The 56,423-nt window shown below is 36.7% G+C and carries 63 protein-coding genes (1 of these 63 running past the window's edge); 26 read left to right on the forward strand and 37 right to left on the reverse strand.

Translation table 11 applies throughout. The annotated features are described in order from the left end of the window. A partial coding sequence (locus tag ACTCIM_RS01100) for an ArsB/NhaD family transporter (RefSeq protein WP_472313384.1) occupies positions 1-490 on the forward strand: 490 nt, incomplete at its 5' end. A 53-nt stretch (positions 491-543) separates the two neighbouring features. On the opposite strand, the gene ACTCIM_RS01105 is transcribed toward ACTCIM_RS01100, so the two are convergent. From ACTCIM_RS01105 to ACTCIM_RS01145, 9 genes are all read right to left on the reverse strand, one after another. Then, a complete protein-coding gene (locus tag ACTCIM_RS01105) occupies positions 544-1,335 on the reverse strand; it encodes a 2Fe-2S iron-sulfur cluster-binding protein (protein WP_464279864.1) in 792 nt (263 codons plus the stop codon). Between the two features lie 21 nt (positions 1,336-1,356). Continuing rightward, positions 1,357-3,234, reverse strand: coding sequence for an NADH-ubiquinone oxidoreductase-F iron-sulfur binding region domain-containing protein (locus ACTCIM_RS01110; RefSeq protein WP_472313386.1), 1,878 nt, complete (start codon positions 3,232-3,234; stop codon positions 1,357-1,359). A 2-nt stretch (positions 3,235-3,236) separates the two neighbouring features. Next, positions 3,237-3,737 carry an NADH-quinone oxidoreductase subunit NuoE family protein gene (locus ACTCIM_RS01115; RefSeq protein ID WP_464279866.1) on the reverse strand — a complete coding sequence of 167 codons (501 nt, stop codon included), beginning with the start codon at positions 3,735-3,737 and terminating at the stop codon, positions 3,237-3,239. Positions 3,738-3,743: 6 nt separating this feature from the next. Then, entirely contained in the window at positions 3,744-4,262 is a 519-nt protein-coding gene (locus ACTCIM_RS01120) for a 4Fe-4S dicluster domain-containing protein (RefSeq protein ID WP_464279867.1), read from the reverse strand. 125 nt (positions 4,263-4,387) lie between these two features. Continuing rightward, positions 4,388-6,292, reverse strand: a complete 1,905-nt coding sequence (gene selB / locus ACTCIM_RS01125; RefSeq protein WP_472313388.1) for a selenocysteine-specific translation elongation factor — start codon at positions 6,290-6,292, stop codon at positions 4,388-4,390. Between the two features lie 20 nt (positions 6,293-6,312). Next, entirely contained in the window at positions 6,313-7,146 is an 834-nt protein-coding gene (locus ACTCIM_RS01130) for a M23 family metallopeptidase (RefSeq protein WP_472313390.1), read from the reverse strand. Beyond that, positions 7,130-8,470 (reverse strand): exodeoxyribonuclease VII large subunit, encoded by a 1,341-nt coding sequence (gene xseA, locus ACTCIM_RS01135; RefSeq protein ID WP_464279870.1) that lies wholly within the window; start codon positions 8,468-8,470, stop codon positions 7,130-7,132. The genes ACTCIM_RS01130 and xseA overlap by 17 nt, the downstream gene beginning before the upstream one ends. 151 nt (positions 8,471-8,621) lie before the next feature. Further along, positions 8,622-8,780, reverse strand: a complete 159-nt coding sequence (locus ACTCIM_RS01140; protein WP_035260535.1) for a bacterioferritin-associated ferredoxin — start codon at positions 8,778-8,780, stop codon at positions 8,622-8,624. Positions 8,781-8,797: 17 nt separating this feature from the next. Further along, positions 8,798-10,204, reverse strand: coding sequence for a sensor domain-containing diguanylate cyclase (locus ACTCIM_RS01145; RefSeq protein WP_464279872.1), 1,407 nt, complete (start codon positions 10,202-10,204; stop codon positions 8,798-8,800). Between the two features lie 123 nt (positions 10,205-10,327). Between ACTCIM_RS01145 and xseB the strand changes: the two genes are divergently transcribed. Genes xseB through ACTCIM_RS01165 form a run of 4 tightly spaced genes read left to right on the forward strand, consistent with a single transcriptional unit; the run spans position 10,328 to position 13,398 of the window. Continuing rightward, positions 10,328-10,549 (forward strand): exodeoxyribonuclease VII small subunit, encoded by a 222-nt coding sequence (gene xseB, locus ACTCIM_RS01150; RefSeq protein WP_035260538.1) that lies wholly within the window; start codon positions 10,328-10,330, stop codon positions 10,547-10,549. Between the two features lie 2 nt (positions 10,550-10,551). Next, positions 10,552-11,463 (forward strand): polyprenyl synthetase family protein, encoded by a 912-nt coding sequence (locus tag ACTCIM_RS01155; protein WP_464279874.1) that lies wholly within the window; start codon positions 10,552-10,554, stop codon positions 11,461-11,463. A gap of 14 nt (positions 11,464-11,477) precedes the next feature. Then, the gene (ftsY, locus tag ACTCIM_RS01160; protein ID WP_472313393.1) at positions 11,478-12,833 is read left to right on the forward strand and encodes a signal recognition particle-docking protein FtsY; all 1,356 of its coding nucleotides are present in this window, start codon (positions 11,478-11,480) and stop codon (positions 12,831-12,833) included. Beyond that, the gene (locus tag ACTCIM_RS01165; protein WP_464279875.1) at positions 12,820-13,398 is read left to right on the forward strand and encodes a TetR/AcrR family transcriptional regulator; all 579 of its coding nucleotides are present in this window, start codon (positions 12,820-12,822) and stop codon (positions 13,396-13,398) included. The genes ftsY and ACTCIM_RS01165 overlap by 14 nt, the downstream gene beginning before the upstream one ends. Before the next feature lie 2 nt (positions 13,399-13,400). On the opposite strand, the gene pstA is transcribed toward ACTCIM_RS01165, so the two are convergent. The 3 genes from pstA to ACTCIM_RS01180 form a co-directional block, all read right to left on the reverse strand. Next, entirely contained in the window at positions 13,401-14,564 is a 1,164-nt protein-coding gene (pstA, locus tag ACTCIM_RS01170) for a phosphate ABC transporter permease PstA (RefSeq protein ID WP_464279876.1), read from the reverse strand. Positions 14,565-14,567: 3 nt separating this feature from the next. Further along, the gene (gene pstC, locus ACTCIM_RS01175; protein WP_472313395.1) at positions 14,568-15,809 is read right to left on the reverse strand and encodes a phosphate ABC transporter permease subunit PstC; all 1,242 of its coding nucleotides are present in this window, start codon (positions 15,807-15,809) and stop codon (positions 14,568-14,570) included. 75 nt (positions 15,810-15,884) lie between these two features. Continuing rightward, the gene (locus tag ACTCIM_RS01180) at positions 15,885-16,904 is read right to left on the reverse strand and encodes a PstS family phosphate ABC transporter substrate-binding protein (RefSeq protein ID WP_464279878.1); all 1,020 of its coding nucleotides are present in this window, start codon (positions 16,902-16,904) and stop codon (positions 15,885-15,887) included. A 178-nt stretch (positions 16,905-17,082) separates the two neighbouring features. On the opposite strand from ACTCIM_RS01180, the gene ACTCIM_RS01185 reads away from it, so the two are divergent. The 4 genes from ACTCIM_RS01185 (at position 17,083) to ACTCIM_RS01200 (ending at position 18,884) form a co-directional block, all read left to right on the forward strand. Further along, positions 17,083-17,463 carry a hypothetical protein gene (locus ACTCIM_RS01185; RefSeq protein ID WP_464279879.1) on the forward strand — a complete coding sequence of 127 codons (381 nt, stop codon included), beginning with the start codon at positions 17,083-17,085 and terminating at the stop codon, positions 17,461-17,463. Positions 17,464-17,638: 175 nt separating this feature from the next. Next, positions 17,639-17,905, forward strand: coding sequence for a hypothetical protein (locus ACTCIM_RS01190; protein ID WP_472313398.1), 267 nt, complete (start codon positions 17,639-17,641; stop codon positions 17,903-17,905). Between the two features lie 58 nt (positions 17,906-17,963). Next, complete coding sequence (locus ACTCIM_RS01195; RefSeq protein WP_464279880.1) at positions 17,964-18,302, forward strand: hypothetical protein; 339 nt, start codon at positions 17,964-17,966, stop codon at positions 18,300-18,302. A gap of 291 nt (positions 18,303-18,593) precedes the next feature. Next, on the forward strand, positions 18,594-18,884 hold the full coding sequence (locus ACTCIM_RS01200) for a hypothetical protein (protein ID WP_464279881.1): 291 nt from the start codon (positions 18,594-18,596) through the stop codon (positions 18,882-18,884). A gap of 41 nt (positions 18,885-18,925) precedes the next feature. Here ACTCIM_RS01200 and phoU read toward each other — a convergent pair whose 3' ends face one another. From phoU to ACTCIM_RS01220, 4 genes are read right to left on the reverse strand one after another with little or no spacing between them, the layout of a single operon-like run. Further along, positions 18,926-19,597, reverse strand: a complete 672-nt coding sequence (gene phoU / locus ACTCIM_RS01205; RefSeq protein ID WP_029969309.1) for a phosphate signaling complex protein PhoU — start codon at positions 19,595-19,597, stop codon at positions 18,926-18,928. A 12-nt stretch (positions 19,598-19,609) separates the two neighbouring features. Further along, positions 19,610-20,368: a phosphate ABC transporter ATP-binding protein PstB gene (gene pstB, locus ACTCIM_RS01210; RefSeq protein ID WP_464279882.1), complete on the reverse strand. Its 759-nt coding sequence runs from the start codon at positions 20,366-20,368 to the stop codon at positions 19,610-19,612. Further along, positions 20,349-22,133 (reverse strand): sensor histidine kinase, encoded by a 1,785-nt coding sequence (locus tag ACTCIM_RS01215; protein ID WP_464279883.1) that lies wholly within the window; start codon positions 22,131-22,133, stop codon positions 20,349-20,351. Before ACTCIM_RS01215 ends, pstB begins: the two co-directional genes overlap by 20 nt. Then, positions 22,126-22,818 (reverse strand): winged helix-turn-helix domain-containing protein, encoded by a 693-nt coding sequence (locus ACTCIM_RS01220; protein ID WP_464279884.1) that lies wholly within the window; start codon positions 22,816-22,818, stop codon positions 22,126-22,128. Before ACTCIM_RS01220 ends, ACTCIM_RS01215 begins: the two co-directional genes overlap by 8 nt. Positions 22,819-23,001: 183 nt before the next feature. On the opposite strand from ACTCIM_RS01220, the gene ACTCIM_RS01225 reads away from it, so the two are divergent. After that, positions 23,002-24,465 (forward strand): alkaline phosphatase, encoded by a 1,464-nt coding sequence (locus tag ACTCIM_RS01225; RefSeq protein ID WP_464279885.1) that lies wholly within the window; start codon positions 23,002-23,004, stop codon positions 24,463-24,465. Then, entirely contained in the window at positions 24,455-25,636 is a 1,182-nt protein-coding gene (locus ACTCIM_RS01230) for a YibE/F family protein (protein ID WP_472313401.1), read from the forward strand. Before ACTCIM_RS01225 ends, ACTCIM_RS01230 begins: the two co-directional genes overlap by 11 nt. Positions 25,637-25,641: 5 nt before the next feature. On the opposite strand, the gene ACTCIM_RS01235 is transcribed toward ACTCIM_RS01230, so the two are convergent. The 4 genes from ACTCIM_RS01235 to ACTCIM_RS01250 all read right to left on the reverse strand — a co-directional run bounded on the left by ACTCIM_RS01235 (position 25,642) and on the right by ACTCIM_RS01250 (position 30,230). Then, the gene (locus ACTCIM_RS01235; RefSeq protein ID WP_472313402.1) at positions 25,642-26,334 is read right to left on the reverse strand and encodes a type 1 glutamine amidotransferase; all 693 of its coding nucleotides are present in this window, start codon (positions 26,332-26,334) and stop codon (positions 25,642-25,644) included. Further along, on the reverse strand, positions 26,334-27,710 hold the full coding sequence (gene thiD / locus ACTCIM_RS01240; RefSeq protein WP_472313405.1) for a bifunctional hydroxymethylpyrimidine kinase/phosphomethylpyrimidine kinase: 1,377 nt from the start codon (positions 27,708-27,710) through the stop codon (positions 26,334-26,336). The genes ACTCIM_RS01235 and thiD overlap by 1 nt, the downstream gene beginning before the upstream one ends. Before the next feature lie 12 nt (positions 27,711-27,722). Then, complete coding sequence (locus ACTCIM_RS01245) at positions 27,723-29,405, reverse strand: glutamine--tRNA ligase/YqeY domain fusion protein (RefSeq protein WP_472313407.1); 1,683 nt, start codon at positions 29,403-29,405, stop codon at positions 27,723-27,725. Positions 29,406-29,489: 84 nt separating this feature from the next. Beyond that, entirely contained in the window at positions 29,490-30,230 is a 741-nt protein-coding gene (locus tag ACTCIM_RS01250; protein WP_464279889.1) for a biotin--[acetyl-CoA-carboxylase] ligase, read from the reverse strand. A gap of 42 nt (positions 30,231-30,272) precedes the next feature. Between ACTCIM_RS01250 and ACTCIM_RS01255 the strand changes: the two genes are divergently transcribed. Both ACTCIM_RS01255 and ACTCIM_RS01260 read left to right on the forward strand, forming a co-directional pair. After that, positions 30,273-31,967: an ABC-ATPase domain-containing protein gene (locus tag ACTCIM_RS01255; protein WP_464279890.1), complete on the forward strand. Its 1,695-nt coding sequence runs from the start codon at positions 30,273-30,275 to the stop codon at positions 31,965-31,967. A 209-nt stretch (positions 31,968-32,176) separates the two neighbouring features. After that, complete coding sequence (locus tag ACTCIM_RS01260; protein ID WP_464279891.1) at positions 32,177-32,437, forward strand: DUF4282 domain-containing protein; 261 nt, start codon at positions 32,177-32,179, stop codon at positions 32,435-32,437. Positions 32,438-32,503: 66 nt separating this feature from the next. Here the strand turns inward: ACTCIM_RS01260 and ilvC are convergent, their stop codons facing one another. Genes ilvC through ACTCIM_RS01320 form a run of 12 tightly spaced genes read right to left on the reverse strand, consistent with a single transcriptional unit; the run spans position 32,504 to position 41,070 of the window. After that, positions 32,504-33,496: a ketol-acid reductoisomerase gene (gene ilvC, locus ACTCIM_RS01265; protein ID WP_464279892.1), complete on the reverse strand. Its 993-nt coding sequence runs from the start codon at positions 33,494-33,496 to the stop codon at positions 32,504-32,506. Positions 33,497-33,513: 17 nt separating this feature from the next. Further along, on the reverse strand, positions 33,514-33,999 hold the full coding sequence (gene ilvN, locus ACTCIM_RS01270) for an acetolactate synthase small subunit (RefSeq protein ID WP_029966267.1): 486 nt from the start codon (positions 33,997-33,999) through the stop codon (positions 33,514-33,516). A gap of 15 nt (positions 34,000-34,014) precedes the next feature. Then, positions 34,015-35,700: a biosynthetic-type acetolactate synthase large subunit gene (gene ilvB, locus ACTCIM_RS01275; RefSeq protein WP_472313409.1), complete on the reverse strand. Its 1,686-nt coding sequence runs from the start codon at positions 35,698-35,700 to the stop codon at positions 34,015-34,017. A gap of 1 nt (position 35,701) precedes the next feature. Further along, positions 35,702-35,935 (reverse strand): DUF465 domain-containing protein, encoded by a 234-nt coding sequence (locus tag ACTCIM_RS01280; RefSeq protein WP_029966271.1) that lies wholly within the window; start codon positions 35,933-35,935, stop codon positions 35,702-35,704. Between the two features lie 9 nt (positions 35,936-35,944). Then, positions 35,945-36,241: a DUF167 domain-containing protein gene (locus tag ACTCIM_RS01285; RefSeq protein ID WP_029966279.1), complete on the reverse strand. Its 297-nt coding sequence runs from the start codon at positions 36,239-36,241 to the stop codon at positions 35,945-35,947. Beyond that, complete coding sequence (locus tag ACTCIM_RS01290) at positions 36,238-36,732, reverse strand: DivIVA domain-containing protein (protein ID WP_029966281.1); 495 nt, start codon at positions 36,730-36,732, stop codon at positions 36,238-36,240. Before ACTCIM_RS01290 ends, ACTCIM_RS01285 begins: the two co-directional genes overlap by 4 nt. 9 nt (positions 36,733-36,741) lie before the next feature. Then, a complete protein-coding gene (locus ACTCIM_RS01295; RefSeq protein ID WP_029966288.1) occupies positions 36,742-37,044 on the reverse strand; it encodes a YggT family protein in 303 nt (100 codons plus the stop codon). A 13-nt stretch (positions 37,045-37,057) separates the two neighbouring features. Then, positions 37,058-37,723, reverse strand: coding sequence for an HAD family hydrolase (locus tag ACTCIM_RS01300; protein ID WP_472313412.1), 666 nt, complete (start codon positions 37,721-37,723; stop codon positions 37,058-37,060). Positions 37,724-37,737: 14 nt separating this feature from the next. After that, positions 37,738-39,384 (reverse strand): AMP-binding protein, encoded by a 1,647-nt coding sequence (locus tag ACTCIM_RS01305; protein ID WP_472313415.1) that lies wholly within the window; start codon positions 39,382-39,384, stop codon positions 37,738-37,740. A 17-nt stretch (positions 39,385-39,401) separates the two neighbouring features. Further along, positions 39,402-39,974 carry a helix-turn-helix domain-containing protein gene (locus ACTCIM_RS01310; protein ID WP_029966296.1) on the reverse strand — a complete coding sequence of 191 codons (573 nt, stop codon included), beginning with the start codon at positions 39,972-39,974 and terminating at the stop codon, positions 39,402-39,404. Continuing rightward, a complete protein-coding gene (locus ACTCIM_RS01315; RefSeq protein WP_464279894.1) occupies positions 39,974-40,696 on the reverse strand; it encodes a hypothetical protein in 723 nt (240 codons plus the stop codon). The genes ACTCIM_RS01310 and ACTCIM_RS01315 overlap by 1 nt, the downstream gene beginning before the upstream one ends. An 11-nt stretch (positions 40,697-40,707) precedes the next feature. Beyond that, positions 40,708-41,070 (reverse strand): hypothetical protein, encoded by a 363-nt coding sequence (locus tag ACTCIM_RS01320; protein ID WP_464279895.1) that lies wholly within the window; start codon positions 41,068-41,070, stop codon positions 40,708-40,710. A 217-nt stretch (positions 41,071-41,287) separates the two neighbouring features. Between ACTCIM_RS01320 and ACTCIM_RS01325 the strand changes: the two genes are divergently transcribed. The 13 genes from ACTCIM_RS01325 (at position 41,288) to flgM (ending at position 51,712) form a co-directional block, all read left to right on the forward strand. Beyond that, the gene (locus ACTCIM_RS01325) at positions 41,288-42,016 is read left to right on the forward strand and encodes an amino acid ABC transporter ATP-binding protein (RefSeq protein ID WP_464279896.1); all 729 of its coding nucleotides are present in this window, start codon (positions 41,288-41,290) and stop codon (positions 42,014-42,016) included. 22 nt (positions 42,017-42,038) lie between these two features. Then, positions 42,039-42,860, forward strand: coding sequence for an ABC transporter substrate-binding protein (locus ACTCIM_RS01330; RefSeq protein ID WP_464279897.1), 822 nt, complete (start codon positions 42,039-42,041; stop codon positions 42,858-42,860). Positions 42,861-42,934: 74 nt separating this feature from the next. Then, complete coding sequence (locus ACTCIM_RS01335) at positions 42,935-43,636, forward strand: amino acid ABC transporter permease (protein WP_464279898.1); 702 nt, start codon at positions 42,935-42,937, stop codon at positions 43,634-43,636. Positions 43,637-43,654: 18 nt separating this feature from the next. Then, positions 43,655-44,350 carry an amino acid ABC transporter permease gene (locus ACTCIM_RS01340; RefSeq protein ID WP_464279899.1) on the forward strand — a complete coding sequence of 232 codons (696 nt, stop codon included), beginning with the start codon at positions 43,655-43,657 and terminating at the stop codon, positions 44,348-44,350. Next, entirely contained in the window at positions 44,340-45,197 is an 858-nt protein-coding gene (gene prmA, locus ACTCIM_RS01345) for a 50S ribosomal protein L11 methyltransferase (protein ID WP_464279900.1), read from the forward strand. Before ACTCIM_RS01340 ends, prmA begins: the two co-directional genes overlap by 11 nt. Then, positions 45,190-45,837, forward strand: a complete 648-nt coding sequence (locus tag ACTCIM_RS01350) for an endonuclease III domain-containing protein (protein ID WP_464279901.1) — start codon at positions 45,190-45,192, stop codon at positions 45,835-45,837. The genes prmA and ACTCIM_RS01350 overlap by 8 nt, the downstream gene beginning before the upstream one ends. Next, the gene (locus ACTCIM_RS01355) at positions 45,813-46,928 is read left to right on the forward strand and encodes a peptidoglycan DD-metalloendopeptidase family protein (RefSeq protein WP_029968907.1); all 1,116 of its coding nucleotides are present in this window, start codon (positions 45,813-45,815) and stop codon (positions 46,926-46,928) included. The genes ACTCIM_RS01350 and ACTCIM_RS01355 overlap by 25 nt, the downstream gene beginning before the upstream one ends. Before the next feature lie 10 nt (positions 46,929-46,938). Beyond that, positions 46,939-48,204 (forward strand): S41 family peptidase, encoded by a 1,266-nt coding sequence (locus tag ACTCIM_RS01360; RefSeq protein ID WP_464279903.1) that lies wholly within the window; start codon positions 46,939-46,941, stop codon positions 48,202-48,204. Between the two features lie 36 nt (positions 48,205-48,240). Beyond that, entirely contained in the window at positions 48,241-49,455 is a 1,215-nt protein-coding gene (locus tag ACTCIM_RS01365; protein WP_472313418.1) for a divergent polysaccharide deacetylase family protein, read from the forward strand. Positions 49,456-49,528: 73 nt separating this feature from the next. Continuing rightward, the gene (gene ndk, locus ACTCIM_RS01370) at positions 49,529-49,948 is read left to right on the forward strand and encodes a nucleoside-diphosphate kinase (RefSeq protein ID WP_464279904.1); all 420 of its coding nucleotides are present in this window, start codon (positions 49,529-49,531) and stop codon (positions 49,946-49,948) included. Between the two features lie 3 nt (positions 49,949-49,951). Continuing rightward, positions 49,952-50,746, forward strand: coding sequence for a pyrroline-5-carboxylate reductase (gene proC / locus ACTCIM_RS01375; RefSeq protein ID WP_472313421.1), 795 nt, complete (start codon positions 49,952-49,954; stop codon positions 50,744-50,746). Positions 50,747-50,991: 245 nt separating this feature from the next. Continuing rightward, positions 50,992-51,405, forward strand: coding sequence for a DVU0524 family FlgM-associated protein (locus tag ACTCIM_RS01380; protein ID WP_472313423.1), 414 nt, complete (start codon positions 50,992-50,994; stop codon positions 51,403-51,405). Positions 51,406-51,421: 16 nt separating this feature from the next. Next, positions 51,422-51,712: a flagellar biosynthesis anti-sigma factor FlgM gene (gene flgM / locus ACTCIM_RS01385; protein WP_029968930.1), complete on the forward strand. Its 291-nt coding sequence runs from the start codon at positions 51,422-51,424 to the stop codon at positions 51,710-51,712. On the opposite strand, the gene fliW is transcribed toward flgM, so the two are convergent. The 5 genes in view from fliW to flgN are tightly spaced (at most 21 nt apart) and all read right to left on the reverse strand, a layout consistent with a single transcriptional unit that may run on beyond the window. Further along, positions 51,695-52,165 (reverse strand): flagellar assembly protein FliW, encoded by a 471-nt coding sequence (fliW, locus tag ACTCIM_RS01390; protein ID WP_472313427.1) that lies wholly within the window; start codon positions 52,163-52,165, stop codon positions 51,695-51,697. The genes flgM and fliW overlap by 18 nt on opposite strands. Continuing rightward, positions 52,150-52,380: a carbon storage regulator CsrA gene (gene csrA / locus ACTCIM_RS01395; protein ID WP_029968935.1), complete on the reverse strand. Its 231-nt coding sequence runs from the start codon at positions 52,378-52,380 to the stop codon at positions 52,150-52,152. The genes fliW and csrA overlap by 16 nt, the downstream gene beginning before the upstream one ends. Before the next feature lie 5 nt (positions 52,381-52,385). Further along, positions 52,386-53,861, reverse strand: a complete 1,476-nt coding sequence (flgL, locus tag ACTCIM_RS01400) for a flagellar hook-associated protein FlgL (protein ID WP_472313429.1) — start codon at positions 53,859-53,861, stop codon at positions 52,386-52,388. A 21-nt stretch (positions 53,862-53,882) separates the two neighbouring features. Further along, positions 53,883-55,997 (reverse strand): flagellar hook-associated protein FlgK, encoded by a 2,115-nt coding sequence (gene flgK, locus ACTCIM_RS01405; RefSeq protein WP_472313431.1) that lies wholly within the window; start codon positions 55,995-55,997, stop codon positions 53,883-53,885. Next, positions 55,997-56,423, reverse strand: partial view of a flagellar export chaperone FlgN gene (gene flgN, locus ACTCIM_RS01410; protein WP_472313434.1) — the 3' portion only. The gene runs 32 nt beyond the window's last position; the window shows 427 of its 459 coding nt (coding positions 33-459); the start codon falls outside the window, past its right edge; it ends in the stop codon at positions 55,997-55,999. The genes flgK and flgN overlap by 1 nt, the downstream gene beginning before the upstream one ends.

Below are 56,423 nucleotides of genomic sequence, written 5' to 3' on the forward strand. Positions count from 1 at the left end.
TTTCATAGGCCTGTTTATCATCATAGGTGGTACAGTAAAAGTTGGGCTTATTGAACTTATGTCTGTGAAAATGATTGACATCACCAACCCTCAGCCAGATAACATGCTCACTTTATCCATGGTTATGGTCTGGTTTTCTGCTATAGCCTCAGCCATAGTGGATAATATTCCCTTTGTAGCCACCATGAACCCCTTGTTAATTGAAATGGTGCATAAGGTTTATAATCTAACAGATCCTGCTACCATGGCCCATATTCAACATGGAGCCATGATGCCTGTGTGGTGGTCTTTGGCCTTAGGAGCCTGTCTGGGGGGAAATGGCTCTCCCATTGGAGCTTCTGCCAACGTAATTGTAGTGGGTATGAGTGAAAAGGCAGGTTATCCCATTACCTTTGTCCGTTTCTTAAAATACGGCGTGCCTGTAACCATACTTACTGTAGCCCTAGCAATGCTTTATATCTATCTTAGATATTATGTGTTGGGTATATAAAAAAAGCCTCCCTTTGTGGGAGGCTTTTTTATTAATAAGTTTTATAAAAATTATTACCAGTCAATATTAAACTCAAACACAGCATCCTCAGCTAAATCTTCTGCTTCTCTAGCTACATTACTTCTTCTGCATTTAAAGCAGAGATTAGGATATACAAGTAAAGTATCTTCACCTAATTTTTTTCTACTAAATTCAATATTTTTTTCTGTAGTTACTACGCTACCGCATTGTTCACATATGACTAACTTATGCTCCGCAACTATCTGGTTTCCAAATATAATTTTTCTTTTACCTTCCTTATCCTCCAGTTTTACATAGCCAGTGGGACAAACCATAAAGCAAGCACCACACCCAACACATACAGAGGAAAGCTCATTAAAAGGAGTAGTAATATGAAACTCATGGCTTCTATCAGCCATACAAAGGGCACTTACCACATGAGTGGAACATACCCGGGCACAAAGACCACAGCGAATACAGTTATCTGGATATAAGCAAGCATATTTACTTTTGGTTCCATATTCCTTGGCCAAACTATTGAGCAAAGGAGAATCCGGACAACGAGTTAAAAGTAATTCCAAAATTACTCGTCTTCCCTGGCGAACCTTTTCACTATTGGTATCTACTTCTATTCCTTCTTTAATAGGAAAATTACAAGCAGTAACCAGTTTACTCCTTCCTCGGTCCTTTACTTCCACAGTACAAAATCTACACATACCCTTTGGCTCTACTGCAGGATGAGCACACAAGGTAGGAATATGAATACCATTTCTTTTAGCTACATCTAAAATATATTCTCCCTTTTCTCCACTTACCTTTTTCCCATCAATAGAAAACTCTATCATACCAGCTTAACCTCTCATGCTTTATTTTTTTATAGGAACAGGCTTTATACTATCAAAATTACAATTTCTATAACATTCACCACATTTTATGCATAAATTTTGCTCAATCTTATGAGGAGATTTTTTTTCACCACTAATAGCTTCAGCCGGACATTTGCGTTTACAAAGTCCACAACCAGTACACTTATCTGGATCTATCTCAAAGTTAAATAGTTTTTTACATACTCCAGCCCGGCAAAAGCCTTCTTCTATATGCTCTAAATATTCATGTTTAAAATACTTAAGAGTACTAAGGACAGGATTGGGAGCAGATTTACCCAGACCACACAAGGAAAATCCTCCCACAACTTCTCCCAGGTCCTTTAATTTATCAATATCTTCTAACCTACCCTCACCCTGAGTTATGCGATTTAAAATTTCTTCCATCTGCACCAGGCCTTCCCTACAAGGCGTACACTGCCCACAGGATTCTTCTACTAAAAAATGCACAAAATAGCGGGCAACATCTACCATACAGTTGGTCTGATCCATAACAATCATGCCACCTGAGCCCATAATAGAGCCCAAAGAAGTAAGTCTTTCAAAATCAACAGGTTCATCAAGATATTCTTTGGGAATACAACCTCCAGAAGGACCTCCGGTTTGTACTGCTTTAAACTCTCTATTTTTAGGTGTTCCTCCTCCAATATCATAAATAATTGTTCGCAAAGAAGTTCCCATAGGTACTTCTACCAGGCCTACATTATTTACTGAGCCTGTGAGTGCAAAAATTTTAGTTCCCTTGGACTTTTCTGTACCAAGTTCTGCAAACCACTCCCAGCCTTTTAAAATAATACTGGGTACATTGGCATAGGTTTCCACATTGTTTAAATTGGAAGGAGAATTGCGAAAACCCTTTTCTACAGAACGAATGTACTTTGCTCTAGGACGCCCCACCTTTCCTTCTAAAGAAGCCATTAAAGCAGTGGACTCACCACAGACAAAAGCTCCTGCTCCAGTGGAAATTTTTATATCAAAAGAAAAATCTGTACCCAGAATATTATCACCTAAAAGCCCCAAGCTCCTGGCCTGCGCAATGGCTGTATGCAAGGTTTTTACAGCCAGAGGATATTCAAAACGAATATAAATATATCCTTCTTTAGCTCCAATAGCATAAGCAGCCAGAAGCATACCTTCCAGAACTCGGTGAGGATCCCCTTCCAGAAGGGATCTATCCATAAAGGCACCGGGGTCTCCTTCATCTGCATTACAAATTACATATTTTTCACCAGGATAAGACGAACAATACTGCCACTTAAGTCCTGTGGGAAAACCAGCCCCGCCCAATCCTCTTAAACCTGACTTTTTTACCTCTTCAATAACTTCCTGTGGACTCATGGAGGTTAAAGCCTTGACCAAGGCCTGATAAGAACCATGGGCAATAGCTTCATCAATTTCAAAGGGATCAATCTCTCCAATGTTCTGCAAAACCCGACGAGTTTGTCTGGCATAAAAGGGAATTTCTTCTGCTTTAGAAACCTTCTCCTTCTGTAAAGGATCCTTATACAAAAGATTATTAATCAACTCGCCTTGTTTTACAGTTTTTTCCACAATCTCTTCTACATCTTTTAACTTTACCTGCTGATAATAAATCCCTTCGGGATACAAAATAACCAAAGGACCACGGGAACAAAAACCATGACAACCTGTAGATTTAACTATAGGCTTTACCTTAACTCCTATATTTTCTGTTTTAATCTTTTCTTTTAAAGCTTCTAAAACTTCTACACTCCCACTAGCCTGACATCCTGTTCCACAACAAACAGTAATAACATTTTCAGTTTCTTTTATTTTTGCCTTAACTTGATTATGGTATTTATAAAAATCATCTATAGATTTAAGTTTAGAATTACTTAACATAATTATTCCCCTTGGGATAACTCTTCAATTATTTTATTCATTTCACTTTGATTAGTACTGGGATGATATTTTCCATCTACTACTGAAACCATAGCCAGAGCACAAGCACCAACACAGTTCACAGTCTCAATAGTAAAAAGACCATCCTCTGTTGTTTCTCCAGGCTCAACTTTAAGTCTTGAACATAATTCCTTTACTACTTTATCACTACCTTTTAAATGACAGGCTGTACCAGTACAAATCTGAATAATATGCTTGCCTCTTGGTTTTAAACTAAAAGAAGCATAAAAGGTAACCACTTCATATATATGCGAAATAGGAAGACTGAGCTTTTCTGCCAAATAAACTAAAGCATCTTTAGGTAAATAGTTGTACTCCTTCTGGATAGCCTGTAAAATCATTATTAAATTTTCTTTATCTCCTCCATACTCTTCATCAATAATTTTATCCAAAAGATTATAATCCACTTGAGCTTCTAGTTGTTTACATTTACACTCACTCATTTCTATTTATCCCCTTTCCACCATGCTTAAAGGTTCTTCTATTACTTTTAATTCTTGTAATTTAGTATTAATCTCATCTAAAGTTCCAAAATATAAACAGCCAGTAGTACAATTTTCCACACAAGCAGGTTTTAACCCTTGCTCCAATCTATTTACACAAAAGTCACATTTTACTACAGTATGCGAGGAAGGATCCCATTGAGGTGCTCCAAAGGGACAGGCCACTATACAACTTTTACAGCCAATACACAAAGAACGATCCATAGCTACAATGCCGTCCTTTTCTCTTTTATATAAAGCTCCAGTAGGACAGGCTTTTACACACCAGGGATTATCGCATTGAAAACAGGAGACAAAAATATTGGCTACTTTTACTTTTCCTTGAATTAATTTTGGCCCAAAGGTAAATATCTGACAGGGTTTTGGAGCAGGATTAGTTAGATTTTTGTTTTGTTTACAATGAATTTGACAACTAAGACAACCTATACACCTAGAGCGATCATGAAAAAGATAATAAATGCTCATCTCTCCTCCCAGTTAAACAATTCTTAATTTAGGAAGAAGGATAAAACAAAGGAGCAATATCTGTCAATTAGTGGTAAAAAAAATATAGGTTAACGCCTAGTTTTCTCCATAAGTGGTAAAAGTGTCTATGCTTTTTTTCTAAGAACCCGCTTATCCCCAATGCGCATGGTGATTTTCTCTTTATCAAAATATTCCAACAAAGGAATGGAATATTTTCTGGAAAGTCCGGTCAAGGCCTTAAAATCAGCAGGAGTAAGCTCTTGCTGTTGCTCAAAGTAAGCAGTTAACTTATCCAGTAATTCCTCTACTACTTGTTTAGCATAGACAATATTTTCATTAAGGCGAACCACTTTGCCTTCTTTTTCTAACAAGCGCAAAATATCGTTCAATTCTTTAGGAGAGCAAGATACCTTTTCTTTTAATTCTTTATAAGTGGGAGGAGTAAGTTTTCCTTTAGAGATCAAGTTTAAAACCATATTGTATATTTTTTCACTATCAGAATGAACTTTTACTTCATATCCATAAATTTTAATGTACTTATCTACAATTTCTATTTGTTTATCTTTTTTAAGATTATTCAATATATAACTAAAAACATGTTCATCAATTTTTATATTCAAACTAGAATAAACTTCATTCCTGCTAACTCCTTCTTCTAATGGATTACTCTTGTGAAATTCTTTTAAATAGTTTAATATATTACTTTTTATTTCTTTTACAATCTCCAGATGCATATAAAGCTTTTTATCTTTAGAGACTAAGAAAACAACTTTTTCAGAGCACAGCTTTTGCAAATACTTTTCCAGCTCTTTAATTCTAAAATTAGTTAAAACTAAAAGTTTATTTATATCTATTCCTTTAAATCCACTTCTTTTTATCTGGCCAGCAACAACCTCCTCAGGATTCAACTGCTCTATTTCTTTAAAAAACAATATTTCTTTGGATTTTCGCTTCAGGTGGGTAGCCAGTGGATCCAACACCCTTCCTCCCCCAACTGTTTGTAAGGGAGAAAAAGAACGCAAAACAAACCTATCTCCAAACAGGGCTACCATGGGTTGAGCAAAGCGAATCTGAGCCAGAGCACTTTCTCCTGGAGAAAGCTCATCCTTTTCCAGTAAATATACCCTGGCCATGACTTCTTTACAGCCGTGGTGAAAGTGAATCTCGCTCCTATGTTTTAAAGGCCTGGGAGCAGAACTAAGGTAATCTATTTTCACTGTCCAGGTTGTAGAAGGAAAAAGGCTTCCAGGCCTGGCCAGGATATCTCCCCGTTCAATCTTATCTTTTTCCACACCCTGCAGGTTAACGGCAGTACGCTGTCCAGCCAGGGCCTCTTCCTTGCTTTCTGAATGCACCTGAATATTTCTAATCTTAGCCAAAAGCTCCCCTGGATAGATTTGAACTTCTTCTCCTACTTTTATCCTTCCAGAAAGGGTAGTGCCAGTAATTACAGTACCATGACCATGCAGGGTAAAGACTCTATCTATGGGTAAGCGAAATACATCCAGAGGCTTTTCTTGCTTTATAGCTGCCACCATCTTTTCAATGGTTGCTTTTAGTTCTTCCAGGCCCTGCCCAGTAGTAGAGGAAACAGGAACAATAGGCGCATCTTTTAAAAAAGTAGAAGCCAAAAATTCCTTAATGTCTTCTTGTACCAATTCCAGCCATTCTTCTTCCACCATATCCACTTTGGTCAAGGCAACTATGCCTTTACTTATTCCCAACAGGGAACAAATTTCCACGTGCTCTTTGGTCTGGGGCATTACTCCTTCATCAGCAGCAATTACCAGCAAAACAAAATCTATGCCCACAGCTCCAGAAACCATATTCTTGACAAACTTTTCATGCCCGGGAACATCTACAATTCCAATTCGGGTATTTCCCAGATCCAGGTAAGCAAAGCCCAGTTCTATAGTAATCCCTCTTTTTTTCTCTTCTGCCAGACGGTCGCAGTCTATACCTGTAAGCGCTCTTACCAGGGTAGTTTTTCCGTGGTCAATGTGCCCTGCTGTTCCCATTACAATAGGCATATGTTCTCTCCTGTTTTTATTTAAAATAAGCTTAAAGGATTTACAGCTTCTCCCAACACAAAAAGGCCAAAATGTAAATGCGGGCCAGTGGCTCTCCCACTACTTCCAGCCAGACCTATAACCTCTCCTTTTTCTACCACTTTGCCCAAACTAGTTTTAAATTGGTTTAAATGCATATAAAGGGAATAAATCCCCAAGCCATGATCCAAAATCAAAGTATTACCGCCAAAAAAAAGACTTTTAGCCAGGACCACTTTACCTCTAGCAAAAGCTCGTATGGGTGTGTTTAAAGGAGCCCGAAAATCCACACCTCGATGATAACTTCGCTCCTCTCCATTTAAAATTCTCTTTACACCAAAAGGGGATAATACTTTGCTCCTTACAGGAAGCTGTATTTCTCTCAAAAAGCTATAGGGAGTAACTGTATTTAAAATTCTGTTAACAATATATTTTTCTTTTTTTATTCTTTTTAAATCTTTTTTAGAAAAATAAACAAATTTTTTAGGCAATTTTAAATATTGCTTAGAAAAGTTTTTTTTCAAAATTTTAATTTTATACTTTTCTTTAAAAAATTTTCCCTTTTCTTGATAATAAATCCAAAAGAGCCTATCTTTTTTTTCTTTAGCAGAAACTCCAAGTATAACTCTACTTTTTTTCTGTTTATTTAAGGGAACTACCATAGTTTTACTGTTGTATTTTAATAAAATTCCATTTACTTCTGACGAATATTTAACTTCTAACCAAAAACAATTTCCCTGATAAACTTTTCTAGGATAAGAGACTTTTATAGAAGCATAAAGAGAAGTGGAAAAAAGGAAAAAAAATATTATTCCTACACTAAATAATCTTAGCATCCTTCTTACCATCATAAAATCTCAACTCCACTTCCTCTTGAGACTTAAGTTCTTTTGCCCTTTTTACCAACTTATTATTTCTTTTTTTACTAATCAGAATATAACCTTTTTCCAGAGGTTTTAAAGGGCTACTTTGTTCAAGGTTATTGGCAAGTAAATCTAGTTTATAATCTTTATTTTGTAAAAAAAACTCAATCCAGTTTAAAAGTTCTTGCCTTATAAGGCTTAGTCTATATTCTTTTTCGTCAAGTTTAAAATTATTTAGTTTATCAAACAATATAGACTGCTTAGAAGACAAAATATTTTCTTTCTTAAGGATAAATTCTTGCCACAAATGAAGTAATTCTTGTTTTAAGTAGTTAAACTTATTTATTAAAGAATTAATCTTTTCTCTGGGACTTAAATAAAACAGCTTTTGCTTTAAGTGCAAAAAACTTTCTTCTTTTTGTTTTAAAAAAGCAAAAAAGCCCTGTTCCAGGTCCATTTGCAATTCATCTACCTGTCGCACCAGGTTTTCTTTTAAAGGCCAAAGCAGTTGAGGCACATGACTGGGAGTAGAGGCCCTCTTATCTGCTACAAAATCTGCAATAGTAAAATCCACCTCATGCCCTATTCCTGTAATTACAGGTAATTTGGAGGAAAAAATAGCCCTGGCCACCTCTTCGGTATTAAAGGACCACAGATCTTCCAAGGAACCGCCACCTCTAATTAATACTAAAACTTCAACTTCTTCTTTTAAGTTGGCAAGCTCTATGGCCCTGACCAACTGCTCCACACTTTCTTTTCCCTGAACACTGGTGGGATAAACAATAATCTCTTTGCTCAGACCATAATCTCTGGCAATCTTTAAAAAATCCTGCAAAGCAGCAGAATTAGGTGCAGTAATTACCCCTACTTTATAAGGATTAAAGGGTGTTGTTTTTTTATTTTCTAGAGCAAAAAGTCCTTCTTTTTCCAGTTTTTGCTTTAAGGCCTCAAAGGCTAAAAAAAGGCTCCCCAGGCCTACTTCCTGGACAAATTCGGCAATTAATTGATACACTCCTCTTTGGGGATAAACATTGATTTTACCTGCAACAATAATCTCCTGCCCATCTCCAAGCAATTCACTTAATTTTCTTCCCTCTCTATCTCTCCCCACCTGGCTTCCTTTAAACCAAACCACCTGCAAACAGGCCTGTTCATCCTTTAAGGTAAAGTAAATATGACCAGAAGTGGCCTTAGAATAGTTGGAAATTTGACCCCTTACCCACACAAAGGGGAAATTACTTTCCAAAAGGTCCTTAAGTCCCTGGGTTAGTTCGGAAACAGTAAAAATATAAGGCAAAAAAAACTCCTGTCTTGAAAGTAGAATTAATATTTAAGTAGGAGTTTAAAAAAGAGTGGAAGAAAAGAAAAGAAAAAATTTAAAAGGATTAAAGAGGTTTAAAACCTGGAGAGGTGAGTTCTTTTACCACCTGGTAAACATCACCCAGACATCACCTGCCTTTGGGATTTTTCTGCGCACAATCACAATTACCTTTTGCTTTTTCTGCCTTTATTCTCTCCAGAATTAAAGATTTCCCATGTTTTTTAAAATCTTTCTCTATATCCTTGCGAGAATAACCAAAGCAATAACAAATAAGTTCTTCTGACATTTTTTCCTGCCTGAGCTTTAATTGGGCAATTTTCTACACTCTATTTCTGAAGAAGTACAGACCATATTCCTGCCACTATTCTTGGCCAGGTACAGAGCTTGATCAGCTCTGGCAATAAGCTCTTCAGCTGGAGTAAAGGGCTCTGGGCGCAAGCTGGTTACTCCTATGCTCACTGTAACTCTTATTTTTTTCTTACCAGAACTAAAATAACTCTTTTCAATTTTTTTCCTGATTCTCTGGGCTAAAATCCAGGCTCGTTCTTCTGGAGTTTCTGGAAGCAAAATAACAAACTCTTCTCCCCCATATCTGGCTACCAGGTCAGTTTCTCTGACACTCTGCTGGACTATTTGAGCAATCTTTTTCAGGACCATATCTCCTACTAAATGCCCATAGGTGTCATTTATAGATTTAAAAAAGTCCACATCCAGCAGGAGCAATCCCAGATTTCTGCCACTTCTTTGATGCCTTTTTAACTCCAGACGCAAAGCCTGGTCAAAATGTCGACGATTATAAAGGCCAGTAAGCCCATCGTGATCTGCTCGCAACTTTACTTCTTCAAAACGCAGGGCATTGCGAATAGCCAGCCCCAAGTGAGTACAGGCACTTTGTAAAACCTGAAATTGATCTTTACCCAGGCTTTCTCCAGCTAAAGTTAAAATGGCCATACACCCATAGACCTTTTGGGCGTGTTTTAAAGGTACCAAAATAATATTTTCTCTCTGTAATTTTTCTTGTTCTTCTTCACTGGCCAGCCAATTTAATTGAAACTCCCGAACTTCTTTTTTAGTAAATCTTTTGACCACTTCCAGTAAATATTCTTGCCAGGAAAATACCTTTTCTGCATTTCCCTGAGGAATAAAACACTGAATACTGCTTAAATCTTCCTGCCACCCAAAAACACCGCCTATCTCCTTTACCTCCAGAACCTGTTTTAACTCTTCTCTGGCAATCTTAAAAATCTTTTCCAGTTCTAAGGTTTCTGTAGATCTGGTTAAAATTCTATTTAAAAAACTAAGTAAAGCATTTTTGCGAGCCAAAATCTCTCGTTCCAGACTAATTTCTCTGGTCATATTCAATATATCCAAATAAGTAGCAAAAAGTTCCTGGGCTTTATGGAAAAGAGAAAAGAGGTTGTTTTTCTCTACAGGCAAGGATAAGAAACCTAAGAAATTTTCAGGTAGGTTTTCCAACTCACCAAATAACTGTCTGTTTTTACTAACAAAAATTACCTGTCCCTGTTCTTTAGGAAAATTCAAAGGTGCAGATTCCAAATCTATAAAGTAAAGAGGCCAAAAAGAAAAAGTTTCCTCCCCACTAAACCTATCCGGGGTAAACCATCTCCTGGGTCTTTCAGGCAATAACTTATCTATATCTTCAAATAATTTTCTTTGCTTACCAACAAAAACAAATCCTAGCTCTGGCATATTTTCCTCCTCAGGGAGAAAAATGCAAAAAAAATACCACAAGCCTGTAATCTCTAGGTTTCACTAAAAAAAACTTGAGAAAAACCTTTTTTTTCCTTAAATCCTCTGAAACTGGAGGAGAAAATGGGCGGAAGAAAAAAAGTATCCTTTGACCAAAATTTAAAAGACCTGGAAAACATAGTAGAAAAGCTTAATCAAGAAGACCTTCCTCTAGAAGAAGGTGTTCAATTATTTAAACAGGGAATGGAAATACTGGAAAAATGTAAGGAACAATTAAATAAAGCCAAGGATGAAGTTAAAATTTATTTAGAAAATACTAAAAATAACAACGAAGACGAAAATTAAGTATGCAAAAAAAAACTTTTAATCCTCAATTTAAAACCAGGTTAACCCAACTTGCTGAAAAGATAAATACGACTTTAAAAGAAATTATAAGTACTACCAGTTGTCCTCCCCAGCTTAAAGAAAGTATGCAATATAGTTTACTGGCAGGAGGAAAAAGAATAAGGCCCATATTGTGTCTAAGCTGGGGTAAGATGTTAGGCCTGGAAGAAGAAAAAATTCTTCCCTTTGCCTGTGGTCTAGAATTTATTCACACTTACTCCCTTATTCATGATGACCTCCCGGCCATGGATAATGACGACCTTCGAAGGGGCAAACCAACCAATCACAAAATATATGGCGAAGGAATGGCCATTCTGGCTGGAGATGCCCTGCTCACCCAGAGTTTTGAATTAATGCTCTCCACTCCCTTACCTCCTTCTTATGTTTTGGCAGCCACTCTAGAGGTAAGTAAGGCTGCAGGTCCAAAGGGTATGGTGGGAGGACAGGTCCTGGATTTAAGTCTAGAAAATCAAGAGGATATTCAGCTAAACCAGATTCAAGAAATGCACACTTTAAAAACAGGGGCTTTATTGACTGTATCCTGCTTAAGCGGAGCCCTTTTAGCCCAAAGCAAAAAAGAGGATGCCAAAGCCTTAGAGCGGGCAAAGACCTATGGAGAAAATTTTGGACTGGCTTTTCAAATTGTAGACGATATTTTAGATCTTGTAGGCGATGAAAAAACTCTGGGCAAACCAGTAGGTAGCGATCTCAAACAGGGAAAAAGTACCTATCCCAGTTTAATTGGGCTGGAAAAAAGTTATGAATTAGCCTATAAAAGTATAGACAGGGCGCTTTTAGCCCTGGCAAGTTATCAGGGAGAAGAAAAAGATTTTTTGGTGGATATAGCTAAATATATCGTAGCCAGAATAAATTAAAAAAAGAGGTAACTATGGGATTTTTTAGTAAAATCAAAAAGTTATGGAAAAAAGACAAAGAACAACCTGCCGCTGCAGAGCCGCTTAAAACCTCAGAAATCACTCCGGAAAAGGAAGCTGTTAAAGATAAAAAATCTCTACCCACTATTACTGATAAAGCCATAGCTGAAGAGATTTCCAAAGCTTTGGCTTCAGCTGAGCCCAAATTAAGTGTATGGTTAAACATTTTGCTTCAAGGCCTTGAGAAAAAAGGGGAAGAGCTCTGGGCCAGGCTAAAATTTTTATTGGCCAAACTGGAAGTGCCTGAAGAAGAAGCTGAAGATTTTATTGCCAAGTTTAAAAACTGGCTGGATAACATGGAATATGAATATTTAGAAGAATTTAGGTCTGAGCTTCAATATCGCCTTGCTCTAGCTCTAGATTTAGAAGATGAAGAAGATGAACGCAGCCGTTTGTTTTTAAAACTCTCTGAAGGATTGGCCAAAACCAAGGCCCAACTTTCTCGTCAGTTAGACAACCTCCTTAGTACTTCCAAAAATTTTGACTCTGCTTTTTGGGAAGAATTGGAAGAAATTTTAATCATGTCTGATGTGGGGTTTAACACCACCTTAAAACTCATCGACAATCTCAAACAAAAAGCCAAAGACTTAAGTCCAGGGGACCAGGAAGGGTTTAAAAAAATCTTTGCTGAAGAAATCTCCTCCCTTTTTCCTGCCCCCAGTAAAAAATTAATTGCCCTAAAACCAGAAGTGGTCTTGATGATTGGAGTCAATGGAGTGGGAAAAACCACCACCATTGCCAAACTAGCCTATCGCGCGCAAATGCAAGGCAAAAAAGTGCTCCTGGTAGCTGGAGATACCTTTAGGGCAGCAGCCATTGAGCAGTTAAAAATCTGGTCTCAAAGAGTAGGTGTGGGCTTTTACGCTAAAGAGCACGGTGCAGATCCAGCAGCAGTAGCCTTTGAAGCCATGGACATTGCCCTTAGGGATAACTACGACCTGGTTTTAGTAGATACTGCTGGTCGACTCCATACCAAAGTCAACCTCATGGAAGAATTGGCTAAAATTAAACGAGTCTTAAACAAAAAACATCCTGGCTCTCCCCATAGAACCATTCTGGTCCTTGATGCTACCACAGGACAAAACGCCCTCTCCCAAGTAGAACTTTTTTCCAAAGCAGTACCCATTGACGAAATCGTTCTAACCAAGCTAGATGGCACTGCCAAAGGTGGCGTAGTGGTGGCTATTGCCAGTGAATACAATATCCCCATTACCTTTGTAGGCTTGGGAGAAAAAATGGAAGATTTACGCCCCTTTAACGGACAGGACTTTGCAAACGCACTCTTAGGATTTGCCAATGGCCAGAAATAAAAAAACTCAAATCTTAGACACAGCACTCAAGCTATTTGCCTTACAAGGTTATGATGAAACTACAACTTTACAAATTGCTACTGAAGCAAAAGTAACAGAGCCGTTACTATATTATCATTTTAAAAACAAAGAAGAAATTTTTACCTGTATTTTGGAAAAAATTTTTTCTGAATATAAAGAAATGATATTCAAGCTTCCTAAAAATACTAGATATGAGTTTGACAAAATAGAAAATATAATTAAGCTTCACTTTAATATAGCTGAAAATAGACCCTTAGAAGGGAGATTGATCTTAGCCCACTGCCCAGCTAAGTTAAAAAACAATAATCACCTTTGTTCTAATATTGTAGAAGAACAAAAAAACATTCTTATTGAATATATAACATCCTGCCTGGTCAAAGGTATAAACAAAAAAGAATTCAAGGAAGTACCTGTCTTACAAACAGCTTTAGTGCTCATTGCTTTTATCAACGGGCTTTTTAGAAAAAAGCTATTTGAGCAAGAGGAAAATATCCCCTACGAAGAAACAGCTATAGAATTTTGTCGCTACAGTCTGCTAATCTAATTCTACCATTTCTGCTCATATTTATTTCGAAAATAAATAGCTATGCCATTTAAAAGCAACAAGGCTGCCAATAAAATCAAAATCGCAGCAGCAGTCCTTTCTTCATATGCCCTGAGAGAAGCAGAAGCCCAGGTATAAATCTGAGCAGGTAAAACTGTAGCTGCCTGAAAAATAGATTTAGGTGGATCCGGAATATAAGCTATCATGCCAATTATTAACAAGGGGGCAGTCTCACCAATAGCTCTAGCCAGGCTGATAATGGTCCCTGTTAAAATCCCTGGCAAAGCTGCTGGTAAAACCTGATACCAGACCATCTGCCATCTGGAAGCCCCCAGACCGTAAGCTGCTTCGCGTATGGAATCAGGAATAGACCTAAGGGCTGCTCTGGTGCTAATAATAATAACAGGCAAACTCATCAGAGCTAAAGTCATTCCTCCCACCAGGGCAGAAGACCTGGGAATGTGCATAAAGTTAATAAAAATAGCCAATCCCAAAAGTCCAAATAAAATAGAAGGAATTGCTGCTAAATTATTAATATTTACTTCTATAAGTTGAGTAAAATAATTATCTGGCGCAAACTCTTCCAGATATACAGCAGCCATAACTCCCAGGGGAAAACTTATGGACAGGGTAATGAGTAATACATATAAAGTTCCCATAAAAGCAGAAAAGATTCCTGCCATTTCAGGCAATTTGGAATCTCCATAGATAAAAAAGCCTTTGTTAAATTTTAACTTAATTTTTCCTTCCTTTTTTAACCTATCCACAACTTTTTTATCTCTAGGTTTCAACCTGTTGGGTTTTCCTTTAAGATACTGATCTACTTCTGCATCTGCCAGAACCCACTCTTTTATTTGTTTCCCTATAAGATCAGGGTTTTCTTCCATTTGACGAGGTATCAATCTTAACACCCCTCTACTTACAATGTTTTCCATTTCTTCACTAACTGCCAGAAAAGGTATTTCCCTGGCTTCTTCACTATAACTTATCTCAGTTAAAACATAAGCCTGTTTAAAGGCAGTATGTCCTTTATAAATCAAATCAGCAAAAAAAAGAATTAAAAATAAAATAGCTGCACATAAAGATAATCTACACACAGATTTAAAAATTTTTTCTTTTCTATGTCTTTTAGTAAGTAAGTTAGGACTGATATATTTTTCTAACATTACTTAAACCTCATATTGTTGTTTAAATTTTTTAATTACAATCAAAGAAATAACATTTAAAATTAAGGTAAAAACAGTTAAAGCCAGCCCCAGGCCAAAAGCTGATAAAGTTTCCAGGCTGTCAAAGGCCTGATCCCCGGTTAAGGCATCTACAATTCTTACAGTCACAGTGGTCATACCCTTTAAAGGATTGAGGGTGAGATTGGCTTGCAAACCAGCAGCCATGACCACAATCATGGTCTCTCCTACTGCCCTGGAAACAGTCAGTAAAAAAGCAGAAACAATTCCGGGCAAAGCAGCAGGCAGGATTATCTTTAAGATAGTCTCACTTTGAGTAGCTCCCAAAGCTAAAGAACCTTCGCGCATATTTTGGGGGATGGCATTAATCACATCATCAGATAAAGAAGAAATTAAAGGAATAATCATTATGCCCATAACTAGCCCAGGACTTAAGGCATTGGTATACTCTGCTTCCAGCCCCAGCTTAGTAGCAATATCTACCACCAAAGGACTGACTGTAATAGCAGCAAAAAAACCATATACTACTGTGGGAATGCCTGCCAGAATCTCCAGGGCTGGTTTTAAAATTTTTCTCACCTTTGGTCTGGCATATTCTACGAGATAAATGGCTGAAAACAGACCCACTGGTAAAGCCACCATTAAGGCAATGGAAGTAATAACCAGAGTACCGGTAAATAAAGGTACTGCTCCAAACTTGGGTTTAGCTACCAGTTCTCCGGTCCTACCAGCAGCACCTAAAAAGGCTGTATCTGGCTCCCACACCGTGCCGGTTAAGAACTCCCAAAGACTTACTTTACTAAAAAAATGAATGGCTTCAAAAAGTATGGATAAAACAATTCCTATAGTCGTAAAAATAGAAATAAGAGAAGCTAGAATCAAAAGGGCAACAATACACTTTTCAACAAAATACCTGGGTTTTAGAGCAGGTGTAATAAATTTAAGGCCAAGCCAAAGAGAAACTGCACCCACAATCAAAATAAAACTAAAAAGCAAACTCCAGGGGACTTGAATAAGCTTAAACCAACTAAGCACCACTACTATTACATTAACCAGCAAAACAGGGATCAAATAAACCAAAAGGGTAAACCAGCCATAAATATTGGCTTCAAAAAAAAGTCCCTTTTGAGGCAAAACTTTCTCAATTTTTTTCCTGCCTAGATAAAAGGCCAGAAAACCAAAAATGCCCAAAACCAACCAGAAAAAAAGCTTAAAATTTACACTCACCCTTTCCCCCTAAAAACAGGGTGATGCCTTAAAAATAAAGGCATCACCCTTTAATTTTTCAAATCCCAACAGGGCTTACTTCTTTTGTAAATCCTTGAGAGTAAGAGGAGTTAAGGAAAATACGCGATTCCTTACCTCTTCTCTTTCTTTTTTAGGTAGAGGAATAAGCCCTATTCTCTTTAACATCCCTCTATCCCCAATCATTTTTTCACTTAAAAAGAGTTTAACATAATCCATAAGACCTGGAATTTTACCAACATGGGCCTTTTTAATGTAAAAATAAAGAGACCTGGAAAGAGGATATTTGCCGCTGGAAATACTATCAGGAGTTGGACTTACGCCATCTACCACAACTGCCTGAATACGATCACTGTTTTCTTCCAAAAAGCTATAGCCAAAAATACCTATGGCTTCTTTATCCTCAGTAAGCTTTTGCACGATTAAATTGTCATTTTCTCCAGAAGGAATATACACTCCATCCTGTCTAATTTTAGAATACTTCCCGCCATACTCTGGAATTTTTTTCGCAATCTTTTCCATGGCCAACTCTTCAAAGGCATCTCTTGTACCAGAAGTAGTAGGAGGCCCATAAAATTTAATTTTGCGGTGAGGCAATTGGGGATTAATTTCATCCCAGTACTTATAGGGATTGGGAACCAGCTTACCCTTTTGAGGGACTTCAGCTGCTACAGCCAGTAAAATTTCCTTACGAGTCAACTTAAGAGAAGGATTGTTGATATTTTGCGCCAGAGTAATACCATCAAAACCAATCTTAGCTTCTACAATTTCCTTAACTCCATTTTCCTGAGCCCTTTTAAATTCACTTAACTTAATTCTTCTGGAAGAATTGGTAATATCTGGAGTGTTTTCCCCTACTCCAGCCCCAAAAAGCTTATGTCCGCCTCCAGAACCAGTGGATTCAATAACTGGAGTGGGATACTTGGTGGTTGCCCCAAACTCTTCAGCCACATAACTGGCAAAAGGATAAACCGTACTAGAACCTACAATACGGATTTGATCTCTGGCCTGAGCAAAACCCACCAGCCCTAAAACCAACAGACAAATTGTTAAAAAAGTCAATTTTACCTTACTCATAAATAAACCTACCTCCTATAAATATCGTTTGCTCACCTTTGTAGGTAGGTCTGTTTACAGAATAAGGTAAAAAATGTTACATTTTGTTGACAAAACTAAAAGTTTTTTTCTTATCCTGCCTGGACAAAAAAATATATTTTTTTTAAGCAAAACTAAAAAAGAAAAAAGGGGGGAATTCATGAAAAAAACATTTTTTCTATGCCTGGTATTAATCCTTATTATTCCTTCTTTAAGCCTGGCCCAGAATAAAAAAGTTACCTTTTCAGGAAAACAGGTAAAAGGAACAGGACCTCTAAACAATGCTAAGGTAAGCTCTGACACTTTAATTGTAAAAAAAGAAGCTAAAATTATTAAAGTCACAGGAAATGGCAAGTATTGTATCTGGCTTGTAGGTAAGTGGCCTGCTTATCTTTGCAGCAAAAAAACTTCTGACTTAGTGGGAAAAGTTTTACCAGAAGGAGAATATACTATCTTACCTTCTGTTGGAAAATATCAAAGTTATGCTACCACCAGTATAACTGTGGAATGTCCTAATTGTGAAATAAAAAAGAAACGATAAAAAATAGGTAAATTAAAATGCTAAAAAAATAATTATTTTAATAGGAATAGTTATATTTTTTTATTCAACCAATAGTCTAGCCAGGGTAAATTTTATAAAAGGGAGTATAAATAAAAATATTAATATCTCTACTCCATCTACTCCGTTAGTTCCTGAAGATTCTATATACAGGTATATGCCAAAATACAAACCAATATATTCAACCATTATCGAGTTTAAGATAGATAAAAATTCTTCTTATACCCTATACTTACATTATCCACCTCACAAAAATATCTTTTTTAACATATACCAGCAAAATCCACTTACTACTTCCAATCCCAGAAATGCTTATGCTATTTCTTTAGGCGCTTCCAATTATCCCTGCAGACTTGTTAGCCAGCGCTACAATTTGTCTTTTTCTCCCAAAAGCACTTCTTCCAGCCTATATTGCCTTATCTAGCTACCAGCCAAACTTACCAATTATTCTCAATCTCAAATACCCTACAGATCCAGATAGTTTGTTAAAAAGAAAAACTCCTCTTTATTATTGTCCTCAGGTAAGCATATTTTGGGGAGATGTTATCAAAAACCTCTTGCTTCTTCAAAGTACCAGCCCTACCCCTTCTAACTCTATCCTCTTAAAAACTGATAAAGCAAGCTACTCTCCTGGAGAACCCATAAAAGTTAACTTTTCTGGATTTCCAGGGAATAAGCAAGACTGGATAAGTATTGCCTATCCTTATTACCAACCCAATCAAAGTTTACAGTGGCAATACACGCAGGGAAGGACTCAAGGTACCATAAGTTTTAAAGGATTGCCTGCTGGAGATTATGAAGTAAGAGCTTATTTAAACTGACCTGAAGGCAAATACACCATAAAAGCTAGAACCCCTTTTAAAGTTACAAAGACAAATACAACTCTTCCACAGGACAACATAGGAAACCCAAAGGAAAAAATAGAAAATAATTTTAACGTCCTCACCTCTCAAGGCATAAGAATAGAAGCAGAAAAAGAGTTTGCCAAAAATCTCTTTCATCCCACTTCTCCACAAGAACAAGCCTGGCGCTCTAGAAAACTAAAAAACCTTCCTCATTCAGGAGATGGTTACTGGTATCTTTCTAGAAAAAATGATTGGGTAGCTTATCTCGTGAACATACCTTCTCCAGGAAACTACAAACTATGGCTCAAAGATCTAAATGACCACAAACATCCCTATGGGGCCAGAAGTCTTCTCCTTTCTATGGATGGAGAAATAATAGGTACTTTTCCTGAAAATTCAAATCCTCAGAAAAAAATCTGGGGATGGCATAAGCTTACTTCCCTTTATTTAAGCAAAGGACAACACATTTTAATCCTTAAAAAAGCTAAGACCACTTCTGCTGCTGCAGTAATAAATGCTATCTACTTCACTTTAGGAGAGGAGGTTCCAACCCAATAAACTTAAAACTAGAATAAGCTTTATCTAAATTACACTTGAATTTACTTTCTATTATCAAATTGACAGGAGTGTTTTATATTTACTCCTTTTTCTATAAAAACGACATTCTCTGCTATATTTGTAGATAAGTCAGCAATCCTTTCAAATCTCCTGGATATGTTCATGCACTCAACAGACCTTTCTATAGCTGGAGACTCTTTTAACATTAAGTTAATAATGGTCTTAAAAATATAAGAATTTAATTCATCAACCTCATTATCCATACGACAAATATAAAGAGAAAGCTCTGAATTAAGATTGGTAAAAGCCAAATAGCTCTCTTTTAACATCTCTCTAGCTTTGGTTCCCAGTTGATAAATATTATCGTAAAAAGAAAGAGGCGGCCTGGTACTCAAAAAAATAACAGACTGAGCTATATTTACAGCCTCATCTCCTACTCTTTCTAAATCCGAGCAACTGCGCATACAACCTAAAATAAAGCGCAAATCCTTGGCTACAGGCCCCTCCAGGGCCAAAAGTTTTAAAGCAAGTTCATCAATTTCCACTTCTTGTTTATTTACAATTATGTCATTATCTATAACTTCCTGACATAAATCAGCATCCATATTTTTTAAGCCCAAGATAGCTTTATCTACTGCTTCAATAACCTGAGAAAACATATTCAACATTTTTAATTTCAATTCTTCTATTTCTTTAACCAAAATCTTAGACATTTTTTACTCCTTTTAGCCAAATCTTCCTGTGATATATTCCTCGGTTTGTTTTTTATCCGGCCTAGTAAAAATCTTATCCGTAGTATTTACTTCTATAAGCTTACCCATATAAAAAAAGGCTGTATAGTCAGAAACTCTTGCTGCCTGTTGCATGTTGTGAGTAACAATGACAATGGTAAACTTGTCTTTTAATTCAAAGACAAGATCTTCTATCTTTTGGGTAGCAATGGGGTCCAGGGCTGAAGCAGGTTCGTCCATCAATAAAACTTCTGGCTCTACAGCAATGGCTCTAGCAATACACAATCTTTGCTGTTGCCCTCCAGATAAACCCATGGCTGAATCCTTTAACCTATCCTTTACCTCGTTCCATAAGGCAGCCATTTTAAGACTTTCTTCTACTCTATGGGCAATAAATTCTTTGTCCTTAACTCCATTTACCTTTAAACCAAAGGCTACATTTTCAAAAATAGACTTGGGAAAAGGATTGGGTTTTTGAAAAACCATGCCCACTCTTCGCCTAAGCTCCACCACATCCACTCCAGGCGCATAAATATCTTCCCCATCCAGGGTCAATTTGCCTTCTACCCTGCTTCCTTCAATTAAATCATTCATTCTATTTAAACAGCGTAAAAAGGTACTTTTCCCACAACCTGAAGGGCCTATTAAGGCTGTAACCTTATTTTCCAGCATATCCAGGGAAATATTTTTTAAAGCTTGAAATTCGCCATAATAAAAATTTAAATTCTGAGCCTTAATTTTTACTTTCTCCATTTTTATCTTCTTCTCTCCTTTTAGGTAAAGTAAACCAAAAAGCACATCCTCTATTATTTTTTACAGGACTTTCCAGCCAAATCCTTCCTCCCAATTTATTTATAATATGTTTACAAATAGCCAGCCCCAAACCACTGCCTTTGGGTTTTACTTCCACCTTTTCTCCTCGATAAAACCTTTCAAATATCCGCTTTTGTTCATCTGGAGGAATGCCAGGGCCATCATCAATCACGCCAATTTTAAATTCCAGAGGAGTTTCCTCTGCTACAATTTTTAATTCCCCTTTTGTTTCTAAACCATACTTCAAGGCATTATCTATGAGATTTTGAAGTACATGATATATTGCCTTATTATTAGCCAGAACCAGGGGGAAATTCTGGGCTATTTCTTTTTTAAACTTAACTTTTTTAGCTTCAATTCTTACCTTAAATTCCTGCAATAGTCTATCAATCAAAGAATGTACATCTACAGGTTCCATATCTATTATTTCTTTTTCTGTTTCCAGCTTAGATAATTGTAAAATATCATCTAGTAAATTACTCATTTGCTCACTATTACGCTTTACTACCTCTAGAATCTCCTTTCCTCTATTTTTTAAGATATCCTCATTATTAAGTAATGTCTCTATATAACCTTTAATACTGGTTAAAGGAGTTCTCATTTCATGAGAAGCATTGGTAAAAAAATCTCTTTTTATCTTTTCCAGTTTGAGTATTTCACTTATATTATAAAAAACAAGAATATAAAACTTATCTCTTCTAAATTCAAAAGGAATAATCTTGACCTCAAAAAACTCCTTTTCCATTTCCGTACGAAAAGATACCACCTCTATACAGTCTTTAGAAAGAATATCTTCTACCTTATTTTGTAAACTCTTATTTAAAACAACCTCCAGGAAACTCTTTCCTTCAACCTCTTCTCTCTTTACCATTTCTCTAAAGGACTTATTGGACCTTACTAAATTCATATGTTTATCTATAACTACAACTCCTTCCTGAATGTTGTTTAAAACATTTTCCAGCTCTCTTTTTTGACTTTCTATCAATTCAATCTTTTCTGAAAGATTATTAGCCATATTGTTTAAAGCTTGCACCAGATAAGAAAATTCACTTATATCACTAACAAACTTAGACCTTTTCCCTTCACTAAAATCCTTAGCTGCCAAAGAAAGGGAATAAATCCTTTTAGAAATTTTTCTGGAAAATAATATGGAAATAACTAAGGAAAGCAAGAAAGAAATACAGATTAAAAACCAGGCCACTTGTTCAATGGATTGAACAACTCTTTGTAATTGTGAATAAGGCCTGGCCATACGTAAATATCCTTTGAAAGGCCCAATGGATTGCCTGGATGCAATATAAATAAAATAGGTATCAATGGTATCACTATAGCGTATGGAAACTCCATACTTACTTTTTCTAGCTTCAATTAACTCCGGTCTATTGTAATGATTGTCTAAATATTTAATTTTACTTAAATCAAGATAAGAATCACTTATCACCACTCCCTTTTCATCTATAAAGGTAAACCTGGAAGAAAAAAGTTTACTGAGTTTTTTCAAAACTGAATCCAGGCTAGAAATGTCTAAAATATTACTAGATCTTAAAAACTCTATACTAATCAAATATTCCTTTTTTATATCAGCTATGCTTTCTTCTTTTAATTTTGATTCTACTTTATAAGAAAAATAAGCCAATGGTATTAAAGAAGATAATAAAGAAACCAAAAATAAAACTAAAAAAATAATTCTCTTCAAACTATTCATCTTTTATCCTTAATCTATACCCAGTACCTCTTACGGTCTCAATTATGCTGGAATAAGCACCAAGTTTAACCCTAAGCCTTCTAATATGCGTATCTACAGTTCTGGCATAGCCATCAAATTCATATCCCCACACTTTATCCAAAAGATATTCTCTGGATAAAACTGTATTTTTATTTTGTATGAACTCCTTTAATAATTTGAATTCAGTAGAAGTTAAATTTATTTCCTTATTTTGAATAATAAGAGTCATGGCCTTTAAATCTAAAGACATATCCTTATAGGTCCATACCTCTGTTATCTCTTGTTTATCTGCATATCTTCTCAAAATAGCTTTAATCCGCAAAATAAGCTCTCGTACACTAAAGGGTTTTACCACATAATCATCTGCACCCAGTTCAAATCCCACCACTTTATCCACTTCTTCTCCCTTGGCCGTAAGCATCAAAATGGGAATATGCTTGGTTTTGGAATTCTGCTTTAATTTTTTACAAACTTCCAGCCCACCCATCTTGGGCAGCATAAGGTCTAGAATGATAAGCAAAGGCTGTTCTCTTTCTGCCTTTTCATACCCCTCCAGACCATCTAAGGCATATAGTGGCTTAAAATTTTCAATCTCTAAATTAAGTCCAATGAGATTGGCAATATCAGGCTCATCTTCCACAATCAAAATTTTTCCCTTTTCCATAACCCCTTTTCCTCAAACAAGTTCTGCCTTTACTAGAAAAGAAATGTTACATTTTTGTTACTTTTAACTGACAATATTAAAACTTTGCTAAAAAAAATATACCCAAAGTTCAACCAATTGTAACTTATTTTTCATGTTTGACCTTTAACTCCTTTATAACTTTTTTAAGGAGGTGAAAAACAGATGCGAAAAGTAAACCTATTTCTCCTACCTGTGTTTATTTTTCTTTGCTTAGGAACGGCTATGGCTGCCAATTCAGCTAAATATGTATTTTTGTTCATTGGAGATGGAATGGGTATTCCTCAGAGAATGGCTGCCAGGGAATTTGCCCAGGGCAAGTTGATGGTGGACAGGTTTCCAGCCCAGGGTATTACCACTACCTCTGCGGCTAATCGCTTTATCACAGGTTCAGCAGCAGCGGCTACAGCCATAGCTAGCGGCTATAAAACCAATATTGGGTTTATAGGTCTCCTACCTGATGGAAACAAAGTTCCCACTTTAGCTGAGCTGGCCAAAAAACGCGGACAAAAAGTAGGAATAATCTCTTCTGTATCCATAGACCACGCTACTCCAGCAGGTTTTTATGCCCATGTACCTCAAAGAAGCATGTATTATGAAATTGAACTCCAATTGGCAGAGAGTGGATTTGATTTTTTTGGGGGCGGAGGATTTAAGGATCCAGAACATAAAAAGAAGAATGGTCCCAGATATGTGGGCAATGCTTATACTTACGCTCAAAAACAAGGATATAAAATAGTTAAGAGCAAAAAAGAGTTTTTAGCTTTAACACCCAAAAATAACCCTAAAATTTTAGCAATAAATCCCAATTTGCCTGATAGCAAAGCCCTTCCCTATGCCATTGATCGCACTCAGGAGGATATTTCTCTGGCTGAATTTACAGAAAAGGCTATTGAACTTCTGGATAATCCCAGAGGATTTTTTATCATGGTGGAAGGCGGGAAAATAGACTGGGCCTGCCATGCCAATGATGCCACCACAGCCATAAAAGATACTCTCGCTTTTGACCGGGCTATAAGCAAGGCCTTTGCCTTTTATGAACAACATCCTCAAGAAACCCTAATCGTAGTCACTGGAGATCACGAATGCGGAGGAATGACCCTGGGTTTTGCAGGAACCAAGTATGAGACCTATTTTCAACTACTGGGAAGACAAAAAATCTCTTTTAAAAAATTTTCAGACCAGATAGTGCCTCTATTTAAAGAAAAAAACTATTCTTTTGAGCAGATAAAACCTTTTATTACTGAATATTTTGGTCTAAAATTTAAGGGCAATCCCCAACAGGATTTGCTGGTACTATTACCAGAAGAAGTCAACTTTTTGAAACAAGCCTATCTTAAAACTCTAAATCCTGAAACTTCTAAAAGTAAAAAAGAATACATTCTCTACGGAAACTATGATCCTCTTACCGTAAGTATAACTCACCTGTTAAATCAAAAAGCAGGCATAGGCTGGACCTCCTACAAGCATACAGGAGTGCCTGTATCTACAGCAGCTATTGGTGTTTCTGCCCATCTTTTTAATGGCAGCTATGACAATACTCATATTGCTAAAAAAATAGCTCAAGCCATGGGGTTGGAAAATTTTGCAACCCCTTCTACTAAACAGATATTTAGTTATGCTAACTAACCCTATCCCCCTCCTTTTAGGGAGCCGTGTCCTTAACGGCTCCCTAAAAAAAGAACTCATCTTTATTTTTATTCTTACTCTATTTTCTTTTATTTTAGTTTTTCTTCCCAATTCATTTACCTTTGCTCCCGGTCAAAGTTTACGCTGTAAAGCTCAGGTGCTAGCAGTGGATAATTCTTTAATTCAAAATTTTGGTTTAATAAAAACAGGAGAACAATTATTAACTTTAAAAATACTAAATGGAAAATTTAAAGGTAAAATTATTAAAAGTAATAATATTCTTTTAGGGCATTTAGATAAAGATAAAATTTTTGAGAAAAACGACAATGTTCTCCTGGTGCTTAGTTTAAATCCCACAGGAGAAATAGTTTATGCCAATCCTCAAGATTATTATAGATTAGACCTGGAGCTTTTGTTTTTGGTTATTTTCAGTTTAATACTTATCTTATTTGCTGGTTTTACAGGGATAAAGGCCCTCTTATCTTTTATATTTTCTGCTCTTTGCATCTGGAAAATACTTATCCCAGGACTCTTAAAAGGAGTAAACCCCATTCTAATTACCTTTTTTATTACCAGTTTTCTTACCGCAATCATTATTTTTCTTGTGGCAGGCTTTAATAAAAAAGGGCTTACAGCCTTTTTAGGTAGTATGTTTGGAATAGGAATTACAGCTCTTTTATCCATTTATCTTACCCAAAAAGCCCACTTAAACGGAGCTGTCCTTCCCTTTGCAGAAACTCTTCTTTATTCTGGATTTGCCCACCTTAATCTAAGCCAGATTTTTATTGGGGCCATTTTTCTTTCCTGTTCTGGAGCTGCTATGGATTTGGCCATGGATATTGCAGCCAGCCTACAGGAGTTAAAAAACAAAAATCCTTTACTTTCCTGTAAGGAGCTTATTTTGTCTGGAATAAATGTTGGTAAATCAGTAGTAGGTACAATGACTACTACTTTACTTTTAGCCTATTCTGGAGGATATATTACCTTACTTATGACCTTTATGGCTCAAAAAACTCCCTGGATAAATATCTTTAACTTGGTTTATGTAAGTTCAGAGTTTTTTAAAACCATATTGGGAAGCATAGGATTGGTGCTGGTAGCTCCCTTTACCGCTTTAGTGGGAGGAGTTATTTTTACTAAAAAAATTTACTTAGTAAAATTAAAAAAATAATCAATTTATCTAAAATCCCAAAACTTATCTAATAAAGAAAAAAGATATTTTTCTAAGATTTTAGCATTTTCCTCACTTTCAGCAAGCATACTTTCTGTATCTTGCACATAAGTTCCACTTAGCTGTAAATCTTCTCCACAATTAGCAACTAGATTTTCCACCTCTTTTCTTCCTACTTCCAGGTGAAACTGCAGGCCCAGTCCATTGGGAGGGAAGAAAAAAGCCTGATTAAGACAAGCTTCACTTTTGGCCAGCCTCAAAGAACCCTTAGGTAAATCAAAGGTATCTCCATGCCATTGAAATACTTTTAACTTTTGAGGAAAATCAACAGTTAAAGGACAGTTAAGGACTTCTATAGGCCACCAGCCTATTTCTTTATATTTATTGGGATATACTTTAGCCTTAAGGCTTGCTGCTATTATTTGGGCGCCCAGACAAATACCTAAGACCTTTCTCCCCTCTTTTAAGGCCCTGGCCACAAAATCTATTTCTGTACTTAACCAGGGATATTGCAGGCTATCATATACTCCCATGGGACCACCCATAAGAATAAGGAAATCAAAATCCAAATCTGAAGGAGGCACTTCTCCCTGGTAAAACCTGGTATAACTAAGAGAGCTTATCTTTTTGATGTATAACCACTTCTCAATTAGCCCTATGTCCTCAAAGGACACATGTTGAAAAACCTGTACTTTCACTAATAAGCCTCACCAATCTGCTTTAATTTGCCAAGCAAGTCTTCTTTACTATAAGCTAGTACCCTGATCATAGGTTCTTTGCCCTTTTCTCCCGGGTCAGCAATAAATTCAATTTTTTGCCCCTTATTTTCAGCAAATACCTTGGCTACTCCCCACTCCAGGGTAGAGCCTTCTTTTTCCTTTACTTCTTTGGGCTCATCCTCACGATTAAAAGTAAAAACAGGATATCCAATTTTTCTAATAGCCTCTAAAATCCTGGGAGAATAGCGAATATTGGCAGCCAAAACTATCCTGGGATCGTATTGGGCAGCAGTAAGAACCACTCTGGCCATATGAGAAGATACCCCAAATAAGACTTCACCCCAGAGCAACCTGCCTTCTTTATCTACACTGATTCTTCCCTCAAAACCAGCCACATCCTCTTTATCCTGGGCATAAGGAATGAGCCTTACCATGTTCATTCTCACTTCTGGAACCAGAAAACCAAGCTTTTCAGTCAAAAGCTTTTTCTTTAGCCACCATAGATCTTCCAAGGCTCTATAGCGGTTAACCTCTTGATAGGTTTTAGCCAAATGATTTACTGGACCTGCACCTTTTCCTAGAGCATAGGCATTTTTAAGGGAAAAAAGTAAAAACTCCCTGGCCTTAGCCACACTAAGGGGAATATCCATCCCTTTAGCTAAAAAAGTAGCTATAGCTGCAGAAAGGGTACAGCCTGTACCATGATTGTTAGAAGTAAAAACCTTTGGGCTTTTAAATTCTATGGTTTTGCCCTCAGGAAAGGCCAAAATATCCACCACTTCCTGTCCATCCTCTGGAAAAAAGTGCCCACCCTTTAACAAAATAGCCTGACAACCCAGGGCAAACAGAGATTTTAAGCAGGCTGGAATATCCTTTCTACTTTCAAGCTTTACTCCACTTAAAAGCTCTGCCTCAGGGATATTGGGCGTTAGCAGGGTGGCCAAAGGCAAGATTTCTTTTTTCAATACCTCTATTGCCTTATCTTGAAGCAATTTATGTCCACTTTGACTCACACAAACAGGATCTACCACCAGAGGAACTGACATTTTTTTTAAAAGGGGAGCTAGCTTAAGGATAATCTCTGCATTAAAAAGCATCCCTGTTTTAACAGCCTGAACTTCCAGATCTTCTCTTACCACTTCCAATTGTTTGGCTACAAAACTGGCTGGAGGAGCTTCAATGGCAAAAACTCCACAGGTATTTTGAGCAGTGAGTGCAGTAATCACAGAAGCACCATATCCACCCAAAAGCGTAATGGTTTTTAAATCTGCCTGAATCCCTGCTCCTCCGCTCGAGTCAGAGCCAGCTATGGTTAACACCACCGGGATTTCTGGTCTGTAGGTATTGTCCAACAAAACTTTCATCTCCTATTTTTCGCTTAATTTAGCTTCTATTTTAGCCCAGGAATCTTTTAAAGTAACTGTGCGGTTTAAAACCAGAGACTCAGAAGTAGAGTCCCTGTCCACACAAAAATAACCCACACGCTCAAGCTGAAAAACATCCCCAGGCTTTAAGCCATAAAGAGCAGGCTCTACCAAGGCCTCCACTTCTTTTAAACTTTCTGGATTTAAAAGTTCTTTAAAACTTTTTCCTTTTTTTTCTTCTAAAGCAGGATTTTCTACTAAAAATAACCTGTCATAAAGCCTTACTTTTGCCTTTTTGGCCTTTCTGGCATCTACCCAGTGTAAAGTGCCTTTTACCTTTCTACCATCAGGAGTATACCCCCCTCTACTCTCTGGGTCATAAGTACACCTAAGCTCTACAATATTCCCCTGCTCATCTTTAACCACTTCTTCACAAGTAATATAATAAGCATAACGCAACCGCACTTCCTTACCAGGAGCTAAACGGAAAAACTTTCTGGGAGGATCTTCTCGAAAATCGCTTTTTTCTATATAAATTTCTCTACTAAAAGGAATTTTGCGCTTACCTGCACTGGGATCTTCTGGGTTGTTGATGGCCTCCAGCTCTTCTTCCTGCTCCTCTGGATAATTGACAATCACCACTTTTAAAGGCTCTAAAACTCCCATAAACCTTAAGGCCCTTTTATTTAAATCCTCACGCACGCAATGCTCCAAAAGGGAATAATCTACCAGATTGTCACTCTTGGCAATGCCTATACGCTCACAAAAGTCCTTAATCGCTTCTGGAGTATAACCCCTTCTGCGCATTCCAGAAATAGTAGGCATTCTGGGGTCATCCCAGCCAGAAACATAACCCTCCTGTACCAGAAGATTTAACTTGCGTTTACTCATCACTGTATAGGAAAGGTTAAGCCTGGCAAATTCAATTTGTTGGGGATGACAGGGAGTATTCAACTCATCTAAAAACCAATCATAAAGAGGTCTATGATCTTCAAATTCCAGAGTACAAAGGGAATGCGTGATTCCTTCTATGGCATCAGAAAGGCAATGAGCAAAGTCATAAGTGGGATAAATACACCATTTATCTCCAGTTCGATGATGTCTAATCTTTTTAATTCTATAAATAACAGGATCACGCATATTTAGATTGGGAGAAGACATATCTATTTTTGCCCTTAAAACACATTCACCCTCTTCAAATTCTCCATTTTTCATTTTTTCAAAAAGCTCAAGGTTCTCTTCTACACTTCTATTACGATAGGGGCTTTCTTTTCCTGGTTCAGTCAAAGTACCTCTATATTCTCTAATTTCCTCTGGAGAAAGCTGGCAAACATAGGCTTTTCCTTTTTTAATTAATTCCAGAGCATAGTTATAAAATTTTTCAAAATAGTCTGAAGCAAAATATAGATGCCCTCCCCAATCAAAACCCAGCCATTTTACATCTTCTTTAATGGATTCTACATACTCAGGACTTTCTTTTTCAGGATTGGTATCATCAAAACGCAAATGACACCTTCCTTGATATTCTTCAGCCAGACCAAAATTAAGACAAATGGACTTGGCATGCCCAATATGTAAATAACCATTGGGTTCTGGAGGAAAACGAGTAATAATCGTTTTGTGCTTACCATCAGCCAGATCTTTCTCAATGATTTGCTTAATGAAATTGCTCTTTTTTTCTAACATGTTTACCTATCCTCATCTTTAATGTGGTTGTTAACATAAAAGAATATTCTAAATAATAGCTACCAAAACCTCAAGAAATTCTAATCAACTTTTAAAAGCCACAACACTACCATTAAAAAAAGTCTTAATTCTTCCCTTTTCTAACACTAGGAGTTCACCCTTTGGACCCAGTCCAGTCAAAATACCTTCTGCTCTGGTTTCTCCATCCTCAATCACCACTTTCCTGCCTTGAAAGGCCAAAACCTGATTAATCCTATCTATTAACACCTGAGAATCTTCAAAAAAATAGGTTGAAGCCAAGTTAAGCAAATGTTGTTTTAATTTCAGCCAGAATTCCAGCACATCCACCTCTGGCAATTCCAAGCTCCCTGCTGGAAAAATCCTCTCTTCCAGTTGGGGAGCCTGCTTAAGATTTAAACCAATTCCTGCTAATAACTTATCCTTTCTTTCTTCTAATAAAATTCCACCAACCTTTTTCTCTTTATAAATCAAATCATTGGGCCACTTTAAGCTTAGGAAAAAGCCCATATTAGCCAAACTTTGCTGGACTAAAAAACCCAAAAATAAGGAACTCAGCTGCTCCCATTTTCTCAGTGCAGAAAAGAGAATAGAAACATAGAGATTGCCTGGAGGGGAAACCCACTTCCGTCTCCACTGCCCTCGTCCAGCAAATTGTCTTAAGGCCAAAACAGAATCCAGTTCTTTTAACTCGCCTTTGCCTAAAAGATGCCAGCCCACTTCCATGGTTGACGAACACTCTTGAAAAACATAAATCCTTTGCCCGGTAGAAAGTTTTTTTATCTTGTCTGCCACTAAATTATCCATAAAAGTTACTTAACTTGCTTGCTTTCAAGAGTAAACCCTAAAATGTTAAACTCAGAAAATCTAAAAAACAAACTCTTAAAAATAAACAACAAAGGCTATAAAGCCTACAAAGAAATAGAAGGTGAATATAAATTTTCCAATTTTTATCTTTATATTGACCAGGCACAAAGCGACCCTTTTGCTCCACCTTCTAAAATAAGAATAAAAGTAAATCAAGAAGTATCCAGCTTACCTTATCATTTATTTTCCAATCCAATTCGTAAAATTGCCTTAGAAGACTATCTACACCGAAAACTTTACAATTCAAGTTTAAAATTATCCACTAAAAGTGGAAGTGGAAAAAGTGGTATTATTTTAGTAGATAAATGCTGTCAGGAAGTTTTACCCAGAAGCGTAATAAAAGTAGAGGAAAAGTTTGTAGAAGCCAGAATATATGTAGGTCTTCCAGCCAAAGGAAGAACAATACTTGCAGCTAAAGCTATAGAAATATTTTTTGAACTTATTCCCAGATTAGTAAATAACACCCTAATTTTTAAAAACCTGGATTCCAAAAAAATTCAACACCATATTGAATGCATAGAAGATCAAGAGTGGTTACGCAACAATTTAGATAAATTGGGCTTGGTCGCTTTTATTGCCAATGGCGCTATTTTACCCAGAGAAAGTGGGGTCAGTGAAAAGCCTTTAACCCAAGGTGCCCTTCCCTTTCTTGCTCCACCTTCTTTGGAAATAGAAGTTGAGCTTCCCAACCAGGGCAAAATAAAAGGGTTAGGAATAAAAAAGGGCATCACTTTAATTACAGGTGGAGGATTTCATGGTAAAAGTACCCTTCTCAAGGCCCTGGAACGAGGAATATATAATCATATCCCAGGAGATGGCAGAGAAGGAGTAGTAACATTAGAAAGTGCGGTAAAGATACGGGCTGAAGATGGGCGCTTCATTGCCAGTACTGATATCTCCCCTTTTATCTCCAACCTTCCTTTTAACCTAGATACCCAAAAATTTTCCACCCCCAATGCCAGTGGCAGTACTTCTCAAGCAGCAAATATTATTGAAGCCCTGGAAAGTAAAAGTAAGCTTTTGCTCCTAGACGAAGATACCTGTGCTACCAATTTTATGATTAGAGATAAACGCATGCAAACTCTAATTCACAAAGAAGATGAACCCATAACCCCCTTTATAGATAGGGTTAAGGAATTATACACTAGTTTTGGAGTATCCACTATCCTGGTCCTGGGAGGGTGTGGAGATTATCTAGAGGTAGCTGATACAGTAATAATGATGAAAAATTATAAACCCTTAGATGTTACTTTGCCCGCCAAAAAAATAATTAAAGAAATACCTTTAACTCGAGAAAAAGAAACTATAAAAGACTTTACTCAATTGAAGTTAAGAAAAATAAACAAATTTTCTTTTCCTTTAATAAAAAAAATAAAAGTAAAAGACAAGTACCATATTTTAGTAGATAGAGAATTATTAGACCTAAGTTTTTTAGAACAACTTGCCTGTCAAGAACAAACTCAAGTAATAGCTTTAATCTTAAAACGCTTAAGTTCTTCTGTAAAAAAAGAAATGACACTTCTGCAAGCAGTGGAAGAAATATTTAAAGACTTAGAAAAAAAGGGATTAGACAGCCTATCTCCCTATTTTCCCAGGCATCCAGGGAGCCTGGCTCTTCCCAGGCTGCAAGAAGTAATGGGCGCAATCAACAGATACAGAAAACTAAAAATATTCTAAGCCCTTTCTGCTTTATCACTTCCCCTTATACCTTACTTTCTCGCAATATTTTTCTTAAAAAAACAAAATAACCTGTTTACAAACTATTTTTTTTTACCTAAGCATAATTTTAAAAAATAGCTTTTATAACTTATAGCTATTTAATATGTTTATAAAAAAGTATGGGCAAATATTTTAAAAACTCAAACCCAAAACTTAAGGAGGAGAAGATGAAAAATTATTTGTTTTTTGAAGAAATGTTGGTACCCAAACTCATCACTATTATCTACTGGATATTGTTGGTTATAGTTGTTATTGGAGGGATAGGTTCTATGTTTGCCGGATATGGTGGATTTACTTTTGGCAAGTTTCTTATGGGCCTGCTTACCATAGTGCTGGGGGCTGTAGGAGTTAGAATCTGGTGCGAACTCATCATTGTCATCTTTAAAATCTACGAAAACACTAAAAAGATTGCTGACAGTAAAAACTAGTTGTAAAAGAAAAAAGCGGATAGAATGTTCTATCCGCTTTTTAAATCATACAATTATCTCACCCAGTTATTTATTTTTTAACCAGGCCATCATACTTCTTAAGGTATCTCCTACCTGTTCAATTTGATGCTCATGCATTTTTCTCCTCAGAGCCATAAACGCAGGAGTACCAGCTTTATTTTCTAAAATCCACTCTCTAGCAAACTCTCCATTTTGAATTTCAGCTAAAATTTTCTTCATTTCTGCTTTTACCTGCTCGTTAATTACCCTGGGGCCTCTGGTATAATCTCCATACTCAGCAGTATCAGAGATGGAGTAGTGCATCTTTTTAAACCCACCTTCGTACAAAAGGTCTACAATTAATTTTAATTCATGCATACATTCAAAAAAGGCAATCTCAGGCTGATAACCCGCTTCTACCAGGGTTTCAAAACCAGCCCGAATAAGAGCACTTACTCCTCCACAGAGCACAGCTTGTTCACCAAAAAGATCAGTCTCAGTTTCTTCAGCAAAAGTAGTCTCAATTACTCCAGACCTGGTAGCTCCAATGCCCTTGGCATAAGCCAGAGCATACTTGAGAGCAGAGCCACTATAGTCCTGGTGTACAGCGACCAAAGCAGGAACTCCTCCTCCCTTGACATATTCTCTTCTTACCAGATGCCCAGGACCTTTGGGGGCAACCATAACCACATCCACATCTTTGGGAGGAACAATCTGGTTGTAATGAATATTAAAACCATGACTAAAAACCAATACCTTGCCAGCTGTTAGATTGGGCAAAACCTCTTCTTCATAAACCAAAGGTTGATACTGGTCCTGAACCAGAATTTGAATAACATCAGCTTTGGCTGCAGCTTCACTGGCACTAATAGGTTCAAAACCATCTTCCTTGGCTTTGAGATAGTTAGCACCGCCAGGCCTTTGCCCCACAATGACATTGACTCCAGAATCTCGCAAGTTTTGAGCATGGGCATGCCCCTGGCTACCATACCCTATAATGGCAACAACCTTGTCTGCTAAAAGACTCAAATCTGCATCCTGTTCATAATAAATCTTCATCTCATCTCCCTCTTTATTTAATCTATTTGCATGGAACGGCGCAAGGCTACTGTTCCAGAACGAGCAAACTCTTTTATACCAAACCGCTGTAAAAGATTAATTATGGCTTTAATCTTATTTTGATCTCCAGTAATCTCCAATGTCAAATCACTTGGACTAACATCTACCACCTTACACCGAAAAATATCAGCAATCCTTAGAACTTCCGCTCTTTTTTCATCTTCTGCATTCACCTTAATCAGAACCATTTCTCGCTCTACAGCCTGTTCATAGGTCAAGTCCACCACCTTAATAACAGTAATCAACTTGCGTAACTGTTTTACTATTTGCTCTACAATCTGTTCATCACCTCTGGTGGTAATGGTCATCAAAGAAATGTCTGGTTCCAGAGTAGGCCCCACATTTAAAGACTCAATATTAAAGCCTCTACCACTAAAAAGCCCTGCTACTCTGGAAAGTACTCCTGGTTCGTTTTCCACTAGTACAGATAATACATGTCGCACCTTAAGGCCCTCCTCTTATACCAATAACATTTCGGTTAAAGATGCTCCTGCTGGTACCATAGGATAAACATTTTCCTCTGGTTCAACCCAAACATCAATAACTGTGGGTTTCTTTATTTTAAGGGCCTCTTCCAAAACTGGCCTTACTTCCTGGGGCTTGATAATACGAAAACCTTCTGCCCCATAAGCCTTAGCCAGAGCCACAAAATCAGGGTTCTTATGCAAACAGGTGGCACAATAGTTTTTATCATAAAAAAGCTCTTGCCACTGTCTTACCATCCCCAAATAACCATTATTTAAAATCAAAATCTTAACTGGCAAATCATAACTTACAGCTGTAGCCAGTTCCTGGATATTCATTTGAATGGAGCCATCACCAGCAATATCCACTACCAATCTCTCTGGATGGGCTAACTGCGCACCAATGGCTGCTGGAAAGCCATACCCCATAGTTCCTAAGCCCCCTGAAGAAATAAAGGAGCGAGGATACTTATAGTGATAAAATTGCGCTGCCCACATCTGGTTTTGCCCCACTTCTGTGGTAATAATGGCTTCTCCCTGCGTGAGTTCATACAAGGTTTCCACCACAAATTGGGGTTTTACCTTTGTCTCGCTTTGCTCATAGCGCAAGGGATGGGATTCTTTCCATTCTGTAATCTTATCCAACCAGTCTCTATGTTCCTGTTCCCAATTGATATCCATTTCTTCCAATTCTTGCAGAAGAGCCTCTAAAGCCAGCTTACAATCAGCTACAATGGGAATATCCACCTGGACATTTTTTCGAATAGAAGTGGGGTCAATATCAATGTGAATAATCTTAGCCCTGGGAGCAAAGGTAGAGACTTTGCCTGTAACCCGGTCATCAAAACGAGCGCCCACAGAAATAAGCACATCTGAATTATTGACCGCCATATTGGCTGCATAGGTTCCATGCATTCCCAGCATTCCCAACCAGAGTTCATCAGGAGCAGGAAAGGCACCCAGTCCCATCAAGGTGGTGGTTACAGGAATTTTAAACTTGCGAGCCAAAAGAGTTAAAATATCATGGGCCCCAGAAGAAATAATCCCACCGCCACCATAAATAAGTGGCCTAGAACCTTTGGCTATAAGACGAGCAGCCTTTTTTATTTGTTTTTTATTGGGCTCATAGTGAGGATTGTAACTACGCAAAGAAATTTTTTCTGGATAAGAAAACGCTGTCTTTGCTTGCATCACATCCTTGGGCAAATCCACCACAACAGGCCCAGGTCTACCTGTACTGGCTATATAAAAAGCCTTTTTTACTATAAAAGCCAGGTCCTTTACATCCTTGACCAAAAAATTATGCTTGGTACAGGGTCTGGTAATACCTACGATATCCACTTCCTGAAAGGCATCATTGCCAATAAGCGCAGTAGGTACCTGGCCAGTAAAGACCACCAGAGGCACAGAATCCATATAGGCAGTGGCAATGCCAGTAACCGTATTGGTAGCTCCAGGACCAGAAGTAACTAAACATACGCCAACTTTTCCTGTAGAGCGAGCATAGCCATCAGCTGCATGCACTGCTCCCTGCTCATGGCGAACCAATATATGCCTAAAAGGATAATTGGGTAAATGGTGATAAATATCAATAACTGCTCCCCCTGGAAAACCAAAAATATGGGAGACGCCTTCTTTCTTTAAACACTCCAGTAATATCTGAGCTCCGGTGAGCTCCATCTTATTTCTCCTCCATTTCTTTATACTTATTCAACAAAGCAAGTAATTTGGTTTTTCCTGCCAACTTTAACTTTTTCAATTCCTTGACTTCCAGTTCTTCTTCTGGAGTCAAGTAGGGTTTGCTCTCAAACTTTTCTAGCTTTTTTTCATACTCTACATGATCTTCCCATAGAGCCTTTAATTCAGGATCTTCTTCACTATATTTAGCAATTAATTCCAATTCATATTGTTCCATGTTTACCTCCTACAATAAATTTAATAGTTTTTGCCAATTAACTTCTTCTGCTTTTATCCAAATCAATTTTTCCCTACTGGTTTCTCCTTGCACCAGTTTTAACGCACTTTTTTTTACTCCCAAAGACTTACTTAAAAATTCTAGTAAACACTCATTGGCCTTGTTCTCTACAGGAGGAGCATTAACTCGAATTTTTAACTTTCCTTCTACAACTCCACTAATTTCTGTTTTCTTGGCCTTGGGTTGCGCCCAAACACTTAAATACCAGCCACCTTTACTAGCTTTGCGTACGAATTCAGGAATCATTTTACTATAAACTTTACTTTTTCCTCTATAGTATCAAAACTATCATCTTCACCAAGTTTATCCAAAAGTTTTAAGTGCCCTTCAATAAGAGATCTTAGCTCTACTTCAAATCTATTTTTTTGCCTCTTTAATTCTGTAATATCGGCATGAATCTGGGATAATCTTTTATGAGCTTTGTTTAATATCTCTTCAGCTTTATTTTGAGCTTCTTCTATAATATTTTTAGCCTGTTTATGAGCATTGGCTTTAACATCCTCTACCATCTTTTGAGTGGTAATAAGAGTATTTTGCAGTATCTTTTCTCTTCCTTTATAATCAGATACACTTTTTTCTAATTCATCTATTTTAGACTTTAATACAGCATTTTCCTCTGTTAATTTCCCTATTTGCTCAGCAAGTTCTTGTAATAAAAAATCTACTTCTTCTTTTTTATACCCAAAGATAGATTTACTAAATTTATGATGGAGTATATCTACTTTACTTTTAGACATAACCTACTCCTAAGTTAAAGACATGGATAATTGAAACAAAGATTTTACCAGAAATACCTTTAAAAACTGAATTACTAATAAAACCACAACCGGGGAAAGGTCTAGCCCTCCAATATAGGTAAAGGGCAACCACTTTCTTACCCTGTAAAAAACAGGTTCAGTCAAGCTATGCAAAATGCGCACAATGGGGTTATAAGGGTCTGGATTTACCCAGGAAAGTAGCGCAGAAATAATCACCACCCAAAAATATAAGGTCAACAAGGTATCAATAACACTAGCTAAAGCTTGTAGTAAATTACTTAGGATAAACATCTTTAACTCCCTTTTAACAAATTTTTTTTCTTTTTAAAAGCAAAAATTGGCGCAGAGAATAAAAATCAGGAATTAACATTTCAGCTTGCAGACCAGGATTTTTATAACTCCAAAAAGGCACTCCTGCCCTTTTGGCGCACTCTTCATCAACCTTGGAATCTCCAATATAGGCCACTTCTTTTGGTTCCAATTTCCAGATACTTAAAATAAGAAACAAACTTTCAGGATAGGGTTTGGGAAAGGCCAACTTGTCTGCAGTGATTACCGGGAAAAAATAATGATTCAACCCAAAGACCTCTAAAATAGGAAGCATGGTATTAGTTCTATTGGTATTTATGGCCAATTTAAATCCACATTGCCTTAAATCACTTAAAAGCTCAACCAGGCCCGGCTCCATTTTTAAATAAGGATAAAGCTTACTATAATCTATTTTTTTCCTTATCTCTTCTATTCTAGGCCAAAACTCTGGAGGAAGTATTTTTTTAAAGGAATTATGCACTGAGTGCATGTGCACATATTCTTCTTCCTCTAAGCTTAGAGGAGGAAGACCAAACATCTCCTTGACCCAATTATAATATTTTATATTTACATCTTTAGAGTCAAACAAAACTCCATCGCAATCAAAAATAATCCCCTTAATTTCTCCTTTAAGCTTAGCCAATGGATTACAAATAAACAAATAGCCCTCCCTGTTTAAGCTTCTGGAAAAAGTTGTGCTGCCATTTCCCGTAATTTGTACTTTTGAATTTTACCACTAGCAGTCAGAGGGTATTCTTTTACAAAAGCTATATATTTAGGTATCTTATATCTGGCAATACGCCCTCGACAAAAATCTCGCACATCTTCGGGAGTGAGCTCATATCCTTCCTTGGGTATAATAAAAGCTCCCACTTCTTCTCCATATTTCTTGCTGGGTACTCCTACCACCTGAACATCTTTAATCCCTTCCATATTATATAAAAATTCCTCTATTTCCCTAGGATAAATATTTTCTCCTCCTCTGATAATCATATCCTTTAATCTTCCAGTAATACTTAAGTATCCTTCTTCGTCCATCACTCCCAGGTCTCCAGAATGCAACCACCCTTCTTCATCAATAGCAGCCCTGGTAGCTTCAGGCATATTGTAATAACCTTTCATCACATTATAACCACGACAACATACTTCTCCCTGAACTCCAGGAGGCACTGGCTTATTGGTTTCTGGGTCCACCACTCTCACCTCTATTTCAGGCATGGCCTTACCCACTGTTTCCACTCTTTTTTCAATGGGGTCATCCACTCTGGTCTGGGTCATTACGGGTGAAGCCTCAGTTAAACCATAACAGATGGTAATCTCCTTCATATTCATCTTTTCCATAACCTGACGCATTACTTTAATGGGACAAGGAGACCCAGCCATAATCCCGGTTCTTAAAGAACTAAAGTCAAACTTGGAAAAACTTCTATGCTCCAAAACAGCAATAAACATGGTGGAAACGCCATAAAGGGCTGTGCATTTTTCTGCTTCAATAGAGGCCATCACCAGGTAAGGATTAAAAGTTTCCAGGATAACCAGAGTAGAACCATGAGAGCAAGCAGCTAGTACTCCCAAAACACAACCAAAACAGTGAAACAAAGGAACAGGTAAACAAATCTTGTCCTCTGGCCCCAGCCTTTGGTTTTCTCCTATCCAGTAGCCATTATTCACAATATTATAGTGAGTAAGCATAACTCCCTTGGGAAAACCTGTGGTCCCTGAAGTATACTGCATATTTACCACATCGTGAGGAGAAAGGCTTTTTTGCCTGGCTTTATAATCTGCCTCACTAATGAGCCTACCCATGGACAGCACTTCGGGTAATGTGTACATGCCTCGATGCTTTTCCTGGCCTAAAAAGAAGACGCGTTTTAAATGAGGAAAATCCTTGCTCTTTAAAAATCCCCTCTCCTGGGTTTTAAGTTCTGGGACCAAATCATAAATAGTCTGCACATAGTCTGTATCTCTAAACCCATCAATTAAAAAGATGTTTTCTGCTTCAGATTGCCTAAGTAAATAGGCTAATTCATCTCTCTTGTAATAGGTATTTACAGTTAGCAAAATAGCTCCAATCTTAGCTGTAGCAAATTGTAAAGCCACCCAATAAGGCACATTGGTAGCCCAAATAGCCACCTTTTCTCCCTTTTGCACTCCCAGGGCCATCAATCCCTTGGCTAAATTATCTACCAGTTCAGAAAACTCCCTATAAGTAAGCCTAAAATCTCTATCTACATAAACCACAAAGTCATTATCTGGATATTTTTCTGTAGTCTCATCCAAAAGCTGACCAATGGTAATCTCACGCAAAGGTTTATCCCACATTTAGTAAAAATCCTCCTTTAATTTTCTGGAAAATAAAGAACTGCATAAATGGATGCTGGCTTATCTCCTTTACAAGACAAATAATGAGGAACTATAGAGTTATAATAAACACTATCACCTTCCTTTAAAATATAGGTCTCCTGGCCATAAATAAGCTCTATTTCTCCAGAATGAACTACAATAAATTCTTCTCCTTCATGGGAAGAAAGCTTTTTCTCAGTAGAAGATTCAGGCAATATTTCCACAAAAAAAGGTTCCATATGCCTGTCGCTTTTTCCCTTACCCAAAGAGTAAAAACGCAGACTGGTTGGTTTATTCTTACCCTTTAAAATGGTAAGCTCTTCACTTCTTTCTTCCAGCCTTATAATCAAAGGATCCTGACTTATAGTATCATCTAAAAAAGTACCCAATCTGGTACCCAAGGCTCTGGCAATCTTTAGTAAAGGACCTAGAGAAGGATATATATTCTCTTCTTCTACAGCTCTTAAAAAATCTTCATCCAGTCCAGTTCTGGTTGAGAGTTCTGCAAGGGTTATATCTTCCATCTCTCTAAACTTCTTAATACGCTGTCCAATTTTTTCCTTTGTCATTACACTGCCTCCTCTCTATCTTTTAACTTTTTGTAATAAACAAATTTACTGTTTTTATATTCTCCAGAATATGCAAAATAGTTATTTTCTTCTTTTTCTTTTCTCCACTCCACACCTTTACTTTTAAGCTCTTCAAATACACTCTCATCACTAACAATAAAACCAGCTTGTGGAGCAAAAAACTTAAAAGCTGGAAAAACTAGTTCTGCTTTTAACTCATATCTACCAGTAAGGTCATTAAAAAATAATTTTTTACTTAAGTTAAGTTCTTCTTCTACTCCCATAATATCTCTAATAGATGCTAATTTTTCATCCAAACTTTTTTCCAGATTTATTATTTCCATTATTCTTTCTTCATAGGCATAATATAAAATTAGCAACATATGATACTTACGATTTTCTTCTAGCGATTTTGTATTTTCCTTGGACTTATCTCTGGCCAGGAGCTCACTTTTTATACTTAGCACTCCTTCAGGCTCCAGGGGGCTGTTTTGTTGTAATAAGTAAGCTTTCATATCTTTTATATCTTTAAACTGTGCACCAAATTCCAAACAAAAATTCAAATAAGCTCTGGCCTCCTTAGGGGAAAAATAAAGATTAGAGGGAGTAAAAACCTGCGTCTTTGGTTCTAAAAAACCAATATTTAAAATCTTCCCCCTTTCCCTTAATTGAGGGTCAATATACTCTTCATGCAAATAAGGAAAAAACAACCACTTATCCATACCAACTCCTTCTAGCCTTCTTCAGCCAGGGTATAATGCTTACACTTTCCCTTACATTTAGGTAATTCATATAAACAGGTATAACCATACAAATAACGACAAAAATTTTCCTCTCCTTCTACAAAGTGAGGACATTTTTTGATTTCTTCATAACGGGTATTGCTTTTTTTGGTCCAAATCTTTTCGACCTTTTCTAGCTCCAAGCCAAAAACTTCAGCCTTATCCAAAAGCTGGTCATATTCTTCTTCCCATTTCAACAAGATAGTACATTGAAAGGACTGATTGTATCCTGGATTTAAGACTTCTGGGTAGATACAGAAACCAAGCCGATAAAAGACACAGTTTTTTGCCGGAAGGTAGTGAATTTTAACCATAAAAATTTAATAAATTCCCACTTAGGAGATATTTTTAGCTACAATTTTTCTTATATACCCAGAATCTCCCTATTTGCCAAGAATTATCTTTTAGCTCTTTGCCCAGGCAAAGCTTAGCTGAAAAAAATTCATCTATTTGACAAAAACACGGGCCTGGTTTATGAAGGTCTGTCTCACACTTTCACCAAAAACTCAACTAAAAGGGGTAGAAAGGAGCATGGCATATCTGGAAATACGTAATGTAAACAAATGGTTTGGCAACTTTCATGTTCTCAAAAACATCAATGAAACAGTGGAAAAAGGTGAAGTTTTGGTTATTTGTGGACCTAGTGGTTCAGGGAAAAGCACCTTGATTCGCTGTGTTAACAGGTTGGAGGAAATTGATAAGGGAGAAATCCTTTTTGAAGGAAAAAGCATTCATGAGCCTTCTGTGGATATAAACAACTTACGGGCTGAAATAGGAATAGTTTTTCAGCAATTTAACCTTTACCCACATTTAACAGTATTAAAAAACATTACCCTGGCTCCCATTAAGGTAAGAAAAATGCCTAAAGACCAGGCTGAAAGCATTGCCTTAGAGCTTCTGGAAAGGGTAGGTATTAAAGACCAGGCCCATAAATATCCAGCAGAACTTTCTGGCGGTCAACAGCAAAGGGTAGCCATTGCCAGAGCTTTGGCCATGAAGCCTAAAGTAATGCTCTTTGATGAACCCACTTCAGCTCTAGATCCAGAAATGATTAATGAAGTTTTAAATGTTATGAAAGACCTGGCTAGAGATGGAATGACCATGCTCTGTGTTACCCATGAAATGGGCTTTGCCAGAGAAGTGGCTGACAGGGTAATTTTCATGGATCAAGGAGAAATTTTGGAAAGAGGTACTCCAGAACATTTCTTTACCAATCCCACTCATGAACGTACAAAGGCCTTTTTAAAGGAAATATTATAAATAAAAAAGGAGGAGGTTTTTTATGAAGAGATTTTTAACCGGCCTAATGTTTGTTTTGGCCACAGTAATGCTTTTGTCCAGCCTGGCTTTCGCGGGAAAACTGGAAGAAATCAAAGCTAGAGGCAAACTCATTGCTGGCGTAAAGGACGCTGTTGTACCCTTTGGTTTCGTGGATGAAAACACCAATCAACTGGTGGGTTTTGATGTGGATATCTGTAGGTATATTGCCAATAAGTTAGGAGTGGAACTGGAATTAAAGCCTGTAACCTCTGCTACTCGTATTCCCATGCTTACCCAAGGCTCTGTAGATCTAGTTGCAGCTACCATGACCCACAAGTTCTCCAGAGATGACACCATTGATTTTTCCATTACCTATTTTATGGATGGCCAAAAAATCCTGGTAAAGAAAAATTCTGGGATCAAGTCTGTAGCTGATCTGGCTGGGAAAAAAGTAGGTACAGCCAAAGGTTCTACCTCTGAAAAAAACATCAAGGAAGCTCAGCCCAAGTGTATTGTGCTTTCCTTTGAAGGTTATCCTCAGGCTTTCTTGGCCCTTCAACAGGGCAAAGTGGCTGCTGTAACCACAGATTCCACTATCTTGCTTGGTTTAAAAAACAGTGCTCCCAATCCTGATGACTATGTCATTGTAGGCGACTACATTTCTTCCGAACCCTATGGCATTGGTCTTCCTGAAAATGACTCTGATTTTAGAGACTTTGTAAACAGAGCCCTGGTTGATATGTGGAACAGTGGTGAATATCAAAAAATATACAACAAATGGTTTGGTCCTCAAACTAAATACTATCTTCCTCTAACCTGGAAGATGGAAGTTTGGCCTTATTAAAAGCTAACTATACAGGGAGTTTGGGTAAATCCCAAACTCCTTTTTTCTAAAAAATCCTGTAAAGAGGTGCGAACTTGAACTATCAGTTTGATTGGAAGTTGGTTTTAACAGGTGAATATGGCCAGTGGTTGATAGATGGTCTTATTGTAACCTTAAAGATCTCGGCAGTATCTATATTCTTTTCCTTAATCGTAGGGACCATCATTGCTGTGTTTAGACTTTCCAAAGTAAAACCCTTAGAATGGTTTAGTCTTGCTTATACTGAATTTTTCAGAAATACTCCCTTATTGGTCCAAATATTTTTCTGGTATTTTGGCTCAGATGCTGTTTTACCCAAAGCGGTAAATGAATGGCTATACCAGCAAGACTTTGAATTTGCTGCGGGAGTAATTGCCCTCACAGTTTATACCTCTGCCTTTATTGCAGAGGAAATTCGTTCTGGAATTAACTCCATTCCCAAAAATCAATTAGAAGCTTCCAGGGCTTGTGGGCTTAGTTTTATTCAAGCTATGTCTTATGTAATTTTACCTCAAGCCTTTAGAATAATCATTCCTCCCCTAATCTCACAATTCTTAAATTTGACTAAAAACTCTTCTCTAGTCATGACCATTGGTGTAATGGAACTTACTTACATGGCTAGACAGATAGAGTCTTATACATTTCATGGATTTGAAGCCTTTACTGCAGCTACTGTAATTTATATTGCCATTTCTTTAACTATTTCTCTATTGGTCAATTTATATAACAAACACTTTTTACGTAACTTAAAATACTAGATTCAAGAGAGGTAGACAGTGCACTGGGAAGTTGTATGGAATAACATGGACTATTTTTTAATAGGAGCCTACCCAGAAGGACCTCTGGGTGGTCTGGCGATGGGAATTTTACTGGCCATTGGTGGTATTTTTGGTGCTTTTTGGCTGGGACTTTTCTTTGGACTAATGCGCATCTCCTCTAAACCCTGGCTCAAATATCCAGCCATGGTTTATATTGAAATAGTTAGAGGAACCCCTCTTTTAATGGTTATATTCTGGTTTTACTTCTTAGCGCCCATACTCCTGGGACACACCTTGCCTGAGGCCACAAGTGCGCTCATCAGTTTTATTGTTTTTACCAGTGCTTATATTGCAGAAATCGTAAGGGCTGGCATCCTGGCTTTACCCAAAGGACAAATGGAAGCTGCAAGAGGTACAGGGCTTAACCATTTTCAGGCCATGCGTTATATTATTTTACCTCAGGCCTTAAGAAATATGATTCCTTCTTTTGTCAATCAATTCGTAAGCCTTACCAAAGACACCTCTTTGGCTTATATTATTGGGGTAAATGAATTAACCAGGGCTGCAACCCAGGTAAACAACAGGACCCTGATTGCACCTACAGAAATTTTTCTAACCATTGCTGTGCTTTACTTTATTGTCTGTTATGTTCTAACCTCTTTTAGCAGACGTCTAGAAAAACACTTAGCCAGATACCAGGCCCGTGGAAGATAAATTTTTAGGACTTATCCTCTCCTTTCCCAAGTCCCTATTAGAGCCTTTAGAGGGACTTCTCTACCTACTGGTTCCATGGGGATGGGAAGAACTGGAGTCCACTTCTCTGGAAGAGCAAAAAGTTCAAATTTTTTTCACCACTCCTCAGGAATTGGAAGAAACAGTCTCTTTTCTTAAAAGCAAATTCCCTCAAATAAAAACTGAAACCTTTTTACTTCCCAAACAGGATTGGTTAGAAAACTGGAAAAAATTTTTTACTCCCATTCAAATAGAAAACACCTTTGAAATTCTACCTACCTGGGAAAAATCAAAAAGCAATCTTTTGCCTCTTTTTATATATCCAGAAATGGCCTTTGGTACAGGACATCACCCCACAACCTATCTTTGTCTAAAGGTCATAGCTCAACTACATCAAAATAACTTATTAACTTCCAAAGACACCTTTTTAGATGTAGGAACTGGCTCTGGGATTTTGGGTATAGCCTGTGCTAAATTGGGCCTTACCGGAATAGGCCTGGATATAGACCCTCATGCCATTAACAATGCCAGACACAATATAAAATTAAACCAGGTGCAAGATTCCTTTTCTCTAGAGCTGGGCTCCTTAAAAAAATTAAATATTCCTCAAAAATTTTCTTTAATTTTAGCCAATATCCTAGCTACTCCTCTAATCAAAATGAGAGAAGAAATACTTAAACACCTTCAAGCACAAGGCAAATTGATTCTTTCTGGAATATTAAAAGAACAAGCTTCCAAGGTAAAAGAAGCTTACTTACAATCAGGACTTAAACTAACAAAAGAGTTTAATTCTAAGGAATGGGTAGCCTTGCTCTTTTCCTATGACTAAACAAGAAAAACTTCTTCAAATCTATTCCACCCTCTACTCTGCCCTGGGACCAAGTTATTGGTGGCCTGGAAACAGTGCCTTTGAAATCGCTCTTGGGGCCATTCTGACCCAAAATACCAACTGGAACAATGTGGAAAAGGCCATTCTCAACCTTAAAAAGGAAAATCTTTTAGATGAAAAAAAACTTTTTCTTCTTTCAGAAGAAAAATTGGCCAACTTAATTAGACCAGCTGGGTTTTACCGCCTAAAAACCAAAAGGATTAAAAACTTCCTACACTTCTTAAACCAAGAAGCCAACTTAAACCTAATGGCTTTAAAGAAAAAAGACCTTGCCGAACTAAGACCAAAACTTTTATCCATCAAAGGTATTGGGCCTGAAACTGCAGATAGTATCCTGCTCTATGCCCTGGAAAAACCTATCTTTGTAGTGGATGCGTATACTAAAAGACTTTTAAATAGACACGGACTGGTTCCAGAAGAAACTTCTTATGAAGAAGTACAGGACTTATTCATGACTAATCTTGAGCCAAATGTAGAACTATACAACGAATATCATGCTCTTATCGTTAGAGCAGTAAAAAGATGGTGCCATAAAAAAAATCCTAAGTGCGACCAATGTCCTTTAAAAAATATCTTCTAATCTTATCATACTTATCCCTAGCAATCTTCTTAACCTTTTCTCTTGGTTTTGGCTCTATAAGTGAAATAAAACAAAAGATAGAAAATTATAAAAAGAAAATAAGAGAAGAAAAAAAAGTATTAAATTTACTTAGTAAAGAAGAAAGAAAGTCTGTACTAGAAATAACTAAAATTGATAATCAAATTATAGAAATAGAAAAAAAAGTAGAAGAAGAAGAAAAAATACTTGAAAAAATAAAAAATAAAGAAAAAAAGTTAATGAATGACTATAAAATAGTTGCTAAAAACAAAGAAAAAGTTAAAAAAGAACTGGAAAATATTTTAAATAATTTTTGGCCTATATATTTAAAACAAAAAGATAGTAGTATTCTTGACTATAAAAATGAAGAGGAATACAAGTTAAAAAGTAAATGGTTAGAAATAATTTTAAGTAAAATAAATGAAAAATATAAAACTTTTTCTTATTACAGTGAACAGTTAACCCTGAAACTGCTAGAAATTCAGGATACAATTTCTAAAAAAGAAAAACAACTTGCCCGTATTAACCAGGAAAAAGACTCCCTTCTGGCTAAAAAACTGGAATTCCTCAAAAAGATAGAAGAAATGCGCTTATTTAAACTCAAACAGGAAGAGCGCATTCAAGAAGTTTTGTCTATTGTAGAAGAGCTGAACTATAAATTTTTAATGCTCACCAGTAAAGACTTTGCCAAAGCCAAAGGAAAACTTCTTTGGCCTGCTCAAGGAAAAATAAAAATAAATTTTAACCTAAGAAAAAAACCACCTCAACGAGGCATAGGAATAGCTTTAAAAAAGGATGAGCCTGTTCGTGCAGTGTTCTGGGGTAAAGTAGTGCATAACGATCTTTTAAGAGGTTTTGGTAGGGTTATTATTATTTCTCATGGTAAAGGATATTATACTCTTTACAGCTTTTTATCTCAGAGTTTAGTTAGACTGGGACAGGAAGTAGAGCAAGGAGAAATAATTGGACTTTGCGGTTTTTACCCTCAAATAAAGAATTATGGCCTTTACTTTGAATTGCGTTTTAAACAAAAACCAGTTAATCCTTTGAAGTGGCTTAAGCATATTTTTTAGGAGGATATCCATGTCTCGTTTTATTTCCTTACTAGCAATAATAGGTTTGTGGGTTCTTCTTCCTCAATCCCAGTTGTTAGCAAAAACTTATTCTGATTATGAGGCCTTAAAACAGTTTAGCCAGGTCTTAAATCTGGTGGAACAAAACTATGTAGAGCCTAAAACCCGTCAAGAACTCCTGAAGGGGGCTATAAAGGGCATGCTAGAACAGCTAGACCCCCATTCTTCCTATATTGAAGCAGATGAACTCAAATCCATGCAAGAGGATTTTTCTGGTAAATTTAGTGGCATTGGTATTCAAATTGGCATGAAAGATAAAAGACTAGTAGTTATTGCTCCCATTGAAGACACTCCAGCCTACAAAGCTGGTTTAAAAGCTGGAGATATTATTTTGGAAATAGATGGAGAATCCACTCAAGGCATAAGCCTTATGGATGCGGTAAAAAAAATTAGAGGACCTAAAGGCAAACCAGTTACTCTTACTATTTTGCATAAGGACGCAGAAAAACCAGAAAAAATTACCATTGTCCGAGATACTATACCCATTCATACTGTAAAAACTCTGGAACTGGAACCAGGTTATGTCTATGTACGGATAACAGATTTTAAAGCCACTACTTCTAAAGAAATTCTAAATTCTTTAAAAAAATACAAAAATATAAAAGGCATGATTTTAGACCTGCGCAACAATCCTGGAGGACTTTTAGATCAGGCCATTAAAGTCTCTGATATCTTCCTATCCAAAGGACTTATAGTTTATACTCAGGGAAGACACAAAGAACAAAAAACAGAGTTTTTTGCCCATAAAGACCCTACAGATGTGACTGCTCCCTTGGTAGTGCTGGTCAATGCTGGTTCTGCTTCTGCCTCTGAAATCGTAGCTGGCGCTCTTAAAGACCAAAAAAGGGCTTTACTCCTTGGTGAAAAGACTTTTGGCAAGGGCTCGGTGCAAACCATTATTCCCCTTTCTGACGGCTCAGCCATAAAACTAACCATCGCCCTGTATTACACACCTTCTGGAGTCTCCATTCAAGCCGATGGTATTGAACCAGATTTAGAGATACCCTATCAGGAATTAAGTCCAGAAGAAGAAAAAATGCTTAGAGAAAAAGACCTTAGCCAGCATCTAAAAAACCCAACTCACCCAGAAGAAAATTCAAAAAAGAAAATAAATGGGGAAGCCCAAAAAATGCTCTCCAAAGACAATCAACTAAAAATCGCCTTAGAAGTGGTAAAAAAACTTCCTTTGCTAAAAAAAATAAGCTTCTCTGAATAAAGCAGAGGGATAATTCCCTCTGCTTTTTTTATCCTCATGGCCAAGAAAAAGAAAACTCGCAAAAAAACCCAAAGAAAAAAACATTCTTTTAGCTTGATTCTACTCTCTCTCCTTCTATTTGTATTAGCTATATCTCTATATAAAGCATATCAATACCTAGACCTTCCTCCTAAAAAATATAGTTTTTCCCAAAAACAAAAAATAAATACTACTCCCACTAACATAAAAAATACTCCTCAAAATAATCATCTGGAATATGAAGAAGAAGTAAAAAATGATTTTATTTTAAAATTAAAAGAAGTAGATTTAATTATTATACAGAGTTTGTATACAAATCATGGACAAAAAGTAAAAATAACCAGTCATAATTATAAAGATAGATATCTGGATAATATATCTTTTAAACTACAAGAACTTTCTCTTTATGTTTCGAATCCTGCAAAATTTATATCTAATCTTAAAAAAAACATCAAAAAGCTAACTCCTTTTGCTAGTATAAGAAAAGTTGAACCTCAAACCTATTATCTTACAATTAACAACATTTTAACCCATATTATTTATTTAGAAGAATACCTACCAAAAACAGTTACCCAGGGTAAATTAGTTATTGTTATCGACGATATGGGTAGAAGTGTGCCTTTAGCCAATAAACTACTGTCTTTACCTCTTAAACTTACCTTTTCTTTTTTACCTTATGCTCCTCATAGTAGAGAAATAGCCACTAAAACCCATTTAAAAAACCAGGGAGTGATGCTTCATCTGCCCATGGAGCCCCAAGGCTATCCCCAAAAAGCCAACCCTGGGCCTGGTGCTCTCTTTACCTTTATGGACTTAATGGGCATTGAACAAACCTGCTTACAAGATTTAGCAAAAGTGCCCTATGTGAAAGGAGTAAACAATCACATGGGATCAAGGTTTACGGAATATAAACCTGGAATGAAAAAAGTATTTTCCATACTTAAAAGAAAAAATCTATTTTTCTTAGATAGCCTTACCACGCCTAAAAGTGTTACAACACTTCTGGCCCAACAAATGGGAATAAAACTACTCAAAAGGGATATTTTTCTGGATAATGTTCAGGATGAAAAAAGTATTCTTTTCCAGTTAAAAAAGGCTGAGGCTCTGGCTTTAAAAAAAGGAACAGCTATTGCCATTGGCCATCCTTATGAAGAAACCTTTAAAGCCCTGCAAAAATGGTCTCAAGAAAAATCTCCCCAGGTTAAAACAATCCTGGTAGAAGAGCTACTTTAGACTCTTTTTTATCCTTGCCTATTTAAAGTTTAAACTGTAGAAGAAGAAAAATTTTTAGGGAGGTTAACTTAGAATGGTTGAAAGGACTTTATCCATTATCAAACCTGATGCTACTGCCCGCAACCTTACAGGTGAAATTCTCAAAATGATTGAAGAAGCAGGTCTAAAAATAGTAGCTTTAAAAAAAATCAAATTAACCAAAGAGCAAGCTGAAGGATTTTATCAAGTGCACAAGGACAAACCCTTTTTTGACAGTTTGACTGATTTTATGACCTCTGGCCCTGTGGTTGTCTCTGTCTTAGAAGGTGAAAACGCCATTGAAAAGTACAGAAAGCTCATGGGAGCAACCAACCCTGCCAAGGCAGAAGAAGGCACTATCCGCAAAAAATTCGCCCTGGATATTGAAAAAAATTCTGTGCACGGCTCTGATTCCAAGGAAAATGCTGAAATAGAAATAAACTATTTTTTCAATAAGTTAGAAATAGTAGGTTAGACAATGAAAACCAAAATAGGTTTTATTGGTGCTGGAAATATGGGAGGAGCCCTAATTAAAGGGCTCTCTGCCCAAAAACAATTTATCCTCAATGTTTATGAGCTGGATAGTCAAAAAATTGAAAACTTAAGCCAAGAAGCAGATTTTCTTATTGCTGAAAGCGTTCAAGAACTCAGTAAAAATTCAGATTACATTATCCTGGCTGTAAAGCCTCAACACATCAGTTCAGTTATAAATCAAATACTTCCTCAACTGGGAAGTAGAAAATGCCTTATATCCATTGCTGCTGGAATAAAGTTAGAATCTCTAGCCCAGTTTAGTCAAAACCTCTGTCCTCTGGTAAGGGTTATGCCCAATACTCCAGCCCTTATAGGCAAAGGAGTTTTTGCCCTCTGCTTTGACCATCCAGAGCTCACTTCTGAACAAAAAGAAACTGTTCTCTCTATCTTTTCTTCCCTGGGCAAAACCTATGTGCTGGAAGAAAAGTTATTTGATGGCTTTACAGCTATGATTGGTTCTGGCCCAGCCTTTGTTTTTCTCATCCTGGAAAGCTTTGTCCAGGCAGGAATTACCCTTGGGTTTACTGCCAGGCAAAGTAAAGAAATGGCCTTAGCCCTCTTTGAAGGGTCTGTAGAGTTAGCCCAAAAAGAAACTCTTACCTTAAGTGAACTCAAAGAAATGGTTTCTTCTCCAGCAGGGACTACTATTTATGGACTAAACAAAATGGAGGAAAAAGGCCTGCGCACTGCCATCTTAGAAGGCATTTTAGCCAGTTTTAAGCGTAGTAAAGAGCTTTAAAAAACTACAGACAGGGCCAGATAATTACTCATAGTTAAAGTGGAATAAAAAACCATTCCAGAAAATAACGCCACTACCAACCACCACTTTAAATAAGTTCTAAACATCTTTATAACCTCCTGTTTAATTAAAACTTTCTTTGCTTATTCACCCTCTTTGTTACCTTTTTTTGACAAAAATGTTTTTTTCAAAAAAACCTAAAGTTTTAAAAAAAGCTGTCGATAGAAAGGTAGAAGAGGAGAAATATGACCATAAATCCTTACAATAAAAATCTGATTAAGATTTATGTCAAAGAGCTAAATCAGGGCAGGAGGATTGCACGCCTAAAGCGTATTCTCAGGCAAATGGGAGAAGATACCATATCTATCTCGCCAGAAGCCAAACGTCGACAAATGGTGGAAAAAATCTCCAGAGAAATTATTGAAAATCTTTTAACTTCAGAAAGCGAAAATCCTATAGTTTTAGAAATAAAAGCCGATTTAGAAAAAGAAGTGGGTATGCCTTTAATTTTTAAATACCCACCACCCAATGGAGATGACTTGCACATTTTAAAAAAGACAGCTAAGGGTTTAGAAGAATTAACTCCTCAAGAGAAGGAACAAATTTTGCAGAAATTATGGCAAATTACCATCAATAAAGTAAACAAGACCATGCTCTAAACCAGGAGAAGAGGTTATGGAAATAAAAAATGTTTTAGATAAAGTAAAAGCCTTTGAGCAAGAACAAATAGAAAAACAAAAAAAATCCTCATCTCCCAAAAAGTCCAGTTCTACTGCAGATAAAGTCTCCCTTTCCCAAGAAGCAAAACTCTATGCCAAAGCCCTAAATGTAGCTCGCCAAAGCCCAGAAGAACGCAGTGAAAAAATAGCTGCCCTAAAAGAACAGATAGCCAACAACACCTACCAACCTGATGCACAAAAGATAGCTGAGAAACTGGTAAAAGAAGAATTAGATCTGTGGAGCTAAAGAAGTTTTTTTGTAAGTAAAGTCTTTTAATTTTAAATGCCTACAAAGCTTAGGGTCAGCCAAAGCAATCTGTAAACCCAGGCGAGCCTTTTTATTTATAACAATAGGACCACTAAAATTTAAAGTTGTTTCTTCTGGTTCACCAGGAGGGATATTAACTGTTACCAAAACTACTATATCTTCCCTTTTCTTTATCTTTAAAATCTTTTCTTCGATAGAATTCAAACTAAAACTAAAGTTAGTATCAAATAAAAAAGGGTCTGTTACAATTAATCCCAAACGGCTATTTTTTATATTCTGCAAAAGGAAAAAAGGTGAATCATCTTTTATTTGAAGTAAAACAAACTCTTGATAGTTTTCAAAACCAATAAGTCCTCTGGGAAAAGTAATTATTTTATCCTTTTCGAGAACTACTTTACCAACTCTAGAAGATATAATTATTTTGTTTTCCATAAATCTAAAACCTTATAAAAGTCTTCCTTGTTATTTAAAAGAGAATTTTTATTTTCTTCTTTAATTTTTAAATATATCTCTTCTCTAAAAACAGTTATTTCTTCTGGCACATCTATGCCCAACTTCACAGTTTTACCCTTACACTCTAAAACAGTGACTTTTATCTTATCTCCAATAAAAAAACTTTCACTTTTTTTTCTAGATAATATTAACATAACAATTAAATATAATTAAGCAGATTCATTCTCATTATCATAGCAGAAGACTTCAAAACAGCTTGATATACTATTTGCTGATTGCTAAGCTCTGTCATAAGTTCTGCAACATCCACATCTTCTATATTACTAAGCCTCTCTTTTTCATTCAAAGAAAGACCAGAAAGAATAGTGTCTGCAACTTCCAAACGATTTTCCCTGGCTCCCACAGAAGCCAGCTGGGTAGAAATATGTTTTAAACTTGCACTTAAATTTTCCAGACTTTCCTGAATTCCATCCTGGTTATTGGTTTCTAAGAAACCAATAAATTTACCCACTGTTTCAAATAAATTTTTTCCTTCTCCATCAAACACAGCACTGCCTTCAAAAATACCTCCAAAGATATCCTTGCCTATATTATTGATTTGTACCTTTTCACTGGCTGAAATTTCCAATTCTATTTTGGCCCGAGCAGGCCTGATTAACAATTGATCACCTGCAGTTAAGTTGCTGCTAGCATTTACTTCAATTCTTCCTTCAGGTAAAAGCAAGGTGGTATTATCTGTAGTATGCCCAGTATCCCAGGAAACTCCTCCATCTGTAGAATAGGAATAAGTAACAGTGCTTCCACTAATGTCATCAATTCTAACCATTACATCTCTGGAAAACTCTCCAAATACACTGGCAGTTAAAGCAGTATTTTGGGTATAAAAATCCAGTTCAATATCTTCTTCACTATCTCCCAGATACTCTGCGCTGGGCCTTATCCATAGCCAGGTCCCAGAAGTATCATTATAATCAGTGGCAGAATTAGCTGTTACTGTATAACCAGCACTAAAATCTACTTGTACTCCAGCCACATTAAGGGTAGTATTACCCGCAGCTAAAGTTCCTGTATTCCAGGTTTCTCCACCATCAGTAGAGTATCTATAGTTTAAGGTATCTGTTCCTACTACTCCACTATCTAAAAATTGAACTAAAACAGTTTGTGAATTGCTTCCATTAATATTATTTATATAATTTTCTACATCATCATCCTGATTGGAAGTAATCCATAATACTTCTTGAAAGGCATTAGTCGTAATTTTATGCCCGGAAAAAATAGTCTTGCCTTCATATTCAGTATTGGACAAATTCAATAACTGGCTGAAAAGCTGTCTTCCTTCATAGGAAAGGGCTAATCTTTGATCTTTAGTCAAAGTACCTGTAGCAGATTGCTCTGCTATCTCTTTTAATCTTGTTAAAATGGTATTTACTTGCATCAAAGTTTCATCAGCTAGGTTTAACCATCCCTTGGCAGTATCAATATTCTTTGCATATTGCTCCAGAGCCGATATGGAATCTCGATAGTTTAAAACTCTTGTCATTCCCACAGGATCATCTGAAGGTACATTGATTTTTTTCTGAGAAGAAGCCTTTTTATTCAACTCCATTAATTTTGAAGTGGAATAATTCATCTGGTTTATAAAGTTTGTATATAAATCTCTTTGAGAAACTCGCATACCTTCCTCTCTATAAAAAAATTATTTTATACTAAGCAAAACCTGTACCATCTCATTGGCTGCTTGAATCAATTTAGCTGCAGCAGTGTAAGAGTTTTGAAATTTAATCAAATTACTCATCTCTTCATCCATATTTACGCCAGATATCTCTTCCTGTCTACTATTTAAATCATCAGCCAATACTTTATTGTAGTTATAGTTATAATTTGTCATTTCAGTGTCAGCACCAACATTCCCAACCAAATTGTTATAATATTCCTGAATGGTCTGAGAAGTTGTTCCATCTATTGTTGTATATATTTTTACATCTTTGTTTCCAAGTTCAGCAATACTTAAAGCTATATAATTATCTCCTGTGTTTACTTCTCCATCTCCATTCACATGTCCACTATTTATATAGCTAATATTGCTATGAACAAAATCATTTATTTTTAAGGAATTCGCATCCTCACCAGCAAAAAAAGAGTTAAGCCCTAAGGCAGCTAAAAGGCCAGAACTATCCTCACCAAAGGCAAAAGAATAACTATCTCTTCTCTGAATAAAAAGCTTGTTGTCCACAATAGAAGCTGTAACATAAGTGCCAAAAGTATTGTTTATAGCATCCCGCACATCCTCTAAACTGTGAGAACTGGGATCAAAATTTTGGATTCCAGCAGTGCCTGAGTCAAAATCTAAAGGCCCATCATTTACTAAATTGCCACTACTATCATAGATAAAGAGGGAAAAATTACCTGTTTGTAATTTGCTGCCAAAGGTTAAACCAGAAGCAGCACTACCCAGGGCAACACTGGTATTGGTTACTTCATAACTTCCTTGATTATAAGTAAATTTTTCCAATCCAGCTCCCTGAGAATGGATTCTATTTACTTCCCAGGCCAGGGATTTGGCCAGAGCATCTAATTTTTCCTGATACTTGCCCACATAAGCATCTCGAAATAAAAAATAACCAGCAATACTTCCTCCAATAAGTCTACGTTCGTTTAAAGAACCATCAGGAAGCTGTTGGGGAGTAATATTCATAAAACTGGAAGCATTTTCATACCAATATAGGCCTGTTTTAGGGATAATGGTAAATTTATCTCCTGCAGACAAATTAGTAGTAGCAGCGCTTTGAGGATCACTGGCACTGCCAAACCAGATTTTTAAATCTCCATTGGGCAAAGTAATTCTATTATTGTAGGCATCTGCAGCAAAAACCAGATCATTGCCGTCTTCATCTTTCAGAAAGGTTTTTCCTCCATCAATAGACACTTTAAACTGAGCTGTACCATCTGCCGCTCCACCAGTTGTTATGACAATAGTATATTCATAATTGGAACTACCCTCATAATAAATACTATCCGTAAAGGCTGAACCACTGGTTAAAGAAGTAATAGTTTTAGCAGTTTCAAATTTAAGTTCAAAATAAGAATCTCCATCCACCAGGGTATGTCCACCTTTTGTGGTTATAATAACATTCCCCAGGCCATTATCAATATAATTAATATCTATCTTTTCTGCTAATTCTCTGACCAGAGCATCTCTTTTATCTCTTAATTCATTGGCATTATTTTTTCCTGGCTCTTCGTGAATGGTAATCTCAGTGTTTAAGCTAGCTATCTCCTTTAAAATCTCATTAACCCTATCCACATCTTGCCCAATAAAGTCATCCATCTGCAATTCAAAATTATTTAAATCTGTAGAGGTAAGGTGAAGCGCATTAATAAGATTTTGGGTATGACCCAAAAGAGCAGTACGCACGCTACTATCTTCAGGGCGCTGGCTTAATTCCTGCCAATCAGCAAAAAACTGAGCTAAAACTTGGTTTATACCACTATCTTCAGACTCTTTAAAAAGTATTTCCACATTCTTTAAGGCTTCATATAACTTGGAATACATTTCCCTTTGAGAAGCTCTGGTATTGTATTGATCCTCTACAAACTGATCAAAATGCCTGATTACTTCTTTAGCCCTAACTCCAGTGCCCAACTGCCCTGGAGCATAGTCAATGGCTAGAGCTTCTTCCAGACGTACTTCTTGTCTTCTATAGCCAGGAGTATTGGCATTGGCTATGTTATTGCCAATTACTTCTATTGCTGATTGATTGGCAAAAAGGGCCTGCCTTGCAATGTCCAGGATAGAATTTATTCCAGGCATTAAAAACTACTCCTGAGTTTTCTCACATTGTCAATTCCTTGAACCTTTCCTCCCGCATTATAAATGGCATTATCTCTATTACTATCTTTAATTTTCTTTTGTAAAAAAGTAAGTAAATCAACTGTTTGTCTGGCTAAGGCAAAAGCCAGGTCACTATTGCGCTTGCTTGCCAAATGTATTTTATGTTGCTTTTCTTCCAGACTTTTCCACAAAAAAGCCTCTTCCCCTTGAGGATAAGTGGCAAAAAAATCATTTAAACCAAGAGAATTATCTCTTTGAATCCTTTCCTTAAGAAAAAATTTTTCTTTTTCCAGTTGTTCCAATAAAAGCTGAATAGAAGCTTCCAGAGAGGAAATTTTCTCCACTTCTCTACTCTTTAAAGCGGAAAATTCTTCCTCTAGTAAATTTAGCAATAACTCCATGGCC

Source organism: Desulfonauticus sp. (assembly GCF_055126295.1).

Excerpts from the sequence above, each read along its gene's own strand:
- ACTCIM_RS01105 (WP_464279864.1), bottom strand. The coding sequence starts at position 1,335 with ATGATAGAGTTTTCTATTGATGGGAAAAAGGTAAGTGGAGAAAAGGGA.
- ACTCIM_RS01110 (WP_472313386.1), bottom strand. The coding sequence starts at position 3,234 with ATGTTAAGTAATTCTAAACTTAAATCTATAGATGATTTTTATAAATAC.
- ACTCIM_RS01115 (WP_464279866.1), bottom strand. The coding sequence starts at position 3,737 with ATGAGTGAGTGTAAATGTAAACAACTAGAAGCTCAAGTGGATTATAAT.
- ACTCIM_RS01120 (WP_464279867.1), bottom strand. The coding sequence starts at position 4,262 with ATGAGCATTTATTATCTTTTTCATGATCGCTCTAGGTGTATAGGTTGT.
- selB (WP_472313388.1), bottom strand. The coding sequence starts at position 6,292 with ATGCCTATTGTAATGGGAACAGCAGGGCACATTGACCACGGAAAAACT.
- ACTCIM_RS01130 (WP_472313390.1), bottom strand. The coding sequence starts at position 7,146 with ATGCTAAGATTATTTAGTGTAGGAATAATATTTTTTTTCCTTTTTTCC.
- ACTCIM_RS01140 (WP_035260535.1), bottom strand. The coding sequence starts at position 8,780 with ATGTCAGAAGAACTTATTTGTTATTGCTTTGGTTATTCTCGCAAGGAT.
- ACTCIM_RS01145 (WP_464279872.1), bottom strand. The coding sequence starts at position 10,204 with ATGCCAGAGCTAGGATTTGTTTTTGTTGGTAAGCAAAGAAAATTATTT.
- xseB (WP_035260538.1), top strand. The coding sequence starts at position 10,328 with ATGGGCGGAAGAAAAAAAGTATCCTTTGACCAAAATTTAAAAGACCTG.
- ACTCIM_RS01155 (WP_464279874.1), top strand. The coding sequence starts at position 10,552 with ATGCAAAAAAAAACTTTTAATCCTCAATTTAAAACCAGGTTAACCCAA.
- ftsY (WP_472313393.1), top strand. The coding sequence starts at position 11,478 with ATGGGATTTTTTAGTAAAATCAAAAAGTTATGGAAAAAAGACAAAGAA.
- ACTCIM_RS01165 (WP_464279875.1), top strand. The coding sequence starts at position 12,820 with ATGGCCAGAAATAAAAAAACTCAAATCTTAGACACAGCACTCAAGCTA.
- pstA (WP_464279876.1), bottom strand. The coding sequence starts at position 14,564 with ATGTTAGAAAAATATATCAGTCCTAACTTACTTACTAAAAGACATAGA.
- ACTCIM_RS01180 (WP_464279878.1), bottom strand. The coding sequence starts at position 16,904 with ATGAGTAAGGTAAAATTGACTTTTTTAACAATTTGTCTGTTGGTTTTA.
- ACTCIM_RS01185 (WP_464279879.1), top strand. The coding sequence starts at position 17,083 with ATGAAAAAAACATTTTTTCTATGCCTGGTATTAATCCTTATTATTCCT.
- ACTCIM_RS01190 (WP_472313398.1), top strand. The coding sequence starts at position 17,639 with ATGCCAAAATACAAACCAATATATTCAACCATTATCGAGTTTAAGATA.
- phoU (WP_029969309.1), bottom strand. The coding sequence starts at position 19,597 with ATGTCTAAGATTTTGGTTAAAGAAATAGAAGAATTGAAATTAAAAATG.
- pstB (WP_464279882.1), bottom strand. The coding sequence starts at position 20,368 with ATGGAGAAAGTAAAAATTAAGGCTCAGAATTTAAATTTTTATTATGGC.
- ACTCIM_RS01215 (WP_464279883.1), bottom strand. The coding sequence starts at position 22,133 with ATGAATAGTTTGAAGAGAATTATTTTTTTAGTTTTATTTTTGGTTTCT.
- ACTCIM_RS01220 (WP_464279884.1), bottom strand. The coding sequence starts at position 22,818 with ATGGAAAAGGGAAAAATTTTGATTGTGGAAGATGAGCCTGATATTGCC.
- ACTCIM_RS01225 (WP_464279885.1), top strand. The coding sequence starts at position 23,002 with ATGCGAAAAGTAAACCTATTTCTCCTACCTGTGTTTATTTTTCTTTGC.
- ACTCIM_RS01230 (WP_472313401.1), top strand. The coding sequence starts at position 24,455 with ATGCTAACTAACCCTATCCCCCTCCTTTTAGGGAGCCGTGTCCTTAAC.
- ACTCIM_RS01245 (WP_472313407.1), bottom strand. The coding sequence starts at position 29,405 with ATGTTAGAAAAAAAGAGCAATTTCATTAAGCAAATCATTGAGAAAGAT.
- ACTCIM_RS01250 (WP_464279889.1), bottom strand. The coding sequence starts at position 30,230 with ATGGATAATTTAGTGGCAGACAAGATAAAAAAACTTTCTACCGGGCAA.
- ACTCIM_RS01255 (WP_464279890.1), top strand. The coding sequence starts at position 30,273 with ATGTTAAACTCAGAAAATCTAAAAAACAAACTCTTAAAAATAAACAAC.
- ACTCIM_RS01260 (WP_464279891.1), top strand. The coding sequence starts at position 32,177 with ATGAAAAATTATTTGTTTTTTGAAGAAATGTTGGTACCCAAACTCATC.
- ilvC (WP_464279892.1), bottom strand. The coding sequence starts at position 33,496 with ATGAAGATTTATTATGAACAGGATGCAGATTTGAGTCTTTTAGCAGAC.
- ilvB (WP_472313409.1), bottom strand. The coding sequence starts at position 35,700 with ATGGAGCTCACCGGAGCTCAGATATTACTGGAGTGTTTAAAGAAAGAA.
- ACTCIM_RS01280 (WP_029966271.1), bottom strand. The coding sequence starts at position 35,935 with ATGGAACAATATGAATTGGAATTAATTGCTAAATATAGTGAAGAAGAT.
- ACTCIM_RS01285 (WP_029966279.1), bottom strand. The coding sequence starts at position 36,241 with ATGATTCCTGAATTCGTACGCAAAGCTAGTAAAGGTGGCTGGTATTTA.
- ACTCIM_RS01290 (WP_029966281.1), bottom strand. The coding sequence starts at position 36,732 with ATGTCTAAAAGTAAAGTAGATATACTCCATCATAAATTTAGTAAATCT.
- ACTCIM_RS01295 (WP_029966288.1), bottom strand. The coding sequence starts at position 37,044 with ATGTTTATCCTAAGTAATTTACTACAAGCTTTAGCTAGTGTTATTGAT.
- ACTCIM_RS01305 (WP_472313415.1), bottom strand. The coding sequence starts at position 39,384 with ATGTGGGATAAACCTTTGCGTGAGATTACCATTGGTCAGCTTTTGGAT.
- ACTCIM_RS01310 (WP_029966296.1), bottom strand. The coding sequence starts at position 39,974 with ATGACAAAGGAAAAAATTGGACAGCGTATTAAGAAGTTTAGAGAGATG.
- ACTCIM_RS01315 (WP_464279894.1), bottom strand. The coding sequence starts at position 40,696 with ATGGATAAGTGGTTGTTTTTTCCTTATTTGCATGAAGAGTATATTGAC.
- ACTCIM_RS01320 (WP_464279895.1), bottom strand. The coding sequence starts at position 41,070 with ATGGTTAAAATTCACTACCTTCCGGCAAAAAACTGTGTCTTTTATCGG.
- ACTCIM_RS01325 (WP_464279896.1), top strand. The coding sequence starts at position 41,288 with ATGGCATATCTGGAAATACGTAATGTAAACAAATGGTTTGGCAACTTT.
- ACTCIM_RS01330 (WP_464279897.1), top strand. The coding sequence starts at position 42,039 with ATGAAGAGATTTTTAACCGGCCTAATGTTTGTTTTGGCCACAGTAATG.
- ACTCIM_RS01350 (WP_464279901.1), top strand. The coding sequence starts at position 45,190 with ATGACTAAACAAGAAAAACTTCTTCAAATCTATTCCACCCTCTACTCT.
- ACTCIM_RS01355 (WP_029968907.1), top strand. The coding sequence starts at position 45,813 with ATGTCCTTTAAAAAATATCTTCTAATCTTATCATACTTATCCCTAGCA.
- ACTCIM_RS01360 (WP_464279903.1), top strand. The coding sequence starts at position 46,939 with ATGTCTCGTTTTATTTCCTTACTAGCAATAATAGGTTTGTGGGTTCTT.
- ACTCIM_RS01365 (WP_472313418.1), top strand. The coding sequence starts at position 48,241 with ATGGCCAAGAAAAAGAAAACTCGCAAAAAAACCCAAAGAAAAAAACAT.
- ndk (WP_464279904.1), top strand. The coding sequence starts at position 49,529 with ATGGTTGAAAGGACTTTATCCATTATCAAACCTGATGCTACTGCCCGC.
- proC (WP_472313421.1), top strand. The coding sequence starts at position 49,952 with ATGAAAACCAAAATAGGTTTTATTGGTGCTGGAAATATGGGAGGAGCC.
- ACTCIM_RS01380 (WP_472313423.1), top strand. The coding sequence starts at position 50,992 with ATGACCATAAATCCTTACAATAAAAATCTGATTAAGATTTATGTCAAA.
- flgM (WP_029968930.1), top strand. The coding sequence starts at position 51,422 with ATGGAAATAAAAAATGTTTTAGATAAAGTAAAAGCCTTTGAGCAAGAA.
- fliW (WP_472313427.1), bottom strand. The coding sequence starts at position 52,165 with ATGGAAAACAAAATAATTATATCTTCTAGAGTTGGTAAAGTAGTTCTC.
- csrA (WP_029968935.1), bottom strand. The coding sequence starts at position 52,380 with ATGTTAATATTATCTAGAAAAAAAAGTGAAAGTTTTTTTATTGGAGAT.
- flgL (WP_472313429.1), bottom strand. The coding sequence starts at position 53,861 with ATGCGAGTTTCTCAAAGAGATTTATATACAAACTTTATAAACCAGATG.
- flgK (WP_472313431.1), bottom strand. The coding sequence starts at position 55,997 with ATGCCTGGAATAAATTCTATCCTGGACATTGCAAGGCAGGCCCTTTTT.